We start from the raw sequence: 55,565 nt of genomic DNA on the forward strand, positions 1-55,565 counted from the left end.
TTTCGGCAAAGGAGCGCTGCACGCCGACCGCGGTGCCGTGCTGGTCGAGCGCGTCGCGCTGGAGCACGCGCAGGCCGCGCCCGCGGAAGCTGGCCGGCGCCGTGTTCAGATATTGATCGATGGCGCCCTTGGCGAGCGGGATGGCCTTCGGATCTCCCCTTGCGATCAACAGACGCAAGAGGCTCTGGCATTCGGCCAAGCCGGGCATGGGATCAGCCTTCAGCCGCGCGAGGATTTCGGCCTCGGCCGCTTGACCGGCTGGGTGTGGGTGCCGAACAGCGCCAGCAGAAACGCGACTTCTTCCTTCGAACCGATCTGGATCATGATGATCTCCCTTTCGCTCCGTTGGTCGGGACGAGCGGGCGCGCCGTTCAGGACAATCGGGTTTCAGGAGTGTTTCAGGCGTGTTTCGTCGGGGCGATGAAGCCGGCGCCGTCTTGGGACCCAGCATTCCGATACTGCCATCATGCCCCTGTTTTGCCCGACGCCGCAAAATTTATTCAAATGCAGCAAGACGGATTCGGCGGAACGAAATTCCTTCGCGCCATGCTGGGACATGTCCCTTGCGAGTCCATTGCGAGGACGCCTGGAGGAGTTGGAGAGACCACGATGTACTACGTCGCCGCCGCATTGCTGGTGCTGTCGGGACTGTTCTACTCGGCGAGCCATCACGAGCTCGGCCAGTTCGGCGTGAATGTCTGCTCCTATGGCAGCACGTTCTGCGACAGTCCGGTGATCGTCTTCACCGGCGGCGCGCTGGCCGCCGCCTGGGGCATGTTCGTCAGCATCAAGTAACAGCCGCTGCTTGGAAACGCCGAGGCTTACGTCTCGTTGTTCTTGTAACGCTTGCGCACGATGCTGTCGGCGACGTGCCGCTCGGTGCGGCTGCGGTAGTGGTTGCGCAGCACGCCGTAGATCAGCGCCGCCAGCAGGATGAAGGCGCCGATGAAGAAGACTGCTTCCAGGCCCATGATGCCCTCCGTTTAAATCCCTCTGTTGAACGCGCTATGCCGACAATTCCTTGCGGACGGCCGCGGCCGAATTGCCGACCTTGTCGACGGCCTTCTGCAGCTCCTCCTTCGTTACGCCGAGCGCGTGCGTCCAGTACTTGACCTCGAAGGCCTCGTGCATGTTGATCTTGCTGCGGTCCGGCTGCTCGCGCTTCGTCAGATTGTCCATTGCGTCTCCTCCTCATCGAAGGCAAAACGCCGCGATGGACCGGCCGTTCCTAACCGGCCCGGCGAGGCTCACACGTTCAGCCACAGCATGGACGCGAGCACCGCGGAAAACAGAAACAGACAGACGATCGCGATTCGGAAAACCAGGTCGGCGACCAAGCCGTACCCCCATTGTGTGATCGGTGCAGATTCTTTGTCTGGCATGACGTACGATCCCCCGCCTTGGGCGACGCAGGGGCTGCCCCGTGGCGCTGCTTGCGACGGCCGCAAACAGCCATCAAGCTGCCACCGTAACGCGCCAACTTCGCCTTAGTTCCAGGTTGGAAACCCGACGGACATCCGAGCTCCCCCAGCCGTTCGGGGGATGAACGTCTCGCTGATATCCATGCGCACGTTGCGAATGGCGCGACAGGCCTCCATGGTCGCCCGGTTGCCTTCCTGCATGAAGCTCAGCAGCAGCGAGCGCCGCCGCGCACCGGAGCGGTTGCAAGTCGCGCCATGCGGCAGGTCGGCGTCGAACACCAGGATGTCTCCGGCCTCACCGGCCGTGATCAGGGACAACGTCTCGGCCGGCTCGCGATCGGCAAAGCCTTGATCGAGATGACGCGGCACGACGCGCGTTGCGCCATTGGTCGGCCCGTAAGGATCGAGGAAGACCAGCGCGGAGACGGCTTTCGTGCCCGCGCCGTCGCGGTGCAGAGGCTGATGGCCGCCGTCCTTCAGCGGTTCGCGGCCCTCCACCTGGGCGAAAAAGAACGGGCCGCCCAGCATCCGCGCCGTCGCCGCCAGCAGCAACGGCAGGCGGCAGGTCCGCTGCACCGTCGGATCGAGATCGACGAGCGCATGGCGCCACCCGGCGCCTCGCGGTGCGGCCCATTGGTCGCCGGTCCCCACGCCCGCATCGAACGCGGTGCGCAACGCATCGCGCCATGCCGCGGGGACGGCGCCCCGCAGCAGCAGGTAGCCGTCGCGGTCGAGGGCGGCAGCTAGCTCCGTGTTCAGAGGATCGACCTTGGTGGGCTTCGGGCCGAGGTTCATGCCGCTCCCTACAATCTAAACGTGCGGTCCGCAAGGGCGTCGCGCCGACGCGACGCTCGTTTCAAAAATGGAGGACGGCCCATTGCCTTCAACGGACAGCACGACGCCGGCCGCTGGAGGAACTTTGCGGCTATGATCGCGCTTAAGACCCAATTCGCAATTCCGGAAGGTGAGCCCTGTCGAACCGATCCAAACACCGTCCGGCCAGGCACGACGGCGCCGAGGCGCCGGCACAGTCGGGGCCGATGCTGCTCAAGCGGCTCGGCCCCGGCCTCATCACTGGAGCTGCCGACGACGATCCGTCGGGCATCGCGACCTATTCGCAGGCCGGCGCGCAATTCGGCTACGGGCTGCTCTGGACCGTGTTTCTGACCCTGCCGTTCATGATCGCGATTCAGCTCGTCAGCGGGCAGATCGGCCGGGTCACCGGCAAAGGTCTCGCCGCCAACGTCGTGCAACTCGCGCCGCGCTGGATCGTGCTGGGGCTCGTCTCGCTGCTCGTCATCGCCAACACCATCAACATCGCCGCCGACATCGCCGCGATGGCGGAGGCGCTCTCGCTGGTCATCGGCGGGCTCAATCACGAGCACGCGCTGATCTTCGCGGCCGGCTCGACGCTGCTCCAGGTGTTCGTGCCCTATCGCCGCTATTCGCCGGTGCTGAAATTCCTGACGCTGGCGCTGTTCGCCTATGTCGCCACCGCCTTCACGGTGAAGATCCCCTGGAGCACCGCGCTGCTCGCCGCGGTCTGGCCGAAGGCGAACATCAGCGCCGAGTATTTCCTGATGGTCGTCGCCGTACTCGGCACCACCATCAGCCCCTATCTGTTCTTCTGGCAGGCCTCGCAGGAAGTCGAGGAGATGAACCAGGGCAAGCGCGACAGGCCGTTGCGCGACCTTCCGAGCGGCGGCGACCCTGAAATCGCGCGCATCCGCTTCGACACCATCGTCGGCATGCTGCTCTCCAACTGCATCGCCTTCTTCATCATCCTGACCACGGCGTCCGTGCTGAACGCCAATGGCGTCACGAAGATCAACTCGGCAACCGAAGCCGCCGAAGCGCTGCGCCCGCTCGCCGGCGACTTCACCTTCGCGCTGTTCGCGATCGGCATCATCGGCACCGGCCTGCTGGCGATCCCGGTGCTGGCGGGCTCGGCGGCTTACGGCGTCGCGGAGATCTTCGGCTGGCGCGCCACGCTGGAGGCGAAGCCGGAGAAAGCGGTCGGCTTCTATACGATCATTGCGGCCGCCACCATCATCGGCTTCGGCCTCGGCTTCACCGGTATCGACTCGATCCACATGCTGGTATGGAGCGCAGTGCTCAACGGCATCGTTGCCGTGCCGATCATGGCGATGATGATGCTGATCGTCTCGAGCCGCGCGATCATGGGCCGCTTCAAGGCCCGGCCATGGCTGGTCGCACTGGGCTGGCTCGGCACCGCGCTCATGGCGCTGGCCGTCCTCGCCCTGCTCGGCTCCTCATTGATCGGCTGACTGGACCGGCGACGCGATGACGAAGGCCGCGACCACGGCCGGCACGCTGACGACCGCGTCTTACGGCGTCACGGGATTGACGGTCGGGGACGTCTTCGGCCCCGGCCGCTCCGGCTCGACCGGCGATTTGGGTTCGGTCGGAAGCACCTTGGCGCCGGCGGCGTGCGCGGCCTCGCCCGTGGTTGCATACATCGCAACGTGAGCCGGCTGCGTCTTGGCACGATTCCAGGGCCCATGATCAACGATGAGCATCGCAGCAATCGTCACGCCGGCCACGATCAGCGCGATCACGCCGGGATGGCGAAACGCCGAGGACATGGAGTTTGTGAAGCGAGTGGTTGCCATCGAATGACCCATACGTTTTTCCTCTCGCAGGTTAATTCAATTGCGCCCCGCGAGTTCCACCGTCTGCCTAAGCAAGTTCCGAGCCACTGGGTCGAACCTGATCGCCTCAGGGCAATCACTTTTTCACATCCGGCCGCGCGTCGCCGACGAATCTGTCGCGGTTCGGCATTTTGACGGCGGCAAGCGATGTTGCATCGAGCGTCGCATCCGCTCCCACCAGCCCGTTCAGGTTCAAAACAAACGCGGACACCGCATACACGTCCTCGTCGCTCAGCGACTGCGGCGCGTTCTGCGGCATGGCGCGGCGGATATAATCGAACAACGTGGGCGCATAAGGCCAATAGCTGCCGACGGTGCGGATCGGCTTTGGCGTCCCGATCGTGCCCTGACCTCCGGCGAGCCGATCGCCCAGTCCGCCCTCGCCTTTGTCGCCATGGCATGAGGCGCATTGCTGCGCAAACACCTCGCGCCCGTGGCTGACCGAGCCGCTTCCCTTCGGCAGATTGCTGCCGTCGCGTCCGATATCGATATTCCAGCCCGCGATCTCCGCAGCCGTCGCCGGGCGACCGATGCCATACGGGCTTTGTGCCAGCGCTTCGCTTGCGAAGGCACAGAGCACGATTGCGGCAGCGATGCCACAAGTCTCACGCCAGTGCATTGGTCACCTCGCCGTTCTCAGCGACGCGCCAGGGCCAGATCGCATTGTTGTGGTAGAAATAATTCTCGCCGCGCACCGCAAGCAACTCAGCCAGCGTCGGCTGCACATAGCCGGTCTCGTCGATCGCACGGCTCTGAATCACCGCAGGTCTGCCGTCCCATCGCCAGGGCAAGCGGAAGCGCGTCAAGGCACGCGTGAGCACCGGCTCCTGCAAGCGCGCGTCCTGCCAGCTCCTGCCGTCATCGATGGATATTTCGACGCGCGCGATCTTGCCATGCCCGCTCCAGGCGATGCCGGTGATCTCGTGAAAGCCGGGCGCGTTCAGGCGCTGGCCGCCCGAGGGGCGCGTGATGATCGACTTCGCCTCCATGTAGAAAGAAAACTCGCGCGCGGTGCCGTCGGGCAACAGATCCGTGTATTTCGAGGTCTCCTCGCGCGAATAGACCGGCTCCGCGGTCACATGCAGGCGACGCAACCACTTCACGCTCATATTGCCCTCGAAGCCCGGCAGGAACAGCCGCAGCGGATAGCCCTGCTGCGGCCGCAGCCGCTCCCCGTTCTGGCTGTAGACCAGCATGGCGTCGTCGAGGCATTTCTCGATCGGAATACTGCGGGTCAGCGCAGCCGCGTCGGCACCCTCGGCGACGACCCATTTGGCCTCCGGCTTCAGCCCGGCTTCCTGGAGCACCAGCTTGAGGCTGACGCCGGTCCATTCTGCACAACTCACAAGGCCGACCAGGTCCGATGCCGTCTTGCCGTAAGGTTTGCTGTAGCCGGGATTGCCGGAGCATTCGAGGAAGTGAATGCGCGACTCCGACGGAAAGCGCCGCAGATCGTCAACGGTGAAGATCAGCGGCCGCTCGACCAGGCCATGCAGCATCAGCCGATGCTGCGCCGGATCAATGGTCGGAACCCCACCATGATGCCGCTCGTAGAACAGTCCGTTCGGCGTGATGATGCCATCGAGCTCCTGCAATGGTGTCCGGCTGGAGGCAGAGATGTATTGCTTGAGAGACTTCGAGATGTTCTTGACGACCCCCTTCTCGAACGGTGACGGCGAGCCATAAGGCTGGCCTGCCGTCGGATCGCCCGGCGCCTTCATCCATTCGGGAATGTTGGGTGGAAGATTGTCGGTTTCAGCGGCGGCCGATGCGGTCGCGCCAAAAACGGTGCCGCCCGCCACGACGGCACTGCCGCGTAGAAAATGGCGGCGCGTCGTTTCTGCGGATTTGTCGTCGGAGCCGATCGTGCTGCTCATTGCGGATCCTCGTCTGAAGCGCTCTCCGCATCAAACCTTCCGCGACGTGCATTTGCAATTCGCGCCTGTTTCAAAAACAGGCGATTTCGATCTGGACTGATCTAAATCGGCCAGCCGCGACAGCAGTTCCCTTCTTCGCAGCGCACAAACGGCTCGTGCGTCACTCGCCCGGCGCGATCGCGTTGCTCGGCGTCGGCCGGTCGGCGATCTGCTGGCCGAACAGGCTGCCGATCAACTCGACGGCCGTGCGCGCGGTTCGACCGCGCTCGTCCAGGAACGGATTGAGCTCGACGATGTCGACCGACCCCACCACGCCGGAATCGTGCAGCAGCTCCATGATGAGATGCGCCTCGCGATAGGTCGCCCCGCCCGGCACCGTGGTGCCAACGCCCGGCGCCACGCACGGATCGAGGAAATCGACATCGAAGCTGACATGCAGCACCCCATTGCTCGCCTTGACCCGCTCGATGACGCGCCGGATCAGCACGGCGACGCCGAACTCGTCGATCTGGCGCATGTCGACGACCCTGATCCGGCGCGTGCGCATCAGCTCCTTTTCGAGCTTGTCGATCGAACGCGCCCCGAACAGGTCGAGCCTGTCGGGATCGATCGAGGCGCGCGGATCATCGCCGAGCAGGCCGTCGAGGCCGGGTTCGCCGCACAGGAACGCCGCCGACATGCCGTGCATGTTGGCGGTGATTGTCGTCTCCGGCGTATTGTAGTCGGCATGGGCATCGAGCCAGAGCACGAACAGCTCGCGTCCGCGCTCCTGCCAGTGGCGCGCCATCGCGTTCACCGACCCCATCGACAGCGTATGGTCGCCGCCGAGGAAGATCGGCAGCGCACCGGTCTTGGCGATCTCATGCCCTTTGCGGCTCAGCAGGCGCGTCCAGCGCTGGATCTCGCGGTAGTGATTGGCCTTCTCCGGCGGCCGGTCCGAGAGATCCCTGACCTCGGAGACCGAGAGATCGCCGTAGTCGACGACCTCGAAGTCGAGGCTCTCCAGAAGTGTTGCAAGACCGGCGGTGCGCAGCGCCGCGGGGCCCATCAAGGTGCCGCGCTGCGAAGCTCCCATGTCGATGGGCGCGCCGAGCAAGGCGATGCGCCGGGGTCGATCCGTCACGGTCCGATCGGTCACGGCAATCTCCTGAGATCAGCAAGGCTGCACCAGCCTAACAGAGATTCGCACCCGTCGTTTCACGGGGATTTATCGGCGAAAACGCTTCTTGGAACGAATTCCCGCAACCCGCATTTCCTTTGTAAGGCCGGCACCCGCCGTTCAAAACGGCGCCTCTCGCGGATAGCCAAAGGTCTCCGGACCCGCTGTTCAAAACGAGCGCACGCGCGGATAGCCAAAGGTGCCGGTCTCAATTTCTTCGCCAACTCTGGAGGTCGCGAGCTTGAGCACGGAAATACCGCAGCCCAATCCCCAGCCCGGCGTGGCCGAGCGTGCCATCGACGCAGCGTCCGACGTCTCCCACACCATCGGCGAGGTCGCAGGCGGTTTGCGCGCCGCCGTCGATCGCCTCACCTACGTGATCGATGAAGCGCGAAAGCCGGGACGGCCACTCTCGACAGTCGCCGCGATCACGCGCGAAGCGCCGCTCGCCAGCCTGTTCATCGCGTTCCTGTTTGGTGTCGCGATCGCGCGCCGACGCTAGCGGTCAGGAATGAGGCGGTTCAGGCAGCGCTGACCGCCTCCAGCCGCGCCGCCAGGAACTGCTTCTCAAACGCCACGGCAGGCATCGGCCGGCCAAAGAAATATCCCTGCCCTTCCTCGCATCCCATGCTGACAAGGAAGTCGGCCGTCGCACGGTTCTCGATGCCCTCAGCCACGACCGTCAGTCCAAGCTGCTTGCTGAGGCCAATCGTCGAGCCGACGATCGCGGCGTCGTCGGAATCGGCGAGCAGGTCGAGCACGAACGACCGGTCGATCTTGAGCCCGTCCAGCGGAAACTTCTTCAGATAGCTCAGGCTCGCATATCCCGTGCCGAAATCGTCGAATAGGACGCGGACGCCGAGCTGCTGGATTCGCTTGAACATGTCGAGCACGCGGCTCTCGTCATGCAGCAGGATATCCTCGGTGACCTCGAGTTCGAGCAGCGACGGCGTGAGCCCCGTGGTTTTCAGCAGCGCCGCAACCGAATGCGCGAGATCTCCGGAGTCGAGCTGCGACGGCGACAGGTTGATCGCGACGCGCACGCCGTTGCCGGACAATTCCCAAGCGCGCGCCTGACGGCAGGCGGTCTCCATCACCCAGCTCGCGATCCGCTCCGACAGGGCCGAGGTGTTGACCACCGGCATGAACTCGCCGGGCGAGACGTAGCCGCGCGCAGGGTGCCGCCAGCGAATGAGTGCTTCGGCGCCGACCAGGCTGCCGTCGACCAGGCGAACCTGGGGCTGGTAGAACAGTTCGAACTCGCCGCGATCCGCGGCAAGCGCCAGTTCACTCTCCAGCGTCAGCCGGTTCTCCAGCTCCTGCCTGATCGCGCTTTCGAAGATCACATGGCTGCCGCGCCGGGTCATCTTTGCCCTGCTCAGCGCCAGGTGACCGTTGCCGAGGAGATCGTCGGCATTCTGTCCACCTTCGGGATAGACGGCGACGCCGATGCTGACCCTGACGCGGTGTTGGCGCGCGCCCGTTGCAAGCGGCGCTTCGAATGCGCGCGCGATCCGCTCGGCGAATTCCACGATCGGCTCGCCGGTCTCTGTACAGTCAAGCGCGATGGCAAATTCGTCGCCGCTGAGCCGGGCGACGATCGCCTTGCCATCAACTTCGGTCTTCAGACGCTCGGCAACGGCGCGCAGCACCAGGTCGCCGGCCGAATGGCCGAGCATGTCGTTGATCTGTTGGAAGCCGTCGAGCCCGAGCACGAGCAGTGCGACGTCGGAGGACCGCCGCTCCGCAGCAGTGATCAGGCAGGCAAGACTCGCATGCAACATGTTGCGATTGGCAAGACCAGTCAGCGCGTCATGTTCGGCGAGATATCTGACGCGTTCGGCCTCGCGCTTGCGGACCGAGATGTCGCGCAGGATCGCCCCGTACTGAAAGCCATCCGTTCCCTGCCAGCCGGAGAAACTCGCCTCGACGGGGAAGGTTTCACCGTTCTTGCGCCGCCCTTCGAACTCGACGACGACGGCGCCGCCGGGGACCAGAAGCGCTTGGCGCGCGGCGTCGTGCATTGACGGCCTCGCGCCTCCGTCCGTCGGCACTGCGCACAGCGTTTCGAACGGGCGTCCGATCATCTCGGCCGGCATGTAGCCGAAGATCGCGCTCGCGCCGGGATTCCATACCGTAATCCGGTGATCCTCGTCGGTGCAGACCAGACCGTCGCCGAGCGACATCGCGATGCGATGAAAGCGGCTCTCGGCGATGCGACCCAGGAGACCGCGGAAATCGATCTCGTCGAGCGCAATCGCCGTCAGATAGGCAATGATCGCGATATGAAACAGCGACGTGTCGACGATGAGCGGCCAGCTTGCCTGCACAAGGACAGCAGCCAGCTCGGCGCCCACACCCGCTGCAATCAGGATCGCGACGCGAATACCCGATGCAAAGCGGCGCCACGCGTACATCATCAGCAGGCAGATCAGGCCGAGGCCCATGATCATGCCGGCATCGGACGTCCAGCGCAGCATCCGGTTCTGGAGGATCGATTCCGCCGCCAGCGCCTGGAGGACGGGCCCCGAGACGATCTTGCCATTGGGAACACTGAACCGGTCGCCCAGCTCGAGCGCCGTGGCACCGACGATGATCTTCTTGTCTCGCAGCTTGTCCAGCGTCGCAGTGTCGCCGCGCAGCACGTCAGAATAGGAAACACTTGGGATGGACGCCGCGCGAATGCCGAAATCGAGCAGGAAGGGCGGCCGCCGATTGGCATCCTGTCCGGCCAGCACGACAGCCATCGACGGCATCTGGGCATCGCCGAGCTTTTCGCCGACCGGATAGCGGCGGACGCGCCCGTCGGATTCGACGGCAACATTGACGACGGCCGGCCACGACTGGTTGCTGAACGGCTTCAGGGGACGATTGATGTGAGCCGTCCCCCCGTTCGGCGTCGGCTGCTTGAAAGACGGAAGGATCGTCGAACCGCCGACCTCCCGAAGCGCCTTGACAAAGGTCTCGTCGGAGGCCGGATCCGACGGCGTGCTGAAATCGACGTCGAAGGCAACGTCCTGCGCGCCCGCGGCCTCGAGTCTGTGCAACAGCTCAGCGTGCAGCCGGCGCGGCCAGGGCCACACCCCGATCTGGTCGATCGAGGGCGCGTCGATGGCCACCACGACGACTTTGCCGGTGGCCGCACGCGATTGCCAGGCGAACCGCAGATCGGTGAGCGCGTTGCGAAGCGCGCCATGCCATCCCGTGGACAGCACGACCGCCAGCGCGATCACGACCAGAATATGCGGCCGATAACGTTTCACGTGATCCTCCCGCGCAGCCGCGTCCGCGGGTGCGCCCCTCATCCCCTAGGAAGTCGCTTCAGTGTCGGTTGTGGCCGTAGGCATTGCCGTGGCCGTTGCTGCCGTTACCGCCACCGTTCCCATTATTGCCCCTGCCGTTACCAGTGGCACCGCTGTTGCCGTTGTTGCCTTGGTTTCCGTTATTGCCGTTACCGTTATTGCCATTATTCCCGTTGCCATTATTGCCGCCGGACACGTCGCTGGTTGAACCAGCGGTGGTCGCGACAGTCGTGGTCGCACTTGACGACGTTGACGTGGCACTGGCCGCGGATGCACTGCTGCTCACGGTGACCGCCGTTACATTGGAGCTGTTGGCGGCCGTGGTCGTCGTATTCGCCTTCGTATCGCTCCAGACCGTCCCGGTGCTGGCATTCGCATTCCGCACGCGGCCGCCTTCAACGGCGCCGTGGGCGAGTCCGTTCGTGACTTTGTGGACGTTCAGCTTGACCTCGCCCAGCGAGCTCGATATCCGCACGATTCCGGCCTTCGGCGTGTGAACCGCGGCTGCCTGATGCGATTGCTTCGGGGCGCCGACCGCCTTGGTCCCCTTGTCGATCGGACCAAGTGCGTGAATTGCATGGCCGTTCGCAGCGTTACGCGGTGCGGACAGGCCCGATTTCGGTACGGGGACGCGCTCGATATTGGACGCACGCGGCTTGCCAAGCTCGATCGGATTGAACGTGCCGGCACCGCTCAGGCTGAGGCCGGGTTTACCGTGCTCGAAGACGGTGGCCGCTTGTCCCGGCAATATCTGGGCGATCTGTCCGGTCTTGAAGTCGGAGACCTCGACCTGACCGCGAAGCACGCCGACCTTGGTGCTGCCCTGCCCCACGGTCACGCTGAACTGCGTCCCCTTGACCACGGCAGCGAGATAGGGCGTCTCGACCTCGAAATGCTTGACGTTGCGCTTCTCGACCTCGAGCAGGATGGCACCCGCCTGCTGGATAATGGTGGTCGACAGCCCTTCCTTCTTCTCGGCCGGCAAGCCGACCACCGAGTTCGGAGAGATCAGAATCGTTTCCTCACCGCGGACGAGCAGCACACGTCCGTTGCGCCCGGTGCGAATGGTATCGCCCGGTTTCAGCGTCCCTTCCTGACTCAGCGACACCGGCTGCGCACCGTTGGCGGCGAGCCAGACGTCGCCCGAGGACTTGCTGACCGACCAGACGCCGTCATCCGTGGCGGATGCGCCGGAGGCCGTTCCCAGGATCAGCGCGGCCACGAAGGCGCACCGCATTCCAACTCTGCCCAGCATGACAATCCTCAGTCCGCGTTACAATCAGTCCTGAGGCGTATCCGAAATCACTCAACATAGACTTAGCGGGAAGCAGCGAGCGGAGCGGCCGCATTAACGTTTCATTGACCATAAAAACCTATGAAAAATCATGCGGCTAACGAACTCTTACCGGCTCATGGGCGCTTCTCCGTCAAACTACGGGGAGCGGCTCGTTGCGCGCGTTGAGAAGCGGCATCTCCTTACCGCGCTGGTGTTGGCAGCCCCGATTTTCACCGGCGTGCCGCAGGCGCTCGCGCAGCAGGCGAACCAGCCTGGCTTCGACCCTCGGCAGCCGGAGAAATACTTTGAAAACCAAACCGAGCGGGAATCGCTGACCCGTCCTCCGGTCAGGCTGCCGACGGTCGGCGAGCCCAGCACCGGCGGTGATACCAAGCCGCAATTCGTGCTCCGCGGCGTCGATGTCAGCGGCGCCCACGCCGTGGCCCACGATCGCATCGCCGCAGTCTATCAGGCTTATCTCGGCAAGAAGGTTTCGCAAGCCGACCTCGCGGCGATCGCAGGCGCGATCAGCGATCTCTACCGCGGAGCCGGCTTCCACTTAAGCCGCGCAATCGTGCCGCCGCAGGACATTGCCGACGGCCGCGTCCGGATCCAGTTGATCGAAGGCGCCATCGTGCAGGCCGAGCTGAAAGGCGACGGCGCCGAACAGTTCGGCGTGAGGCCGGTGCTCGGGCCGGTTCTGGCCGAGCAGCCATCGCGCCTGGCAACGCTCGAACGCCAGCTCTTCCTCATCAATGGCAGGCCCGGCGTCCGGATCACCGATACTGCGCTGGAAGAGATCGGCGGTACGACCGGTCGCTTCCGCCTTGTCGTCCATTTGAAGACCTGGCACGTGTTCTCGTCATTCGGCCTGGACAATCTCGGCTCGTCGTCAGTCGGCCCGTGGCAGACCTATGCGACCGGCGCGTTCAACTCCTACCTTGCGCCCGGCGACACGCTGGCGGTCAACCTGTCGACCATTGCCAACGACCCGCGCGAGCTCGGCTTTGCGCGGCTGTCCTATGATGCGCCCGTCGGTGTCGACGGCGTGCGTCTCGGTGCCTCCGTCCTGTACAGCGCGGTGCGGCCTGGTGATGCCCGCCGCCTCGACAGCGACATCACCACGACCGAGGCATTCGAGCTGCGTGCCAGCATCGTCCCGCTACAATCGCAATCCTCCTCGCTCACCCTGACGGCGGCGACGACCTTCAGCAACGTGTCCGAGCACGATCTCTATGGCCCCTGGTACAACGACCATATCAGGACCGCGAGCCTGACTGCCGACTACCGGCTCCAGGATCGCTTCGGCGGCACCAATTTCGCGACGCTGACCTACCGTCAGGGCCTCGACGTCTTCGGCGCCTCGCATTTCAACGACGATCTGCTGTCGCGCGACGGTGCCGCCTCGAACTTTTCGGTCCTGAACCTCTGGTTCACGCGCTACCAGACGCTCAACGACGCCTGGTCGCTCAAGCTCTCCGCGGCGAGCCAGACGGCATCCCGGCCGCTCTTCACCTCGCAGCAATTCTATCTCGGCGGCGCCGCCTTCGGCCGGGGCTATGGCGCAGCCGAGATCAGCGGCGACAACGGTCTGGCCGGCTCGCTCGAGCTGCGTTTCGACCAGAAGCTCAATTTCCGCTACTGGACCGGCTATCAGCTCTACGCCTTTGGCGACGCCGGCGCAGTCTGGAACGACGGCTATCGCCTGAGCGAAGGCCTGGCGCTGACCTCGGCCGGAGCCGGCGTGCGGTTCTTCCTGCCGGACGATCTCCAGGCCGATCTCGGCGTGGCCGTCCCATTGAGCTACCGGGCACCCGACAACGAGCGCCGCAGCCCGCGCTTCCTGCTCACCCTGTCGAGCGCGTTCCGGCTCTGTCCCGAACGCGGCAGAGGCGGCTGCCTCTAGCTGCATGAACTTGGGCCACCGCACGCCTTGATGCGGCCCTTTTGCGACGCTTCTCACAGACTTGCCTAAATTTAATCTCGTAACCTGCTCACGATCGCTCGATCCGGGAGTTCCCGATAGCCATGTTCAGCCAAAAGTGATTTGAGACCGATCCATGAAAAGGGTGTTTGCAGTCCTGGCACTTCTCGGCGTCCTCGGCGTCGGCCAGTATTTCGTCGTCAGCCGGTTCGCGATCCGCCATGAGGTCTTGACCCTGTTCGATGCCTCGCGCCAGCGGCCGATCTCGGTCGAGCTCGCGGTGCGGCGCGACTACGAAACCAAGGCCAATCTCGGCCTCTGGAAGTTGCCGCTCGCCATCATCAGCAACGGCAACACCGTCAAGGCCACCGAGTATTCCTTTCTCGCCAACTCGCTCGCCGCGCGCGGCTATCTCGTCGCCAGCATCCAGCAGGACCTGCCGAGCGATCCGCCGTTGATGACTCATGTCGGCCAGCAATATGTCGGGCGGCGCGAGGTCTATATCCGCTGCGAGGCCAACATCCTTTTCACGCTGGCCGAACTGAAGAGGCGGCAGGAAAACGTCGACTACGATCACATCACCCTCGTCGGCCATTCCAATGGCGGCGACGTCTCCATGTATGTCGCCCATCAGCACCCGGAGATAGTGTCGAAGGTGATCACGCTCGACAATCTACGCGTGCCCTTCGTGCTCAGCGACAACATGAAGATCCTGTCGTTCCGCTCCAAGGATCCGCACTTCCAGACCGACCCGGGCGTGCTGCCGACGCCGGAAGAGGCCAAGGCGCGCGGCATCGACATCGTCCATACCGGTGCACAGCACACGGAGATGAGCGATCGCGGTCCCGACGCGGTCAAGGCAAAGATCCAGGCGACACTCGACCGCTTCCTGCGTGACAGTGCCAGCAGCGCGCTCGCGCCGGCCGATACGCGGAGCCCGATGATCATGAACCCCGGCGACTATTAGCCGGACGCGCTTTGCGGCAGATCAAGGCAGCGCCGGGCCAGCCACGCTAAAAAGGGCCTCCCCACCCGGAGAGGCACGTGTCGCACTCCATCGAAAGCCTTGATACGAAAAGTCTCGATACGGCGAGCTTTGGCCTGCCCGCGGCGAGGACACCGGCATTCGCGCGGCATCTCTACCGTTCGGCCCGCCGACTGCTACGGTCGATCGTCGCCCGCATCGATCTCTCGCAATTTCCAGGATCATGCTGCGGCTGAGCGTGGCGGCCGCAAGCAAGTGCATGAGGTGTGCCGGATGCACCAGCGTTTGAGACGATTTTTCCTGCTGCTTGTCGTGGCCTCGAGCTTCAACGCCTCGACTGCTATCGCCGCAGATCCGGGTCACGGCGCCGACCTCGCCAAGCGCTGGTGTGCGAGCTGCCACGTCGTGGCGAACGGCCAGGCCCAGGCGAGCGCGGACGTTCCCTCCTTTGCATCGGTTGCGCGCAGGCCCGACTTCAGCCCGGAGAGGCTCGCCTTCTTCCTGCTCGACCCGCATCCGAAAATGCCGAATTTTCCCCTGAGCCGGATCGAAGCCGGCGACATCGCGGCCTATATCGGCTCGCTACGCTAAGGCGCGCTGGCCGGCCGCAACATGCCATAAGACATGCCATAAAATGCAAATCCCTGCCGGAGGACCGACAGGGATCAGCAGAAAGGATGATGGACGGCGAATGAAGCCATTCGGTGGCCCATCATGGACCTGCGCCTGCATCGAAGTGCGGATCACCGCACGACGCAAGATCAATTTGTGGGCACGCGGCGCACGCCGGGAATCAAGACTTCCCCTTGCCGGGCTGCATGAAGCTACCAGTCATCTGGCGCATGTGGTCTCCGGCGCTGGTGAACTGGCTGCGCAGGAAATCGGACTGGATCCGCATCGCCTCCTGAAGGTCGGTGGCATGAACGAGCTTGCGGGCATGCTCGAACGCCGACTTCATGTTCTGCTCGGTGAAAGCGAGCGCCTGCTTCGATACCTCCGTCCCCGCGCCCGGAACGGTCGTCATCGATTTGGTGGCGGCTTCGAAAAACATGCCGAATGCCTTTTCCGCCTGGTCAATTGTCTTCTCGGCCAGGTCGCGCAGTTCGGCTGGAACTTCGAGCTTCGGTTCGATCATGGTCGCACTCCTCCCTTTTTCCTGACTGAATACCACACTTGCCGGATCGGCTTCTAGCGGCCATCCCAAGGGCTAACGCCCCCGGCGGCCGGGCTCCAGCGGAAAAACGAGGGAGAAGGCGTAAGGCCGGCGCAGCCGGGCTCAGGACAGGGGATGCTCGGGAACGGTTTCTTCGGTGGCGAGGTCTTCGACGAGCTTGATGACCTCGAAACGCTGTCGAGGCGCGAGCTTCAGGAACGCATGAAGCAGGCGCAGACTTTCCACGGTGCTGCTTGAGGGCGCGCCGAGCTTCAGGTGCAGTTCAGCCGCGAAATTGAGGTTCTTCATCTCGCACCTATGACAAGCATCGGCCTTCGCGATCAGACGTTGATGTCCCGCTCAAGAACCGGACGGCATCCGGCGGGTTAGCACGCTGAACCACGTATCCAGACGGACAGGCCCGACCGAACAGGTTGTAACTATGCCAAGGAACAACTCGCCCGGCAAGCCCAACCGTCGCCGCAGCGATGCTTCGTCTGCATCGCACCACGGCAATTCCGGATAACAGGAATATGGACCGCCGTCACCCACCTGCGTCAAGAAGCAGCATCACTCACGCACACTGCCTCGATCGCTGTCAATCGGCGCGGCATTTCAGCGTGTTTCCGATGTGAACGGAGATTGGCGAGGTCGAGTTTCTCCAGATTGTACACGCAATTGTTGAGTCCGAATTCGGCGGTTGTACCGCCTGCGAAATGAACGTCGATGTCGCAGCCGGTCTCCAGGGTCCTGGCCTCCTCGCATCGCGGTTCATTGCTCCCGAGCTGTTTCCGTCCATGAACCGCTATTCAAGCTCGAACGACCAAGCGATTGCGAAACAGCCACGCAGACCACGCGCGCCATGGCTGACGGACTCGATTCGGGCGCGCCTCAGCACCAAAGGACGACGACATGCTTTCTCGCTGCGATCTCATCAGGGGCGCCGCGGTCGCGCTTCTCACCCTCTCGACACAAGGCGCATGGGCGCAGGAGACCAGGATGAACTTGTTCAAGATCGTCACCATCAAGGACGAAATCGTCGTCGGATTGTCGACGGAGGAGCTTCAGGCGCTCGGCGGCAACGATGCGAGCGCGGTTGCTCACGCGCTGGCGCAGAAAGGCGATCTCACGGTTTGGCAATACAACGTGCATCGCGGCCCGAACGGCGAATTGCAGCAGGCGCCGACCGCCAAGATCGGGCTCCTGGCCAACGCCTCGCTCCGTGTCGAGCCCTATACGACGCCTTACCAGATCGTGCCGCATCCCTGAGGAGAGGACAGGCGCCCCTGCGGCCGAGTCCGCGGGGGCGCCGCCATCATCGGCGCCGTTCTGCGCGCTGTGCCCCGCCTTCCGTTGCAAAACCGTAGATCAGCGCCAGCCGGTCCAGGCATTCGCGAAAGCGCCGTGCGAAATAATCGTTCCAGCGCTGGGTCCGAACGGCACGGCGCTGACCGATCTCATCCATGGTCAGCCCCAGCACCAGCACGTCGTGCACCAGCGCGGCGCCGTCAGTCCCCAATTCGCGCTCGACCCGGTTCAGGCGCAACACCGCCTGGCGCTGGACCTCGGTGACGGGCTCGCGCGAGCGCGCGCCATCGACATATTCACGCGTCGGGTCCACCGCCTGGGGCCCGCGCTCCGCCCTCTCCCAATCGTTCTGGAAGGCACGGCCGCCGCGATATTGCGCCTCGTCGATCTGGTGATGCGCGTGCAACCGGCCGAGCGGATCGCCGCGGACCGACCGGACGACCACGATCTTCTCGCCGGCATCAAGCGCCAGCGGATTGTCGACCTCGACCTCCGCCAACTCCGCATTGAACGGCAGCTCGCGCGACCGGCGGTCGTGGATTCCAGTCAATTTGTAGGACTTGCTGCGTTTGGCACGTGCCACTCGGATACTCCTTGCAAGCTTGACGATTGAGCGGATGGCGGCCCCGTCAGGCAGCAGAGACCAGCCTCAACACGACGGGACCGGCGGCAGGGGTGGACGCAGCTCCAGACCGCCGCGTCAGGCTGGCATGCGGCGCGCAGTAGCTCGAGCCCGCCTGGCGCGGATGGCCGCAGAAAGCGATCTCCTCCCCGTCCCTGTCGCCGCCGTAGGGATAGCGGCAGTCCTCGCCCGCGAGCTCGACCAGCGGGATCAGGCGCGGCTGGACGCCGACACAGCGCAGCTTGACCCGCGCTGCGGGTTTCATCGCGGACTTCGGCGGCACATTCAGATACGGCAACGCCAGCCGGCGTGGCGACGGTGGGCATGCCTCGCCCGGCAAAGACGGCACGATCGACGGGCTCGTCATCCACGCCGGCAGGATGAGCCCGAGCCGCTTGGCGCGGCCGATCACCGCGTTGCGCGTGTAAGCCGTTCCAAACCTTGCGTTTATGTCCCTTCCCATCTCCGCATAAGACATGCCCTTGAGAAAATAGTCGCGAAGCGCGTCGGAGTGCTCCGACGGCCAATGGCCCGGTTCCATTCTGCTGTCCTGTGAATATGCTGCCGATCACACGACCGGACGGCGAAACGCACATTCCGGTATTCCGAAGCTAGAGTCAAGCGATAATTCTGATATTCATAATTGCATCAATTCCGAATTTCGGATTATAAGAGGCGAGTCGATGCGCAATCGAGGGAATCACCAATGTTGGACGTTGCAATGATCGAACGAGGCCTGGAGAAGACGGGCAAGAGCAAGGGCGGCCTAGCGGCGGCCATGGGCGTGCGGCCCGGCGCGGTGTCCGAAATCCTCGGCGGCGAGCGCCTGGTGAAGGCCTCGGAAATCATTCCGATCATGGAATATCTCGAGCTCAATCTCGCGCCCATCATGGGTCGCGTTGGCGCCGGCGCCGTGATCGAGCCGGATTACGAGCAGGTTCCCCCGGAAGGCCTCGGCGACATCGCACTGCCCTTCCCGATCATGGAAGAGACCGTCGCATTCGAGATCGTGGGCGATTCGATGTTGCCCAAATACGAAAGCGGCGATGTCATCGTGGTCTACAAGGACCAGCGTCATCCGCTGTCGAGCTTCTACGGCGAAGAGGCCGTGGTCCGGCTCAAGACCGGCGAGCGCTATTTGAAGACCATCGAGCGGGGCAAGTCGCCCTCCGTCGTCAACCTCACCAGCTTCAACGCCAAGCCGATCGTCGGCGTGAAGCTCGAATGGGTCGGTGAGATCTGCCTGTCCATGCCCAAGGGCCAACTCGAGCGGCTGCGCGCCAAGTCGGCGCGGCCTCGCAAGAAGGGAAAATAAGGTCGATTTCCGATTTTTGGAAATCGCCCTTGACTTGATTCCGTTTTTCGGAAATACTCTGCCGCGCTCCCGGCCACGGGACGCGGCAGGATCGTTTCATGCAGTATTTCGTCGTGATGATCGACTACGGGCGGCGCGGCCGCGAGGCGGTCGTCGATCCCGAAATCACCCGGCGCGAGGTCATTTCCCGCGTCGCCTCGGGTGAATACCAGAACATCTCGTTCATCCACGAGATCGCGGAAAGCTCGGTCGAAGACGTCACCGAAGCCATCCTGACCGAGGCCGCCCTCCCCCAGGTTCCGCCCGAGGAGGTCGACCTCCAGGCCATCCGCCTCGATCACGCCCGCGATCTGCGCAGACACGAGCCGAAGTGACGCAGGCCCAAACGGCCTGCGTCACTTGCTGGAGCATCAAACCGTAAGAACGGTCGATCCCGTGGTCTTGCGAGCGGCAAGATCAGCGTGTGCCTTGGCGGCGTCCTTCAGCGGGTAGGTCTGCCGCACTTCGATCTTGATCGCGCCGGACTTGACGACCTCGAACAGCTCGTTCGCCATTGCCACCAGGTTCTCGCGCTTGGCGGCGTAGGTGAACAGCGTCGGCCGGGTGACGTAGAGCGAGCCCTTCTGCGCGAGCAGGCCGAGATTGAGCGGCTCGACCGCACCGGAGGACGCACCAAACAGCGCGGCGACGCCAAGCGGCGCGAGGCAGTCCAGCGACTTCAGGAACGTGTCCTTGCCGACGGAGTCATAGACCACCGGCACCTTCTTGCCGCCCGTGATTTCGTCCACGCGCTTCACGAAATCCTCGCGCGTGTAGATGATGACGTGGTCGCAGCCATGCGCCTGGGCGAGCTTCGCCTTCTCGTCACTGCTGACGGTGCCGATCACAGTCGCCCCGAGATGCTTTGCCCATTGGCTCAGGATCAGGCCGACGCCGCCGGCCGCGGCATGGAGCAGGATGGTGTCGCCGGCCTTCACACGATAGGTCTGCCGGATCAGATATTGCGTGGTGAGCCCCTTCAGCATCATCGCCGCCGCAGTCGTGTCGTCGACGCCATCAGGCAACTTCAACAGCCGATCGGCCGGGATCAGCCGCGCCTCGGAATAGGCGCCGAGCGGCGAGGCACCATAGGCGACACGATCGCCCGGCTTCAGGTCGGCGACACCGGGCCCGACCTCCTCGACGATGCCGGCGCCCTCGCTGCCAAGTCCGCTCGGCAATTGCACCGGATACACACCGGAGCGATTGTAGATGTCGACGAAGTTGAGACCAACGGCCGTGTGGCGGATGCGTGCCTCGCCCGGACCGGGCTTGCCGACGCTGACCTCCTCCCAAACCAGGACTTCCGGACCGCCGGTGCTGTGAAAACGAATAGCATGCGTCATGGGCGTTACTCCCTTATCGTTGCAGTGAAGGTCAGAGAACCTGATCGGCCGGAGAAATAGGCATTTGGCCCGCCCGTTACAGTAGAGAAGACGTAACAAGAATGTCACAGCGAACGACAAACGCCCGCCGTTCCGCCTCCGTTCGAAAGAGTTGATGACCGGCTTGCGGCAACCGGCGGTAGCCTTTGCGCGGGGTTTGGTGGTCGCCTGCGAAGGAGAGCCGAGATGCCAGCTTATGTACAGCATCATCAGGACGTCGAAATCGCGCCTGTGAATTGCCCCACCTGCATGGGGTTCCTGCCGATGTATGTGCGCGAGGTCGAGCCGCATTGGAGTCTTGCCAAGATCGACTTCGTCTATGAATGCGCCGATTGCGGCGCCGAGGTCCGGCAGACCATCCGCAAGCCGGAGCTGCTGCGGCACTGATCGCGCGATCGGCGAACCGCTCAACTATTTGCGTTCAGCGGAAAAAACGCCTCTCACGCGGGTCAGATGCCTCCCAAACGAGGCTTGTTCTTTGCCGGGAACGCAGGCAGAACAAGCCTCAAGCAAGACCTTTGGGAGCGCCCTTTCGTGGCTGATCAGAAGGCCTCGACGTCGATCGAGGCAGTGGAGAGCGGCCTCGCCGCGCAGGGCTACATCGCGAGCCGGCAGATCGCGACCGCAGTTTATTTGTCGCAGCAGATCGAGAAGCCGATCCTGGTCGAGGGCCCGGCGGGCGTCGGCAAGACCGAGCTTGCCAAGGCGATTGCCGCCTGGCGCGGCATGAAGATGATCCGCCTGCAATGCTACGAAGGCCTCGACGAGGCCAAGGCGCTCTATGAGTGGAAATACGCCAAGCAGCTTCTCTACACCCAGATCCTCAAGGACAAGCTCGGCGAAGTGCTCGGCGGCGCGCAGACGCTTCATGCCGCGCTCAACCAGCTCCATGATTTCGGTGACGTGTTCTTCTCCAAGGAGTTCGTCGAGCCGCGGCCACTGCTCCAGGCGCTGGAGCAGCCGGGCGGCTGCGTGCTGCTGATCGACGAGATCGACAAGTCGGACGCAGAGTTCGAATCGCTGCTGCTGGAGATCCTGTCGGATTTCCAGGTCACGATCCCCGAGCTCGGCACGGTTTCGGCGATCACGCCGCCGACCGTGATCCTGACCTCCAACAGCGAGCGCGACCTCGGCGACGCCCTGAAGCGGCGCTGCCTGCATCTGCATATCGGCTTCCCCGAGCAGCGGCTCGAGGAGCGCATCGTCGAGAGCCGCGTCCCCGGCATCTCGCAGACGCTGCGACGGCAGATGGTCGGCTTCATCCACGAAATCCGCTCGCTGGACTTGAAGAAGCTGCCCTCGGTGAGCGAGACCATCGACTGGGCGCGCGTGCTGGTGCTGCTGCAGGCCAGCGAGCTCGATACCGAGATCGTCAAGGACACGCTCAATGTGCTCCTGAAATACGAGGCCGACATCGAGGCAGCATCGCCGCAAGTGACGACCTTTATTGCCAAGGCGGCACGGTCCAACGTCTTCGGTTGACGCCGATGCGCGAGAACCTCCATCGTTTCTTTCGGGCGGCGCGCGGGGCCGGCGTCCACGTTTCGCCCGCCGAAAGCATCGATGCGATGCGCGCGGTCAAACAGGTCGGCTTTTCCGACCGCGCCGTCCTGCGCGACGCGCTGCTCCTGACGCTCGCCAAATCGCAGGACGAGAAGCTCGCGCTCGGCGACTGCTTTGATCTGTTCTTCAGCCAGCCGGAACAGCGCGATGATCAACCCGAGGCCGCCAGCGACGATGACGCCGCGCAGGACGCGGATCGGTCGCCCTCCTCCGGCGCGGCCAGCGAAGCGGGCCAAGGCCGGCCGCCGGAAGGCCTGGGCCCGCTTGCGCAGATGCTGTTGTCTCAGGATCGCAACGCGATCGCAGCCGCGATCGCCAGCGCTTCCGGTGCGGCCTCCTTGTCCGACATCCGCTACTCGACCCAGCGCGGCATCTTCTCCAGCCGCATTCTCGACGCCATGGGCCTCCAGCGCCTGCGCGACGATCTCGACGAACTCACTGCGGCCAATCCGCCGCTGGCCGAGCGTCTCCGTGCCGCGCTGGACGCCTTGCGCGAGGCCGTGCGCGACACGGTCGCACAAGGGCTTGCGCTCTATGCCCGCGAGGAGGCTGAAAACCTCCGCAACGAGATTCTGCGCAACGCGCCGCTGGCCCGCATCGAGCGGCGCCAGGTCGCGGAGATGCGCACCCTGATTCGCCAGATCGCGCGCCGCCTGCGCGAGCGCTATTCGAAACCGCGCAAGCGCCAGCGCCGCGGCCATCTCGATGTCCGCCGCACGCTGCGACGCAACGCGGCCTGGGGCGGCGTACCGTTCCTCACCGCCTGGAAGCGCAAGCATCGCGACCGCCCGAAGATCGTGGCGCTCTGCGACGTCTCCGGTTCGGTCGCACAAGTCTCCGACTTCTTCCTGCTCCTGATCCACTCCCTGCACGAGGTGGTCGACGATGTCCGCTCCTTCGCCTTCTCGTCGCACCTGATCGAGGTCAGCGAGATCCTGGAAAAGAAATCGCCGGAAGAGGCGATGGCCGAGATCATGTCCAAGGTCGGCTTCGGCTCGTCCGACTACGGCTCTTCGCTCGTCGATTTCGAAAAAGAGTTCATGAGCACGCTGACACCGCAGACCACGGTGATCGTGCTCGGCGACGCCCGCAGCAACAATCTCGACCCGCGCGCCGACATCCTGCGCCGCATCTCCGAACGCTCGAAGCGGCTGGTCTGGCTCAATCCCGAAGGACGGCTCGCCTGGGGCTTTGGCGATTCCGAGATGCCGCGCTACGCGACCTTTTGCAGCGTTGTGCGCCAATGCGCGACCGCGCAGCAACTCGAGCGCGCGGTGTCCGATATCGTTGCAACCTATCAGTAGGCCTCGAGCTCACGCAGACGTCAGCCTCGCGCAAGCTCCGCCTGAGCGATGTTGCACTCCCGGAAATGATAGGCGATTTCGTCGAGCGCCCGCTGCTCCCATTCCTGGGCTTGCGCGAGCCAGAAAACGCGGCGCTCCGAATCGAGCGCGGCACGCTCCCTGCACAGGGATTCCTGACCGCGAATTTCGACCAGTCTGTTCATGCACTCCACTCCTGCCCTGTGAAGCCATTCCCGAGGGATCAACGTAACAGAGTCCTGAGTCCGTCGCCTTATGATTCCTGTGCATACTGCGACGCAAAATGAGACAGCAACGCTTCCCCTGCACTGCGATAGCCGAGGCGCACGTTCAAGAGCAGATCATCAATTAGTGATCGAAGATCGGAACGATGTTCGCGTCCGAAGGATCTTAACTCTTGTGACGCAATGAAGTGCGGCAATTTGTGAAGAGATGTTCTAAACACCCCACCGAATTCCCGACTCATTGTCGTCGCACGGTTTTCATGCAGCGCCGCTAACAGGGGCGCGCGGAACGCGCATTACCGCTTGAGGCAACATGAACGACGATTTCGACTTCGACCTTTCGCCGGACCAGTGGGAAGCACTGAAGGCGCTTCGCAATCCCGTGTCGAACGGACGCCTCTCGAAGGCCTATCTCGTCGAAAGCCTCGTCAAGCTCGGCCTTGTCGTGGTCGAGGACGGCGTACCAGCGATGACGCCGGCCGGGCGCAAAGCGCTTGTGCGCGGATCGTGCAGGTTGCTGGACCTCGCAGCTTGACGCGCACGTCAAAAGATCTGTGCGATCACGATCGCGTAAGCGACGAACACGACGCCGAGTCCCCACACCATCGCCGGAATCTGTGACCGCCGCCCGACTGCCACTTCCAGGGCGATGTAGCTCAGCGTGCCCAGGGCCATTCCATTGATGAGGTTATTGGTCAGCACCGTGACCAGCAGCGTCAGCACGATTGGAACCGCATTGCCGAGATCGGTCATGTCGGTGCGGGCAAGCCCCTGCATCATTAGCACACCAACGAGCACCAGCGCGGGCGCGGTCGCTTGCGGCGGGATGATGACGAAGATCGGCCAGAAGAACAGCGCGAGGAAGAAGAATCCCGCAACTGTCAGCGAGGTCAGGCCGGTGCGACCGCCGGCCTGCACGCCGGTGATGGATTCGATGTAGGCCGTGACGACGGACGTCCCGAGCAGCGGTCCCACGATCGAAGCCGTCGCATCGGTCGCAAATGCAGCGGTGGCATTCGGGATCGAGCCGTCCGGCTTGCGCAAATTGGCGGCACCCGTCACGCCGATCAGCGTGCCGAGCGTCGAAAAGAATTCGGCGCACAGGAAATAGAACAGCAACGGCAGCGCCACGACGAAATGGCTGAAGAGATAGCCGATGTCGAGTGCCATGAACGTGCCGGTCGGCCAGCGCGGCCACGACATGATGGCTGATGGCACCGACGTCACCATCTTGCCGTTGGCGCCGGGAACGAAGAATCCGATCACGGTCAGGGCCGCGATCGACAGGATCAGCGCCGCGGGTACCCGACGCGCCACCAGCACCGGCGTGAGCAGGAGGCCAAACAGCGTCAGCAGCACCGGCGGGCTGCGCAGCGATCCCATGGCGATGTAGGTCGAGGGGTTCTGGACCACGAAGCCGGCGCCGCGCAGCGCGATGAAGACGATGAGCGTGCCGACCGCCGCCTGGATGCCGATCTTCAGCGCTTCCGGGACGTCCTTCGCGACTTTCTCGCGCAGCTTCGACAGGCTGAGGATCAGGAACAGCACGCCGGTGAAGGCAACCATGGCGAGCGCCCCCTGCCAGGGCATGCCCATTTGCTTGACGATGACATAGGTGAAGATGACGTTCGATCCCATCGCCGGCGCAACGGCGAGCGGCAGATTGGCCCACAGCCCCATCATCACCGAGCCGAGGATCGCGGCGAGCGCCGTGGCACTGACGAGATCGGCACGATCCATTCCGGCGTTGGACATGATCGCCGGGTTCACGGCGATGATATAGGCCATCGCCGCGAACGTCGTCGCTCCGGCCATCACCTCGCGGCCAACGCTCGTGCCACGCTCGGTGAGGCCAAAGATACGATCAAGCAAGCCCGAGGTTGCGCGCGACGCCGGCTCGGTGGAAGCGGCTTGCGGCTTCGTGATCTCGTCCATCCCAGTCCTCCCCCTACCAGACCACCGGGTGCGCTTCGCCGGTCTGCACGTTGATGAAACCGAGCGGCGCTTGCTCGCACGGCGCAACCAGCACCCAGCTCCAGGGCGCGCAGGTCAGCGTCGCAAACATGAGCCTCTCCGGGAATCCCGGATACCAGCGTGGCCGGAACGTCGGCTCGTACATCCAGTCGATCTTGCGGCCTTCCGCATAAAGCGCCTGCATTTCGGCATCGAGCGCTTGCGCCGAACGACAGCTCATCAGCCCGCCGACCTCGAAGCGCACGGTGGCAACGAGCTCGCCCTCGCGTACCAGGGCCCATCCGCCCTGAAGTTCGATCAGGGCGTTTACCGCCTTTGCCATCGCCGCATCGGACGAACCGACCACCCAGATATTGTGCTTATCGTGCGCCACCGAACAGGCAACTGCCGTGTCCGGCGTGCGCGGCCCGCAGCCGCGCCAGAACATCTTTGCGACCCGCCCGTCGCCGGAAAAGCGATCGACGATGGCAAATTTGGTGATGGCCTCGCTCTCGTCACGCTGCACGGCACCGTCACGCACCGGCAGTTCGAGCGTGTAGAATTCGGGATGCCAATGGAAGGGACGGATCACGGCCGCCTTCATCGTGGTACGGCCGGGCTCGGCCCGCAGCTCGAAATCCTGAGGCTTGATCGTGCGCTCGATGTTGACCGTCTTCGTGGCCCAATCCGGCCACCGGATCTCGGGCACCTGGCCGACGTACCGTTTGCCCTCGGAAACCTGCGCGCCATCGGCCCACACTTCACCGATCGTCAGCTTGGCAACATCCGAGAGCAGCACGACGTCGCCGAAACGCCCTGGAGCCAGACTGCCGACGAACGGCGTGAGGCGCATATGCCGCGCCGGATTGATGGTCAGGCACTGGATTGCGATTTCCGGCGCAAGACCGGCCTCGATCGCGACCCGCGCATTGTGATCGCTGGCGCCGAGTTCGAGCGTGTGGCTGGCACTGCGGTCATCCGTCGTGAACGCGATCTGCGACCAGTCCTGCAAACCCTTTGCGAGCAGCCATTTGACGATCTCGTCCATGGCATAGACACGCAGCTCGATGAACAAGCCGCGGGTGAGCTTGTCCCAGGTCTCCTCCGGAGTCTGCACTTCGTGATCGGACGCGAGCCCGGCCGCGGCAAAGGCGTTGATGGAGGGCAGATCGCGCAAGCCGGAGGCGTGGCCTTCGACGACGCCGCGCGCTGCAAACGTCGCCTCGATCATGCCCCAGAGCCGCTTGTAGGAGGGATTCTCGGGATTCCACACCGCCGGCCAGTCCATGACTTCGTCGAGCCCGGTGACCATCAGGCTCTCACCCATGAAGCGCGCCTGCTCATCGTGCCCGTACCAGCCGCCGCCCCATTCGTAAGCCGTCGGTGGCACGGCCGAACCGGGTTGCGGAAAGATCTTGAGCGGCGAACCGCGGCGGCGTGCCTCGAACCAGAATTCGAGATTGCGTGCACCGTTGACGTTGGAGAATTCGTGGCTCGCCTCGCAGGTCCAGGTATTGCCATGCGGCAGCACCAGCGCCGCCTCCCATTCTGGCGTCAGATGCGAGCTTTCGATATGCTTGTGCACCTCGCCGAAGCCGGGCACGGCCGCGAGATCCGGCCGATGCACGCGCTCGCGGACCTCGCCGGGATAGGTTCCGGCCGGTCCCACCCACGCGATACGCCGGCCCTTGAAGACGATCTCCTGATCCTCGCTCCAGGTGCGGCTGTGCACGTCGAGCAGCCTGCCGACACGCAAGGAGCGATCGGCCGGGCGGCGGCCGAGCGCCGTCAGCACCAGGTCCTGGCGGATGCGAACCTCATCGGGCGCGTTGATCAGGAGATCGTCGGGTATCGCATTCATGGCCTGCCTCACTCTACGCCGGCTCTTTCGGAGCCGTGGTTCGCTTCCGCGGCGATTTTCCGACCTTGCCGCTGCGCGCCGCGACGGCATCGCGCTGCCGGACGTCCTTCAGGAGGGTCGTGAGCGCCCACTCAATCGTGTCGGCAATCTCGGCGCTGGACATGCCAAAGTCCTCGCGCATCGCGTTCCAGGCCAGCACGTTGTTGAGATAAGACGCGAGCGCCTCCGCCTGGCGAACCTCCTTCGCGGGCAGATGCTGCACCAGCGGTGCCATCGCCTTGCGATGCTGCTCGATCAGGTGGCGCCGGAAGCCCGCGCGCACCCTTCGGCCCGCTCGCGTCACTGCAATGGCCCGAGCCAAATGCGGATGACGATCAAATCGCTTGCATAGCTTGCGGAAGATCTCGGGCAGTTCGTCGGGCGAAGTGAAAGGAATGTAGCTGAAGACGTTGTCCTCGATCCATTCGCCGGCCGCAGCAGACAGCTCCGCGCGGGTCTTGAAGTGCCGATAGATGGTTCGCTCGGCCACCTTCGCGCGCTTGGCCACCGCGGCCATGGAGATGTCGTCGGCCGCCTCGTCCTCCAGCGTCTCGACGAAGGCCGCTACGATGCGCTGCCGCGTCATCTCGGCATATTCGTCACGAAGGCTGGCGATATGTCGCTTTGCTGTACTCATGTCATAAGCCTGACATTGGACGGACGGGAGGGTCAAGCCGAGACTTGAGGCACGCCGCGCCGCATCAATGGGCGTCGGCACGCTCCGGCGACGGTTGGCGATCCTCACGAGCACGACTTTCGCCCGTCGCCTGAAAAATGGACTTTTGCGCGTCGCCAAAATCGGATTTGCTCTGCCGAGAACCGCGTGCAACGGCGCCGCGCGGACGGCAAGGGAGCTGATCATGAACGGACTTGGCGGGCTGAACAAATCTCCCAACGGTGTGGTCATCGGGCTGGTGCAGTTGCAACTGCCGAATGTCGTGACCCGCGCCGATCTGGCCAAGCAGACCGAGCGTATCGTCTGGATGGTCGGCAAGGCACGCCGTAATCTCTCCACCATGGATCTGGTGGTGTTCCCCGAATACTCGCTGCACGGCCTCTCGATGGACACCAATCCCGAGATCATGTGCCGGCTCGACGGGCCCGAGGTCGCCGCCTTCAAGAAAGCCTGCATCGACAACAGGATCTGGGGCTGCTTCTCCATCATGGAGTTCAACCCGCACGGCAATCCCTATAATTCGGGCCTGATCATCGACGACCACGGCGAGATCAAGCTCTACTATCGCAAACTTCATCCGTGGATTCCGGTCGAGCCGTGGGAGCCCGGCGACGTCGGCATTCCCGTGATCGAGGGCCCGAACGGCGCGAAGATCGCGCTGATCATCTGCCACGACGGCATGTTCCCGGAGATGGCGCGCGAATGCGCCTACAAGGGCGCGGAGATCATGATCCGTACCGCCGGCTATACCGCGCCGATTCGCGAAGCATGGCGCTTCACCAACCAGGCCAATTCGTTTCAGAATCTGATGGTGACCGCAAACGTCTGCATGTGCGGCAGCGATGGGTCATTCGATTCCATGGGCGAAGGCATGATCGTCAATTTCGATGGCAACGTGCTGGCGCACGGCACCACCGGCCGTGCCGACGAGATCATCACGGCTGAGGTGCGGCCCGACCTCGTGCGCGAGGCGCGCATCAATTGGGGTGTCGAGAACAACATCTACCAGCTCTGGCACCGCGGCTATGTCGCGGTAAAAGGCGGCGCGATGGACTGCCCCTATACCTTCATGCAGGACATGGTTGCAGGCAGCTATCGCCTGCCCTGGGAGGATCAGGTCAAGGTCACCGACGGCACCTCCTGCGGTTTCCCGGCGCCGACCCGAATGTTTGGCAAGATGGCGAAGGCCGCGGAATAGGCCCGCCTCCCGCCCGAGCCGCGGCAATCTGGCACGGTAGTTGCTCCTTCTTGGCGTCGAGGACGCGTCAAAACCGGGAGAGTTCACCATGTCGACCATCACTGCGGCACCCGTCGCGGAGCCCAAGCCGCTCTACACCTCGCTGTTCGTCCAGGTGCTCGCCGCGCTGGTGCTTGGCGTCATCCTGGGGATGGTCACCCCGGATTTTGCCGTCAGCCTCAAGATCCTCAGCGATGCCTTCCTGAAGCTGATCTCGATGATCGTGGCCCCGATCGTGTTCTGCGTCGTCGTGCACGGCATTGCCGGTGCCGGCGACCTCAAGAAGGTCGGCCGGGTCGGCGTCAAGGCTCTGGTCTATTTCGAGGTGATGACGACCGTCGCACTCGTCGTTGGCCTGCTGCTCGCATACCTCTTCGGCCCCGGCCACGGCATGAACATCGATCCCTCGACGCTCGATGCCAAGGCGCTCAACACCTACGCCGACAACGCCCATAAACTGTCCGGCGGCGGTATCGGCGCGTTCCTGATGAATGTTATCCCGACCACCTCCTTCGACGCGCTGTCGCGCAACGATGTGCTCCAGGTGCTGTTCTTCGCGGTTCTGTTCGGAGTCGGCCTCGCGCTGGTCGGCGGCGAAAAGGGCAAGCTCGTGACGTCCTTCATCGATGCCGCCTCGACCGTGCTATTCCGCGTCATGGGGCTCATCGTTCGCGTGGCCCCGCTTGGCGTGCTCGGCGCTGTCGCCTACACCGTCGGCAAATACGGCGTCGGCTCGCTGAAGCAGCTCGTCTCGCTGGTGATGCTGTTCTACGTCTCGGTCGGCATCTTCGTACTGGGCGTGCTCGGCGGCGTGATGGCGCTCGCCGGAATCAACATCCTCAAATTCCTCGCCTATTTGCGCGAGGAACTGATGATCGTGCTCGCGACCGCCTCGTCCGACGCGGTGCTGCCGCAGATCATGAAGAAGCTGGAGCGGATGGGCGTGAAGGACTCGGTGGTCGGCCTCGTCATCCCGACCGGCTATTCATTCAACCTCGATGCGTTCTCGATCTACCTGACGCTTGCCGTGGTTTTCATCGCCCAGGCGACCAACACACCGCTGTCGTTCGGCGATCTGCTGCTGGTGCTTGGCGTCTCCCTCATCACGTCGAAAGGCGCACATGGCGTGCCGGGCTCGGCGATCGTGATCCTGGCGGCGACGCTCAACGCGGTGCCGAGCATTCCCGCGATCGGCCTCGTGCTGGTGCTGTCGGTCGACTGGTTCATCGGCATGGCCCGCGCGCTCGGCAACCTCGTCGGCAATTGCGTGGCAACGGTGGTGGTCGCTGCGTGGGAAGGCGATCTCGACCGCGCCACGGCGGTCAAGGTGCTGGAGGGCGGCGAGTTGGTCGACGTGACGGCGGGGTAGCGCGGGTCAATCATTCCACTGGAGGAGCGGCGTTCCATACGCCCTCCTCCAGACCGACAAGAAGCGCGGAAACCAGGAGTGCGCCACGGCGCCCTTGTAAGCCCAGGTGCGATATTTCAGCCCCTGCTCCGAGATCAGTTCCTGATACCCGCCGTGAACCTCGGTCGCGGTACGAATGTCCTTCAATATCCCTTGCGCGCAGGCCCGGTAAGTGTCGCCCCCCGAGCATTCATCATAGTCCAGCATGCGATCCGCAAACTCGACGTTGAACGTCGGCCAGGAGGAGCGGCCCTGATAGGCAGGCGCCGCAATCTTGTGAATCATCTTGTTTCGCGGATTATCGGCGGAGACGAGGAAGTGGAACGTGCTGGGTATGCGAAAGCGCGGCTCCGCAATGATCAGATCCGCGGTGGCCGCGAACAATGCACGCTCGCCGGCATCGCCCATATCCCAGAAGCCGCGATGCACGCTGACGAAATCCAACGCCACCAACGACACCGGCGTGCCCACCGGGCCGTCCAGCGAATGCTTGATATAGCCGTCCTTGCCGAACAGGCGCAGGAGGTCCCTCTTGTACTGCGCGAGGTCGCGCCCGAGCAGCTGCTTCAGTTCGATCTCGTCAACGACCCCAAGCTGCACACCCCATACAAACGTCGTGTAAACGCAGGCATTGGTCACGAAACGCCGGCGCTCCGCGCGCGTGTCCGTTGCCGCGGAGCGAGGGGCGCGGGCATCGCACAGCAAATATCCGATGCCGTCGACCTCGAACGGCTCCAGCTCGCTTGCGAGCTGGAGGATCGCGCGCTTGAGATCGGCGCCGTATTCCGCCAGCAGCAGGCGGCCGGCATGCGCGCATTGTGACATCGCCAGATAGGACGACGCCCTCTCCTCGGCGGAGAGCATCTGCTGGAGGCCGGCGAGAATGCCGAGCAAGGTATCCGAGGGCCGCGAGAAATAGTTCACGCCGAGATACCGGCGGCGTCCGGCCGGAACGATGGTCGTCGTGACGACATCGGCGCGAACCGCCTCCAGCAGCAGGCGCACACTTTTTTCCAGCAGGTGCACCCGCAGCACCGCGTCCTGCGAATCCATGATGGTCTCGGGGTCGAGGACATCAGGGTAGAACCAGGCGAAGTCGCGCGGGTAATAGGCGGAAGCGTGCGGCGCGCCGGTGACGAGGAACGCCTCGGTCACCGAAAAGGCGCTGTCCATCGAGTGCCGGTAGAGGTCCTCGATGGCCGAGAACGAATGCTGCGACGTCCTCAGGAATCGATCGCCGAGAAAATTGACCGCCTGAAGCGCATTGGCGACGAAGGTCGCAGCCATGCCCTGGTAGAATCGGTTCTCGCGAGGTGATGGGAAGGAGATGTCGCTGTTCATATGGGTCAATCGGTTGATGTCACGTGCTGGCAGTCACCGTTTTACACGTGTCTGATTCGTGTCTCTACCCGGTGACTTGCGGACTCCAGCCGGTCAGCGGTCCGCCCGTGGCCGAAAATTCTCGATCACCCTGAGCAGCACCCGCGCGCCGGCGTCAGCATCGGCGGGCTCGACATGCTCGTCCGGATGATGACTGATGCCGCCGCGGCAGCGGACGAAGATCATGCCGACGTCGGCAATGTCGATCATCGCCATGCCGTCGTGGCCTGCCCCGCTCGGCAGCTCGAATACGGAAATCCCTTCCGCGGCAATTGCCTGTGCGATCTGGTCCTTCAACCAGGGTGCGCAAGGCGCAGTGCGGTTCTCGTGGGTGACGTCGAGCTGGAGCGCCAATTGCCGGCGCTTGGCAATGGCCTCGATCTCGCGGACGACATCAGCTACCGCGCGTTTGCGGTGCATGTCGGTTGGGGCGCGCATGTCGATGGTGAACGACACTTCGCCCGGAATGACATTGGTCGCGCCGGGCCTCGCCTGGATGTAGCCGACGGTGCCGACCAGGCCGCTCGCGTCGGTGCGGCAGAACTGCTCGATCGCGCCGATGCATTCGGCAGCACCGGCGAGCGCGTCGCGGCGCAGCGCCATTGGCACGGTGCCGGCATGCCCCGCCATGCCGGTCAGCCGTGCGGCAAGGCGCGTGGCACCCGCAATCGCGGTGACGACGCCAACGGGCAGGATCTGGGCTTCCAGCACCGGGCCCTGCTCAATGTGCAGTTCGAGATAGGCCAGCAGCTCGCGCCGCGTCCGCGCCGCAGCGCCGATGTGATCGGGATCGAGGCCGAACGTGACGAGCGCATCGCGCATCGACATGCCGTCGCGGTCGCGGGCGTTCAAGACGCTCTCGTCGAAAGTTCCGGCCACCGCACGGCTACCGAGCAGCGTCGAGGCGAAACGCACCCCCTCTTCATCGGCAAAGCCGATCACCTCGATCGCAAACGGCAGGCGCTTGCCGCGGCGGTTGAGGTCCGCGACGCAGGCGATCGCCGTGATCACGCCCAGCGGCCCGTCCCATTTGCCGGCATCGCGCACCGTGTCGTAGTGCGAGCCGAGCATCAGGCAGGGCGCCCCCGGCCGCTCGCCCTCGTAGCGTCCGCAGACATTGCCGATCGCATCGAGATGCGCGCTCATGCCGGCCTCGCGCATCCAGGCGAGGATGAGGTCGGCAGCCTTGCGCAGCTCTTTGGTGAGATAGATGCGGGTGAGCCTGTCGCCTTCTTCCGAGATCGCGGCGAGCTCGTTGATCCCTCGCACGATCTCTTCGCCGAGCGATGTGGTTTGAACGGCGTTACCAGCGGCCATCTCGGCAGGCTTCCCATCTCATATGACCACGACAGCGGCGGTCCGGGCGACAATCGATACAAGTTCGGTGCCAGCGAAATTCGCTCCGCCGGCGTCGTCCCGATCAGCGCGTGGTTAGCATGAATGCGGTACGCGACGGACCGCCCGACGCCCGCCATACACACGCGTGAATCGGTTAGGGCTGCTTAACCACATTGCATACAACAATGGTATATTGCTCAAGAATTAATCTGCCGATTTTCCGGCCAAGGCCTAAAGCGACTATTATATGCTATAAATTTCAATAACTTAATCCAACAAGCTCGCTTCCTGACCTCTGGCACAAAGCTTGCGACATCCTATCCGGCTCCGCCAAACCGGCGCAGCCGCGAGATGAAGGCGGCGCGTCCGCCAAGGGGAGCAGGCAATGGATTTTGGCAGGATTTCACGACGTCATTTGTTGCAAGGCGGCGCAGCCCTTACCCTCGGCGCGGCGGCGGGCATCCGCCCGGCCTTCGCAGCCGACACGACCATCGGCTTCATCTATGTCGGCTCGCGCGATGACTACGGCTACAACCAGGCGCATGCGCAGGGCGCGGCGGCCCTGAAGAAGATTCCCGGACTGAAAGTCGTCGAGGAAGAGAAGGTGCCGGAGACCGACGCGGTCGAGAAGACGATCGAGTCCATGATCAATCTCGACGGTGCCACGCTGCTCTTCCCGACCTCGTTCGGCTACTACAACCCGCACATGATCAAGATGGCCAACAAGTTCCCGAAGCTGCGCTTCGAGCACTGCGGTGGCCTTTGGAGCGACAAGGACCCGAAGAACGCCGGCAGCTATTTCGGTTACATCGACGAAGCCCAGTACATCTCCGGCATCGTCGCCGGATACACGTCGAAGAGCGGCAAGCTCGGCTTCGTCGCGGCCAAGCCGATCCCGCAAGTGCTGCGCAACATCAACGCCTTCGCGCTCGGCGCCAGGCTCGCCAACCCGAAGGCCACGACGCAAGTGATCTTCACCGGCGACTGGTCGATGCCGGTCAAGGAAGCCGAGGCCACCAACAGCCTGATCGACCAGGGCGTCGATGTCCTCACCTGTCATGTCGACGGTCCGAAGACCATGGTCGAGAACGCCGCGCGCCGCGGCGCTTTCGTCTGCGGCTATCACACCAACCAGTCGCCGCTGGCGCCGAAGGCGTATCTCACCGGTGCCGAGTGGAATTGGGAAGCGCTCTACCCGAAATTCGTGAAGATGATCGCCGCCGGTGAGAGCATCCCGAACTTCTATCGCGGCGGCCTCAAGGAAGAGATCGTCAAGACCTCGCCCTATGGCGAGGCCGTCTCCGCCGAAGCACGCAAGCATGCCGACGACGTCAAGGCCAAATTCCTCTCGGCTGACGGCTACGCCATCTTCAAGGGCGGGCTGGTCGACAACAAGGGCAAGACGGTCATTGCGGCCGGAACCGATCGCGGCCAGAAGGATCCTGAGCTCGAGAAGATGGACTACCTCGTCGAAGGCGTGATCGGGGCGACTTCGTGACGACGGAAGCGGCGGATCATACTGAAGCGGCCGGGACGATTGCCCCGGCCGCCGATGCAGGATTCCTCCAGCGCCATGGCGCGACAATCGAATACATCCTGATCCCCGGCGCGGCGCTGGCCGGCGCGCTCGTGGTCTTCGGCATCTTCGTCGCGATGTTCGGCAAGAACCCGCTCGATCTCTACTTTTATATGTATTATGGCGCCTTCGGCACCTGGTTCTCCTGGCAGAACACGTTGACGCGTGCTGCACCCCTGATCCTCACCGCGCTCTGCACGGCGCTGCCGGCGCAACTCGGCATGGTCATCATCGGCGGCGAAGGCGCACTCCTGATCGGCGCGCTGTCGGCGACCAGCGCGGCGCTTGTGCTCCAGGGTATGCCGCCGCTCGTCGTGCAGATTGCCATGGTCATCGCCGGCGTGACCGGCGGCGGCCTGTGGATCACGCTGGCGGGCGCGCTGCGCCAGTATCGTGGCGTCAACGAGACCATCTCGAGCCTGCTGCTCGTCTACATCGCGCTCGCGATCCTCAACCATCTCGTCGAAGGACTGATGCGCGATCCCGCCAGCCTCAACAAGCCGTCGACGCGCGAGATCGGTGCCGCCAACATGATCGGCACCATTCCCGGCACCGACGTACATTGGGGCCTCGTGTTCGGCCTCGTCGCCGCGATCGCCGCTTACATCCTGATCTATCATACCGTGTTCGGCTTTGCCGCACGCGTCGCCGGCGGTAACATCCGTGCCGCGAAGATCGTCGGTCTCGGCGTCAGCAAGCTGATCCTGACCATCTGCTTCCTCGCCGGCGGCGCCGCGGGCCTTGCCGGCATGGTCGAGGTTGCTGCCGTGCAGGGGCGCACCAACGCCAATCTCGCCGCGGGCTATGGCTTCACCGGCATTCTCGTCGCCTTCCTCGCGCGGCAAAATCCGCTCGCCATCATCCCCGTCGCGATCCTGCTTGGCGGCATCAGCGCCAGCGGTGGTCTGCTGCAACGCCGCCTTGGATTGCCCGATGCATCCGTGCTGGTGCTGCAAGGCATCATCTTCGTCTTCGTGCTGGCCAGCGATGCGCTTTACGGCCGCATCGGATTCCTGAAAGGCAAGTCCTGATGGCAGACGGATCGATCGGACTCTGGACCGTCCCGCTCGCCGTGCTCGGCGGCGCCATTCGCGTCTCCACGCCCTTCCTGTTCGTAAGTCTCGGCGAATGCATCACGGAGCGTTCCGGCCGCATCAATCTCGGCCTCGAAGGCACGCTGGTGATGGGCGCCATGAGCGCCTACGGCATCTCCTATCTCACCGGCTCGCCCTGGCTTGGCGTCCTCGCCGCCGGCATCACCGGGTCACTGCTGGGCGCGCTGCATGCCGGCATCTGCTCGCTGCCGCGCGTCAATGATATCGCGGTCGGCATCGCGCTGATGCTGCTCGGCACCGGGCTTGCCTTCTATCTCGGCAAGCCGCTGATCGAGCCCACCGCACCGCGGCTGCCCGCGATCGATTTCGGCTGGTGGAGCGACATCCCGCAGGTCCGCGCCACGCTGCGCGTCAACGTGCTCTTCCTGATCGGCGTCGCGCTCGCGCCGATCCTGTATTGGGCCTTCCGCACCACGCGCTGGGGCCTCCTCATCCGCACCGCCGGCGAAAGCTCTGACGCTGCCCGCGCCATGGGCCATTCCGTGCTCCTGATCCGCCTGCGCGCGACCATGGTCGGCGGCTTCCTCGCCGGCATCGGCGGCTCGTTCCTGTCGCTGTTCTATCCCGGAAGCTGGAACGAGGGCCTGTCCTCGGGCCAGGGCATCACCGCCGTCGCGCTCGTGATCTTCGCGCGCTGGGATCCCCTGCTCTGCCTGTGGGCCTCGCTCGCCTTCGGCGGCGCCGCGGCGCTGGGCCCCGCGCTGCAATCGGTCGGCGTCACCTCCGGCTATCACCTCTTCAACGCCGCACCCTACATCCTGACGCTGGCGATCATGATCATCACCTGCTCGCCAAAACGCACGCTGACCGGAGCCCCGGCCGAATTGTCGATCACCCGCTAGAGAGCAAGATCATGCCCGAGCGCACCATCAAATCCGAGCCCTATGCCTGGCCCTATAACGGCGATCTCCGCCCCGAGAATACCGCGCTCATCATCATCGACATGCAAACCGATTTCTGCGGAATCGGCGGCTATGTCGACAAGATGGGTTATGATCTCTCCCTGACGCGGGCGCCGATCGATCCGATCAGGAAGCTGCTCAGCGTCATGCGCGACCAGGGCTTTCACATCATCCATACCCGCGAAGGCCATCGCCCCGACCTCTCCGATTTGCCCGCCAACAAGCGCTGGCGTTCGCGTCAGATCGGCGCCGGCATCGGCGATCCCGGTCCGTGCGGGCGCATTCTGGTGCGCGGCGAGCCGGGCTGGGACATCATTCCGGAGTTGGCGCCCCTCCCCGGCGAGCCCATCATCGACAAGCCCGGCAAGGGTTCGTTCTGCGCCACCGACCTGGAGCTGATCCTGCGCGTGCGCGGCATCGAGAACATCGTGCTGACGGGCATCACCACCGACGTCTGCGTCCACACGACCATGCGCGAGGCCAACGACCGCGGCTTTGAATGCGTGCTGCTGCACGATTGCTGCGGCGCGACCGACAAGAGCAACCACGAGCACGCGCTGAAGATGATCAAGATGCAGGGTGGCGTGTTCGGCGCCGTCTCGACCTCCAACGCCTTCATCGGAGCGATTTCGTGATCATCGGCGAAACGCCGCTGCCGTCGGGCGCCTTCGGCGTCGACGCCATCGCCATGACCATGCGCTTCGGCGACTTTCTGGCACTCGACAATGTCGAGCTGAAGGTGCGCCCGGGTTCGTTCCACGCGCTTCTGGGCGAGAACGGTGCGGGCAAGTCCACCCTCGTCAAATGCATCATGGGCTATTACCACGCGACCGAAGGCGACATCCTCGTCGGCGGCCGCGAGCAGGCCATCGCCAACCCGAAGGATGCCCACGCGCTCGGCCTCGGCATGGTCTATCAGCATTTTACCCTGGTGCCGGCGATGACGGTCGCCGAAAACCTCGTGCTGGCCCGCGACGACGTGCCGGCCGTGGTGAACTGGCCAAGGGAGATGAAGGAGCTCGAGGCGTTCCTGGCGCGGATGCCCTTCAAGGTGCCGCTCGGCGCAAAGGTCTCCGATATCTCCGCCGGCGAGCGGCAGAAATGCGAGATCCTCAAGCAGCTCTACCTCAAGCGCCGCTTCCTGATCCTGGACGAGCCGACCTCAGTGCTGACGCCGGCGGAAGCTGACGAGGTGCTCGGCATGCTCCGCGACATGGTCGTCAAGGGCGAGCTGACCATCCTGATGATCACCCACAAATTCCGCGAGGTCATGGCCTTCGCCGACGACGTCACGATCCTGCGCCGCGGCAAGCTCGCCGGAGCCGGCAAGGTTTCCGAACTCACGCCGGACGCCATGGCACGTACCATGATCGGCGCCGAGGAGTTGATGGTACAGCCGCCGCGCACCGGCGAGGCCGGTCAGGCCAGGCTGGAGCTGCAAAAGATCCGTGCGCACGACGATGCCGGCGCCATCGCCGTGCATGACGTCTCGCTCACCGTCCGCGCCGGCGAGATCGTCGGCATCGCCGGCGTCTCCGGCAATGGCCAGCGTCAGCTCGTCGAGGTTCTCGCCGGCCAGCGCGAAGCCGAAAGCGGCGAGATCCGCGTCGCCGGCGATCCCTACCACGCAAGCCGCGAGGAGATGCGGCGCCACAGGATGTCGCTGCTGCCCGAGGAGCCGCTGAAGAATGCCTGCGTCGGCGGCATGAGCGTCGCCGACAACATCGCCTTCCGCGAATTCGATCGTGCGCCTTTCGCCCGCGGCGGCTGGTGGCTCAACCGCAGCGCCTTCCGCGACGATGCAAAAAAGAAGATCGCGCAATATAAGATCAAGACCCGTACGCCGGAGACGCCAATCGCGGCGCTGTCGGGCGGCAACGTTCAGCGCGCCGTGCTCGCCCGCGAGCTCGCCGGTGACGTCGAGGTGCTGATCGCGGCCAATCCGTGCTTCGGTCTCGATTTCGCGGCGGTGGCGCAGATCCACGCCGAGATCATGGCCGCACGCAATCGCGGCGCAGCGGTGCTGCTGGTCAGCGAGGACCTCGACGAACTGCTCGAACTCTCCGACCGGCTGGTGGTGATGTTTCACAGCGAATTCGTGTATGAAGCACGGACCAGCGAGGCCGACCTCACCGTGGTCGGCCGTCACATGGCGGGACACTGAGCCGGGAGCAGCGATGAGCGACACACCCGAACGCGACGAACACTTTCTACGTTTGTCCTTCGCGGTCGCCCGCCGCTCGCTCACCCATGGCAACCATCCCTTCGGCTGCATCGTCGTCGATGCCGATGGCAAGGTGCTGATCGAGACCGAGAACGGCTACATGCCGGATCACGACGGCACCGCACACGCCGAGCGCCTCGCGGCCACGCAGGCCTGTCGCACGCTCGGCCGCGAGGTCCTGGCGAAAGCCACGCTCTATTCCTCGGCCGAACCCTGCGCGATGTGCTCAGGCGCGATCTACTGGGCCGGCATCGGCCGCGTCGTCTACGGCCTCAGCGAGCACCGCCTGCGCGGCGTCACCGGCAACCACCCGGAGAATCCGACGCTCGATTTGCCCTGCCGCGAGGTCTTCGCCAGCGGCCAGCGACCGACCGAGGTCGTGGGCCCGCTGCTGGAAGACGAGGCCGAAGCGCTGCACGACGGCGTGTGGACGAAGTAGACGCTTCCCAGCAACCGGTCCCGTAGGATGGGCAAAGGCGCGCTTGCGCCGTACCCACCATCTCTCTCCACAATTACGACTGGTGGGCACGCTTCGCTTTGCCCACCCTACGGCACCGCCCCTACGCAAACACGCATGACGCCGCACATTCCTGCGCGGCGTCATCCGTCCCTGGAGACCTCAGCCGATCAGAACTTCACAGTGATACCACCATAGACGGTGGATTCCGTGCAGCTCTTGGTGCTCTGGCCGGTTGCGGCGACTGTGCAGACGCCGGCCATGGCGTTGTGGTCGAGGCCGAACTTGTTCTGCCAGTAGCGATAGGCAACCCAGAGGTCGACGAAGTGCGAATATTTGTCACCCCAGACGGCCTTCGAGGCATCGAAGGTCAGGCGGATCGGTTCGCTGTTCAGCTCGGTCTTGGACTTGGTGCTGAAGATGCCGGTGCCCGAGAGCGCAGGCAGGCCATTGGAGTCGCCCTTCGGACCGTACCAGCCGGCGCGTCCGCTGATCGACCAGAACTGCACGTTCGGCGGCAGGAAGCCGAGATCCATGTAATAGTTGATTTCGACGGCCCAGGTCGGCCGATAGCTGACATTGCCGTCCGAGTTACAGGTCACACCCGGCACGCCCGCTCCGAACAGGCCGCACTGCGTGAAGGCGTTGTGGTTCAGGAATTCGTAGTACATCAACGGCGCGACGTTGAAGTAGCCCTTGTAGGGAAGGTCGAAGGCGAACTGCAGACCGGCGACCACGTCGCGCTTGGCGGGCGCGAGGAAGTTGTTCTCGGTGTTGCCGTCCATGCCGACTTCGAACGAGATGTTGTGCAGCGGCCCCATGGTGAAGGCCTTGGTGTTGAACAGCTCGTTCCAGCCGAAGGTCGAGCGGAACAGGCCGTAGATCTCGGTCGCGCCGGCGCAGTCGGCAGCGCCGCCGGTGATGGTCACGCCGGGCGCGACGCAAGGGCTGGCGGGGTCGTTATGACCCGACTTGAACATCGAGATGGTGAAGAAGTTGGTGCCGTACTGCCAGAGATCGAAGTGGGTGAAGGAGTAGACCTGCTTGGCGGTGGTGCCGTTGATGCTGCCGTCGGGGCGGACGCTCCACATGCCGGGGTCGGTGCCCTTGGGCATCCAGGAGAACGACACGCGGTTGTCGATCACCAGGAAGAACGGCAGGTCCGCCGCCTTCTTGGCGGCCTTGACCGGCAGATCCGCCGCCTGAGCCAGGCCAGAGGTGGCGAGCGTAGCAAGTGACAGCGCCGCGGCTGCAATTGCCTTGAAACGAAACGACATCCTGAATACCCCCAAGTTTGGACACGTAAAAATGAACGCCCTTGGGTGCGACACTTGCGCCGATCTCCCGGAGTGAGAAGCCTCAACTTTTTTCAAGGCATGCCGTTTGTTTCGGCAGAAAGCGACGTTTCACGACGGGATTCTAATGGTTTTTGCTCGCGGCTCTCACCTGGCGGACGATCGCGCGATGGCGATCCTTGCCACACATTCCCGTTTGATTCTGTTTGCCTTTTGCATCGGGCTGACAGCGCAGACGTGGTCGTTGGCAATGACTGTCGCGTCCGTCCGGAAATTGCATGCGCGTGCTGGCGCGATTTTGCTCAGCTTTCCGCCAAGCCTGCACAGCAGGTTCCGATTAGGTTTGGATCGTCACAATTTTGCAACAGGCGGTGTCGGCAGGACCGCAGCAGCGCCCCCGAGAATAGGTGGGGAACGATCAATCAGCCCGACGAAGGCCCCGACTCGCGATACCCTCCTTCTGCCGAAGCGTTGAGCAAGGGATGACGCATTTTCGCACCTTACGCGGCGGTTCAAACTAGCCCAGTATTGAGGCACTTCATCCCATGCCAGCGCATCAGCGAATGTTAGATCCGACGCCTAACGGCCTGCATTCCGGCGAGTCCCCGTTGCTCCAGACGCTCGGGCTCACCAAGCGCTATGGCGATTTCCTCGCCAACGATTCCATCGACATCGATATCTGGCCCAGCGAAATCCACGCGCTGCTCGGCGAGAACGGCGCCGGCAAGTCGACGCTGGTGAAGGCGATCTACGGGCTGATTCAGCCGAGCGCCGGCGAGATACGCTGGCAGGGCGAACGAATCGTGCTGTCCGGTCCGTCCGAAGCGCGCAGCCGCGGCATCGGCATGGTGTTTCAGCACTTCTCGCTGTTCGACAACCTCACCGTCGCCGAGAACGTCGCACTCGGCCTCGACGGCAGGGAGTCCTTCAAGGACATGTCGGCGCGGCTGGAGCAGGTGTCGAAGACTTATGGCCTGCCGCTCGATCCGAAACGCGAGGTCTGGCAACTCTCCGTCGGCGAGCGCCAGCGCATCGAGATCGTTCGCGCCTTGATGCAGGATCCGAAATTCCTGATCCTCGACGAGCCCACCGCCGTCCTGACGCCGCAGGAGGCTGACCAGCTCTTCATCGTGCTGGAGCGGCTCAAGGCCGAAGGCCGCGCCATCCTCTACATCAGCCACAAGCTCGAGGAGGTGAAGCGTCTCTGCGACACCGCGACGATCCTGCGCGGCGGCAGGAAGGTCGAGACCTGCAATCCCAGGCTCGAGACCGCTGCCTCGCTCGCGCGCATGATGGTCGGCGGGGAGATCAAGCAGGTGAAGGCGCCGGTGGGACGCAAGACCACGGTTCCGCGGCTCGTCGTCAACGACCTTTCGCTGGCCGCGGGCGAAGCGCATGGCGTTCGGCTCGAGCATATCTCGTTCGAGCTGAAGGGCGGCGAGATCCTCGGTATCGCCGGCGTCGCCGGCAACGGCCAGGACGAGCTGTTCGCCGCACTTTCCGGCGAGCGCTTGTCGAAGGATCCGGGCACGGTGGTGATCGAAGGCATCGCCGCCGGTCACCTCTCGATCACGCAGCGGCGCAAGCTCGGCGCGGCTTTTGTGCCCGAGGAACGGCTCGGCCACGGCACCGCGCCCCGCATGAAGCTGTCGGAGAACGCGCTCCTCACCGGCCACGCCGCCAGCGGCATGGTCCATCACGGCTTCATCGACACCGCGGCCACGCTGAAGACGGTCGACCGCGCGACCGAAACGTTCGACGTGCGCAAGGCCAAGCGCGATCCCGAGGCCGCCAGTCTGTCCGGCGGCAATCTGCAGAAGTTCATCGTCGGCCGCGAGATCCTGCGCAACCCGGCGGTGCTGGTGGTGAGCCAGCCGACATGGGGTGTCGACGCGGGCGCTGCCGCCGTGATCCGGCAGGCGCTGCTTGATCTCGCCACCGCCGGCGCCGCCGTGCTCGTCACCAGCCAGGACCTCGACGAGCTCACCGAGATCGCAGACCGCATCGCCGTGATGTTCCACGGCCGGCTGTCGGCGCCGCTCGCAACCAGCGAAGCAAGCCGTGAAAAGCTCGGCCTGCTCATGGGCGGCAGCAGCCTCGAGCCGAAGGAGGCCGCGCATGCAGTTGGTGCTTGAGAAGCGTGCCGAGCGCTCCAACACGATCGCGCTGATCTCGCCGCTGATCGCGATCGGCCTCACGATCGTGACCATGGTCATCCTGTTCGCGATCCTCGGCAAAAATCCGCTCCTCGCCCTGCACGCCTATTTCATCGCACCTCTGACCGACGGCTATTCGCTCCAGGAGATCGCGGTGAAGGCGACGCCGCTGGTGATGATCGCGATCGGACTGTCGCTCTGCTATCTCGCCAACGCCTGGAACATCGGCGCCGAGGGGCAATTCCTGGTCGGCGCGGTCGCCGGAAGCTGGATCGCGGTGAAGACGCAAGGCAGCGACGCGGGCGCCTGGGTGCTGCCGGCGATGCTCGTGCTCGCCGCCGCCGCAGGCGCGCTCTACGCGCTGATCCCGGCGATCTGCAAGGTGAAGTTCGGCGCCAGCGAAATCCTGACCAGCCTGATGCTGGTCTATGTCGCCGACCTCTTCCTCGACTACCTCGTGCGCGGTCCCTGGCGCGACCCGAACGGCTTCAACTTCCCGACCACGGCCGAGTTCGATCCGGTCGCGACGGTACCGCTGCTGATCGAGGGCGGCCGGCTGCATCTCGGCTCGATCATCGCGCTGCTGGTCGTCGCAGCGGCGGCGATCCTGCTCGGGCGCACCATCAAGGGTTTCGAGATCCGCGTGGTCGGCGCGGCGCCCCGTGCCGCACGGTTCGGCGGCTTCAACGCCAACCAGCTCGTCATCCTGACCTTCGCGGTCTCGGGCGCGCTGGCCGGTCTCGCGGGCATCATCGAGGTTGCAGGTCCTGTCGGACATCTCCAGCCCGGCGTCTCGCCCGGCTACGGATTCACCGCGATTATCGTCGCCTTCCTTGGCCGGCTGAACCCGCTTGGAATATTAATTGCAGGCCTTTTTCTCGCATTGACCTTTATCGGCGGCGAGCAGGCGCAGATCGCGATGAAGATCCCGTTGGACGTCACCAAAGTTTTCCAGGGCATCCTGCTGTTCTACGTGCTCGCCTGCGATTCTCTCATCCTCTACCGCTTCAAGCTGGTGTTCCCAAGCCGACAGGTGACCCGTGGAGCTGGTTGAAGCCATCATCCTCGCGGTGCTCGCCGCGTCGACGCCGCTGCTGATCGCAGCGACCGGCGAGCTCGTGACCGAGCGTTCCGGCGTGCTCAACCTCGGTGTCGAGGGGATGATGATCGTCGGCGCGGCGTGCGGCTTTGGCGGCGCGTGGCTGACCGGCTCGATCTTCATCGGCGCGCTGTTCGGCATCGTCGCGGGCACGCTGATGTCGCTGATCTTCGCGCTGATGGCACTCGGGCTCGCCGTCAACCAGGTCGCGACGGGTCTGGCGCTAACCATCCTTGGCGTCGGTCTCTCCGGCCTGATCGGCGCGGGCTTCGTCGGCGAACGCATCACGCCGGCGGTGCATCTCCACATACCCGGCCTCACCGACATTCCGCTCGTCGGCCGCGTGCTGTTCGGTGAGGACGGCTTCGTCTATTTTTCCGTCGCACTCGTCATCGGCGTCTGGTGGTTCCTGTATCGCACGCGGGCGGGGTTGATCCTGCGCGCCTGCGGTGACAACCATGTCTCTGCGCATGCGCTCGGCTATCCCGTGCTGCGTATCCGCACCTTCGCCGTGATGTTCGGCGGCGCCTGCGCAGGCCTCGCGGGCGCTTATCTGCCGCTCGCCTATACGCCGTTCTTCATTCCTGGCATGACCGCCGGCCGTGGCTGGATCGCGCTGGCGCTGGTCGTGTTCTCGTCCTGGCGGCCGGGCCGGCTCGTCGTTGGTGCTTACCTCTTCGGTGCGGTGACGATCCTGCAACTGCACGCGCAAGGTTGGGGGGTCGGCATTCCCTCGCAATTCATGTCGGCGCTGCCGTACCTCGCGACCGTCATCGTGCTGGTCCTGCTCTCCCGCGCGCGCACCGGCGGTTCGACCGCGCCGGCCGCGCTCGGCACTGTGTTCGTGCCTGACCGCTGAGTATCATTTCCGCGAGGTGCGCGATGGGGCGCGCACCTCGCGGATCGTGGCTTTCCCCTGATGTTTGGAGATTGATGATGAGGAAATCACTTCTTGCGCTGGCCGCCGGGCTGTTGCTTGCCGCAAGCGTCGGTGCAGCCTCCGCCGCCGACAAGCTGAAAGTCGGCTTCATTTATCTGGGTCCGATCGGAGATCTGGGCTGGACCTACCAGCACGAGCAGGGGCGGCTGGCGCTGGTGAAGGAGCTGGGCGACAAGATCGAGACCACCTATCTCGAGAACGTGCCCGAAGGCCCCGACGCCGAGCGCTCGATCGAGCAGCTCGTCCGCGCCGGCAACAAGCTGATCTTCACGACGTCGTTCGGCTACATGGACCCGACGCTGAAGGTCGCCAAGAAATATCCGAACGTGCATTTCGAGCACGCCACCGGCTACAAGCGCAATCCGAACATGTCGACCTATTCGGCCAAATGGTATCAGGGCCGCTACATCCAGGGCCTGATCGCGGCCAAGATGTCGAAGTCCGGCGTGCTCGGCTATATCGGCTCGTTCCCGATTCCGGAGGTCGTCTCCGGCATCAACGCGACGATCCTGGCGGCGCAGACCATCAACCCGAACATCAAGGTCAAGATCATCTGGGCCAACACCTGGTTCGATCCGGGCAAGGAAGCCGACGCCGCCAAGGCCCTGATCGACCAGGGCGCCGACGTGATCATGCAGCACACGGATTCGCCCGCCGCGATGCAGATTGCCAGCGAACGCGGCAAACTCGCCTTCGGCCAGGATTCCGAGATGATCAAGTTCGGGCCGAAGACCCAGCTCACCTCGATCCTCGACACCTGGGGCCCCTATTACATCGAGCGCGTCAAGGCCGAGCTCGCCGGAACCTGGAAGTCCGAGGACAGCTGGGGCGGCCTCGACAGCCACATGTTCGCGATGGCGCCCAATACCAACATGCCTGACGACGTGAAGAAGATGGCCGAGGATGCCCAGGCCGCGATCACCTCGGGCAAGCTGCATCCGTTCAAATGCCCGATCGTTGGGCAGGACGGCAAGCCGGTCGAGTGCAAGGGCGGCGATCACCTCGACGACGGCCAGATCCTCGGCATGAATTTCTACGTCAAGGGCATCGACGACAAGCTGCCGGGCAAGTAGCACGCTTCTTGCATTGCCTAAATCACCTGCTCCTCCCGGAGGAGGTTCGGAGGGGGTGGCCAGAAGCACCCGGCACTTGTGGTCGCCCCCTCTTTCTATTTTCGCCTGGCTTACCCCGCCTGCATGGCCCGCGCCGCGGAACTGTGGCGGCGGATGAGGTCGGCGACATCGAGGCCCGGGATCGCGCCGCCGATCACGGCCCATTGTCCTGCGACCATCACCCGATCGGCCCGATGCGCCCCGCACAGCACCAGTGCGGCCAAGGGATCGCCGTGGCCGGAGAAGCGCAGCTCGTCCAGCTTGAACAGTGCGAGATCGGCGGCCTTGCCGACGGCGATCTCCCCAAGCTCTGGCCGGCCGACGCACGCCGCCGAGCCCTTGGTGGCCCAGCGCAGCGCGTCCTTGTGGCTGACCTTGGTCACGCCGTAACGCGCCCGTTGCAGCAGGAACGCGGCTCGCACCTCCTGCATCAAATTCGATCCGTCGTTCGACGCGGAGCCGTCGACCCCGATCCCGATGCCAACGCCGGCCTCCTCCATCTCGCACACGGGACAACAGCCGGATGCCAGCAGCTGGTTGCTGCACGCGCAATGGCTGATGGTGGTCCTGGCCTTGCCGAGCCGCTTCATCTCATCGGCATTGAAAAAGATGCCGTGGGCGAGCCAGGTCCGCGCGTTGAGCCAGCCACATTGCTCGAGATAGTCGAGCGGACGGCAGCCATACATCTCTTGGCAGAATTTGTTCTCGTCCTCGGTCTCGGCGAGATGCGTGTGCAGGCGCACGTCGAGCTTGTCGGCAAGATCGGCGGTGGCGCGCATCAGGGAGGTCGTCACCGAGAACGGCGAGCAAGGCGCCAGCGCGATCTGCACCATCGCATCCGCACCGCGCTGATGATGCTTGGCGACCACGCGCGCGCTGTCGGCGAGGATAGTGTCCTCGTCCTGCACGACGCTGTCAGGCGGCAGACCGCCATCGCGCTGCGACAGGTTCATCGAGCCGCGCGTGAGCAGCACGCGCACGCCGAGACGTTTTGCGACACCGATCTCGATGTCGACCGCGTCTTCAAGTCCGGCCGGGAACACGTAGTGATGATCCGTCGTGGTGGTGCAGCCAGAGAGCAGCAGCTCGGACATCGCCACGGTAACGCCGAGCTCGAGCCGCTCCGGTGTCAGCTTCGCCCAGACCGGATAGAGCGCCTGAAGCCAGGGAAATAGCTCGCGGTCCATCGCCGCCGGCAGTGCGCGCGTCAGCGTCTGGTAGAAGTGGTGGTGGGTGTTGATCAGGCCCGGCAGTACGACGTGCTCGCCCGCGTCGAACATTGCGACATCCGCCGTCTCAGGCTTGCCGCCGGCCGGCACGAGTTCGACGATCCGACCGTTCTTTACCACGATCCCGCGCTCGGCACCGTCGGCGAGGATGGCCAGGGGATCCCTGATCCAGATCGGCTTTGCGTCACTCATGATCCCGCTTCTCCTCTCGTCCGCTGACGACAGGCCTGCAAGCCGGACGCCAGCCGGAACACCGTCCCGCTACGACTTTGTTTGTTGCGACTTGGCTCCGGTCTTGCAAGACTCGTCTATACGATTCACCGGGCGGAAGCTTTGGCGCAGCCATGGATTTGAATACCATCACGACGGTGGCCCATCCGCAAACACGCGCGGAGCTGCCCGCCTGGACGGCAGGCGATGCCTGGCTCGCCGGCGGCACATGGCTGTTCTCCGAGCCGCAGGTCCATTTGAGGCGACTGATCGATCTCACCGATCTGAAATGGCCGGCGCTGACGATCACGGATAGCCATCTCTCTGTCGCCGCCACCTGCACCGTTGCACAGCTCGATGGTTTCGTCTGCCCGCCCGATTGGCTCGCAGCCCCCCTGATTGGCCAGTGCTGCCGCGCTTTCCTTGCGTCGTTCAAGATCTGGAAGACCGCGACGGTCGGTGGCAATCTCTGCATGTCGCTGCCGGCGGGACCGATGATCTCGCTCACGGCGGCGCTCGACGGCGTCTGCACCATCTGGAAGGCCAGCGGCGGCGAACAGAAGATTCCGATCGTCGATTTCGTCATCGGCAACCAGCGCAACCGCCTGACGCCGGGCGACCTGATCCGGCAGATCGATATCCCGGTTGCCGCGCTGAAGCGCCGCACGGCCTTTCGCCAGATCTCGCTGGCGCCGGTCGGCCGCTCGGCGGCGCTTCTGATTGGCAGCCTCGATGCCGGCGGCACGCTGACGTTGACGGTCACGGCATCTACGGTGCGGCCGATCCAGCTGCCCTTCTCCAAGGCCCCGGATGCGAGTGCACTTCGTGACGCGATCGCGCAGCAGATCACGGACGATCTGTACCACACCGACATCCACGGCAAGCCGCTCTGGCGCAAGCACATGACGCTGCGGCTTGCCGAAGAGATTCGCAGCGAACTTCTCGGGGCAACGTCGTCATGAGCTTCGAGGTCAACGGCACACCGTTTTCGCAACAGCCGCGCGCCGGCCAGTGCCTGCGCACCTTCCTGCGCGAGCTTGGCCATTTCGGCGTGAAGAAGGGTTGCGATGCCGGCGATTGCGGCGCCTGCACCGTGCTGCTCGACGGCGAGCCGGTGCATAGCTGCCTGATCCCGGCGTTCCGCGCCGAGGGGCGCACTGTGACCACGATCGAAGGCCTCGGCGGTGAGCACGGCGCGCATCCGATGCAGCAGGCCTTCCTCGATGCGCAAGGCTTTCAATGCGGCTTCTGCACGGCCGGCATGATCCTGACCTGCGCCTCGCTGAACCAGGCGCAGCGCACCGACCTCGGCGTGGCGTTGAAGGGCAATATCTGCCGCTGCACCGGCTATCGTTCCATCGAGGACGCGCTGCTCGGCAAGACCAATGTCGAGGAGCGCGTCGAGGCTGGCACCGCCTTCGGCCGCAGCCTGCCGGCGCCGGCGGGCCCTGACATCGTGCGCGGCAAGGTGCGCTACACGTTCGACACGCAGATTGACGGCCTGCTGCACATCAAGCTGCTGCGCTCGCCGCACGCCCACGCGAAGATCGTCGCGATCGATACGTCGGAAGCGCTGAACGTTTCCGGCGTGCATGCGGTGCTGACGCATGAGGATGCGCCGGCTGTCCTGATCTCGACCGCGCGGCACGAGAAGGACTGGATGGATCCCGAGGACACCCGCATCCTCGACGACGTCGTCCGCTTCATCGGGCAGAAGGTCGCCGCCGTCGTCGCCGAGAGCGAGGCTGCCGCTGAGGACGCTTGCCGGCGGCTCAAGGTCACTTACGAGATCCTGCCTGCGCTGATCGATCCGGAGCAGGCCATGGCGCCGGGTGCGCCAATCATCCATCCTGACCGCACCACCGCGAACCGCATCGCCGATCCCCAGCGCAACCTTGCCGCGGAGACGCATGGCGAATTCGGCGATGTCGCGGCTGCGCTCGTCACATCCGCTGTCACCTATGAGGGCACCTTCCACAGTCACCGCGTGCAGCATGCCGCACTGGAGACCCATGGCGGCCTCGCCTGGCTCGATGATGCGGGTGTGCTCAACGTCCGCACCTCGACGCAGGTGCCGTTCCTGACCCGGCGCGCGCTGTCCGACATCTTCCAGCTTCCCATGGACAAGGTCCGCGTGTTCTGCGAGCGCGTCGGCGGCGGGTTTGGCGGCAAGCAGGAGATGTTCGTCGAGGACATCCTGGCGCTTGCCGCACTGAAGACCGGGCGTCCGGTGAAGCTCGAGCTCACCCGCGAGGAGCAGTTCATCGCGACCTCGACGCGGCATCCGATGCGGGTCCATATCAAGGCCGGCGCCGACGCCGAGGGCAAGCTCACCGCGCTCCAGCTCGACGTGCTCTCCAACACCGGCGCGTACGGCAATCACGCCGGCCCCGTGATGTTCCACTCGCTGTCCGAATCCATCGCCGTCTACAATTGCCCGAACAAGCGGGTCGACGGCTACGCCGTCTACACCAACACGGTGCCGTCGGGCGCGTTTCGCGGCTACGGCCTGCCGCAGACGCAGATCGCGATCGAAGCCGCGATCGACGAGCTGGCACGGCAGCTCGGCATCAGCCCTGCCGAGATGCGCCGGCGCAATGTCGTCAAGCCCGGCGATCCCATGCTGTCGCCACCGCCGTCCGAATTTCACGACGTGCTCTACGGTTCCTACGGTCTCGACCAGTGCCTCGACCTCGTCGAGCACGCGATGCAGGCCGACGGCCCGCAGCCGGAGCTGTCGCCGGAATGGCTGATCGGCGACGGCGTCGCGCTGACCATGATCGACACGGTGCCGCCGGCCGGCCACCTCGCGGACGCGACGATCGCGCTCAACGACGACGGCGGCTTCGATCTCACCGTCGGCACCGCCGAGTTCGGCAACGGCACCAGCACCGTGCACCGGCAGATCGCAGCGACGACGCTTGCGACCACCGTCGACCGCATTCACTTGCGCCAGTCCGACACCGCCCATGGCGGCCATGACACCGGCGCCTATGGCAGCGCCGGCACCTTCGTTGCCGGCAAGGCAACGCATGCGGCAGCCATGCAGCTCGCGACCGAATTGAAGGCGGCGGCCGCCGGCGCGTGGCTGTGCGATGCCGCGAGTTGCACGCTCGACGACGAGGCCGTCGTCAGCGGTGTGCGGCGCATGCCTTTTACGGAGCTCGCCAAGCTCGCGCGCGATCGCGGCGCGCCGTTCGCAGGCGCCGGCAATTCGACTGGCACCCCGCGCTCGGTCGGCTTCAACGTGCAGGGCTTTCGTGTCGCCGTGAACAAGGGCACCGGCGAGCTCAGGATTCTCCGGAGCGTGCATGCGGCCGACGCGGGCGTCGTCGCCAATCCCATGCAGTGCCGCGGCCAGGTCGAGGGCGGTGTTGCGCAGGCGCTCGGGGCCGCACTCTACGAAGAGATGGTGATCGACGCTGAGGGACGTGTCACCAACCCGAAATTCCGCGACTACCACCTACCCTCCTTCGCCGACGTTCCGCGGACGGAGGTCTTTTACGCCGATACATCCGATACGATCGGGCCGCTGGGCGCGAAGTCGATGAGCGAGAGCCCGTACAATCCGGTCGCCGCCGCACTCGGCAACGCCATCGCGGATGCCACCGGCATCCGCTTCACCGCACCGCCCTTCAAGCCGGACCGGCTGTTTCCGGCGCTGCACGACAAGTTTGGTTAGGCATGTTTCGGGGGACTCATCCATGGCCAGCGAAACCCATCCCGTCGACGAGGTCCTGCCGGTCCCGCGCCTGTTGGCGCTCGGGCTCCAACATGTGCTCGTGATGTATGCCGGCGCGGTCGCGGTACCCCTGATCATCGGACGCGCGCTCAAGCTGCCGCCGGAGGATGTCGCCTTCCTGATCAGCGCCGATTTGTTCGCCTGCGGGCTCGCGACGCTGGTGCAATGCCTCGGCTTCCCCGGCGTCGGCATTCGCCTGCCCGTGATGATGGGTGTGACGTTCGCTTCGGTCGGCCCGATGCTGTCGATGGCGGCCGCCCCCGATATCGGCCTGCTCGGCATCTACGGTTCCGTCATCGTCGCGGGCCTGTTCGGCATCATCGTCGCGCCGTTCGTCAGCCGGCTGCTGCCGCTGTTCCCTCCCGTGGTCACCGGCAGCATCATCCTGATCATCGGCATCTCCCTGATGCGCGTCGGCATCAACTGGGCCGGCGGCGGCCTGCCGACGCTGACCAGGATGGTCGACGGCGTCGCCGGCAGCTTTCCCAATCCGGCCTATGGGCAATTGCAGGGCCTCGGCATCTCGCTGTTCGTGCTGCTGTTCATCCTCGGCCTGATCAAATGGGGCACCGGCTTCCTCGCCAACGTCTCCGTGCTGCTCGGCATCATCGCCGGCGCCATGCTCGCGAGCATCCTGGGCGTGATGCATTTCGACAAGGTGGCCGCGGCGTCCTGGGGCGCGCTCATCGTCCCGTTCCGCTTCGGCATGCCGCAATTCCATCTGGTGCCGATCATCACCATGTGCGTCGTCATGATCGTGGTGATGATCGAATCGCTCGGCATGTTCCTCGCGCTCTCCGACATCACCGGCAAGGCCGTCGACCGCGAAGCGCTGAGCCGGGGTCTGCGCGCGGACGGCGTCGGCACGCTGCTCGGCGGCATCTTCAACACCTTTCCCTACACCTCGTTCTCGCAGAATGTCGGCCTCGTCTCGGTCACCGCCGTGCGCTCGCGCTGGGTGACGGTGACGGGCGGCTGCATCATGCTCGTGCTCGGCCTGTTGCCGAAGCTCGCCGCGCTGGTCGAGGCGGTGCCGCTGGTCGTGCTCGGTGGCGCGGGCCTCGTGATGTTCGGCATGGTGGCGGCGACAGGCGCGCGCATCCTTACCTCGGTCGATTTCCGCAACAACCGCTACAATCTCTTCATCGTAGCCATCTCGCTCGGCTTCGGCCTGATCCCGCTCGCCGCACCCGGCTTCTTCCGGAATTTGCCCCATGATCTCCAGCCGCTGCTGGAGTCCGGCATCCTGCTCAGCGCGATCGCCTCGGTGCTGCTCAACGCGTTCTTCAACGGTTTGAGCGGCGGCGCGACAGTGGAGGCGGACGCGGCGACGGTCGCCTCATCCGCGCAACACGTCTAGCTGCCGCGATAGGTCGAGTAGCTCCAGGGCGTAACCAATAGCGGCACGTGATAGTGCCCCTCTGGCTCGCTGACCGCAAAGCGCAGCGGGATCTGGTCGAGGAACGGTGGGTCGGACAGCGGCACGTTGCGCTCGGCGTAGTATTTGCCGACGCTGAATCTGAGTTCGTAGCGGCCGATCGGCAGCGGGCGCCCGCCGATCAGCGGCTGGTCGGTGCGGCCATCCGCATTGGTCACTGCCCGCGCGATCACGCGGCTCTCGCCGAGCGCCGCAAGCTCCACGAGCTCCACCGGAATGCCGGGCGCGGGCTTGCCGACGTGGTTATCGAGCACATGGGTCGAGAGCCGGCCGTGCACCTTGAGCTTGTCATCGACGATGACGAGCTGATCGAGCCGCAGTGCGGAGATGCGGCCGATCTCCTCGATCGCGCGGCGCGTCTCGGTTTTTGCAATGTTGAGCAACCGCGTCTCGAAGTCACGCAGCACGGAATCCTTGGTGTGACGGCGCACGCAGACGATGTAGGGGAAGCCGAACTTGTCGCGATAGGCGTTGTTGACGCGCTCGAACGCGGCGTATTCGGCCTCCGACAGCCGGTCGAGACCGGCGCTGTTCTGCTCATCGGTCGATTCAGCGGTGAGACCCGCCGCGCGCTGGGTCTTGTTGGCGAGATCGGGATGCGCCCGGATCAGCGCCATTTGCACGTCGGGTTCGGCAGCCTGAATCACCGCCATCAGCGCGGCGTGCAGCCCATTGATGCCGGCGAACGGCCGCTTGCCGGCGAGCTGCTCGGCGATCCACGGCGAATATTCGACGACGTTGGCAAGCGCCGCGACGAAGTCGGCTTGGCTTGCAGCATTGAGATCGGCGAGCGAAATCTGCGGCATCGTCCTCATCCGATCTCGAACGCATCGGCGGCCAGATGCGAAAGCTTGTCGTGCCAATGCTGCGCGATCTGCAGCCGCGTCGGCACCCAGACGCGATCGTGCTTGCCGATGTAGTCGAGGAAGCGGATCAGCCCCGCGGCGCGGCCGGGCCGTCCGGCGAGGCGGCAGTGCAGCCCCACCGACATCATCTTCGGCGCGGTCTCGCCCTCGGCATAGAGCACGTCGAAGGCGTCCTTCAGATAGGTGAAGAACTGCTCGCCTTCGGCGAACCCTTGCGGATTGATGAACCGCATGTCGTTGGCGTCCAACGTATAGGGAATGATGAGCTGCTTGCCCTTCGCACCCTTGACCCAATAGGGCAGATCGTCGGCATAGGAGTCGCACAGATAAAGGAAGCCGCCCTCCTCCATCAGGAGGCGGTTGGTGTTGATCGAGGACCGCCCGGTGTACCAGCCGAGTGGCCGCGAGCCGGTGGCATCAAGGTGAACGCGAATGGACTCGGCGATCTCGGCGCGCTCCTGCGCCTCGGTCATGTCCTTGTGCTCGATCCATTTCAGGCTGTGGCTCGCGATGTCCCAGCCCGCCTCCTTCATCGCGGCGACGATTTCCGGATTGCGCTTCAGCGCCGTGGCCACGCCGAACACGGTGGCCGGCCAGTTGCGCTCGCTGAACATCCGCCACAGCCGCCAGAAGCCGGCGCGCGAGCCATATTCGAACATGGATTCGATGTTGGCGTGGCGCTGGCCCGGCCAGGGCTGCGCGCCGAGCACGTCGGACAAAAACGCTTCCGAGGCGCGGTCGCCGTGCAGGATGTTGTTCTCGCCGCCTTCCTCGAAATTGACGACGAACTGCACCGCGACCCGCGCATTGCCGGGCCACTGTGGATGCGGCGGGTTGCGGCCGTAACCCCGGAGATCGCGCGGGTAGCGGGGTTCAGTCACTCAGACTTCCTCGAAGCGGATCGGCAGAGCGCCCTTCCAGAGCACGCTCTTGCCGAGGGTCGCCAGATTCTCCAGGCCCGAGGTCACGGTGATGAAGTGATTGCCGGCGAGCTGGCCCATCTTGCTGGCGAAGCTCACGCCGCCATAGGCCATCAGGATCTCGGTTTCGCTGATGCCGCCGGGATAGAGGATGATCTGCCCGGGTGCGGGATAGCTGGTATGGTTCTCGTAGCCGACGCCGAAGTCGAGGTCGCCGAGCGGCATCCACACTGCCTCGCCGCTCCAGCGCACGTGGATGATGTGACTTTCGAACGGCATCGCCTTGCGGAAGGCGGCCACGGTCTTGGGCGCCGCTTGCTCCTCGAAGCGTGCATCGAAGCTGTAGTCGCCGGCGCGGATAACGAGTTTGCTCATCTCATCTCTCTGGATCGAGGGGCGGTGGCCCCACGGGGAATTTTCAAGCAAAGAGCATTCCGGAGGCCTTCGCGCAAGTGGCGCGGCCCGTCATCTGCGGTCGTAGGACCAGCCGAAAATGCCGCTCCGCCGCGTCTCCGGCTCCGCTTCCGCGGCCGGCGCGGGTGCTTCCTTGAGTTCCGCCTGCGGCGGCGGAGCCGGCGTCGGCAATGTCTCGCATTTCATGGAGTAGACCAGCTTGCCGTCCGCGGTGCGCCCGATCGGCGCGCAGGGGTCCGGATGCGCCGCCGCGGTTTTTGGGGTCGGCTTGACCTGCGCCACGGCCGGCGAGGCGATCAGCAGAAGGACCAGCAGATATTTCGACATCATTGTCGCCCGATAACCCAATTCGCCCCATTGAACCGGATCGGAGGGAGCAAGTCCACCGGCGCTGCGGGCGCGATTGCCGAATATTTAGCCGGGGCCAAAAA

The 55,565-nt window shown here is 64.4% G+C and carries 56 protein-coding genes (1 of these 56 running past the window's edge); 28 read left to right on the forward strand and 28 right to left on the reverse strand.

Annotated features, from left to right (window positions below):
- Positions 1-208 carry the 5' portion of a hypothetical protein gene (locus tag I3J27_RS26575; RefSeq protein ID WP_270161850.1) on the reverse strand. It extends 41 nt beyond the left edge of the window, so the window shows 208 of its 249 coding nt (coding positions 1-208); it begins with the start codon at positions 206-208; its stop codon lies beyond the left edge, outside the window.
- 401 nt (positions 209-609) lie between these two features.
- On the opposite strand from I3J27_RS26575, the gene I3J27_RS26580 reads away from it, so the two are divergent.
- The gene (locus tag I3J27_RS26580) at positions 610-795 is read left to right on the forward strand and encodes a hypothetical protein (protein ID WP_270161851.1); all 186 of its coding nucleotides are present in this window, start codon (positions 610-612) and stop codon (positions 793-795) included.
- A gap of 26 nt (positions 796-821) precedes the next feature.
- Here I3J27_RS26580 and I3J27_RS26585 read toward each other — a convergent pair whose 3' ends face one another.
- The 4 genes from I3J27_RS26585 to I3J27_RS26600 form a co-directional block, all read right to left on the reverse strand.
- The gene (locus I3J27_RS26585) at positions 822-971 is read right to left on the reverse strand and encodes a hypothetical protein (RefSeq protein ID WP_270161852.1); all 150 of its coding nucleotides are present in this window, start codon (positions 969-971) and stop codon (positions 822-824) included.
- A 34-nt stretch (positions 972-1,005) separates the two neighbouring features.
- Positions 1,006-1,179 carry a DUF3606 domain-containing protein gene (locus I3J27_RS26590; protein WP_270161853.1) on the reverse strand — a complete coding sequence of 58 codons (174 nt, stop codon included), beginning with the start codon at positions 1,177-1,179 and terminating at the stop codon, positions 1,006-1,008.
- A gap of 68 nt (positions 1,180-1,247) precedes the next feature.
- Positions 1,248-1,382 carry a hypothetical protein gene (locus I3J27_RS26595; RefSeq protein ID WP_270161854.1) on the reverse strand — a complete coding sequence of 45 codons (135 nt, stop codon included), beginning with the start codon at positions 1,380-1,382 and terminating at the stop codon, positions 1,248-1,250.
- A gap of 105 nt (positions 1,383-1,487) precedes the next feature.
- Positions 1,488-2,216 carry a phytanoyl-CoA dioxygenase family protein gene (locus I3J27_RS26600; protein WP_270161855.1) on the reverse strand — a complete coding sequence of 243 codons (729 nt, stop codon included), beginning with the start codon at positions 2,214-2,216 and terminating at the stop codon, positions 1,488-1,490.
- A gap of 245 nt (positions 2,217-2,461) precedes the next feature.
- Between I3J27_RS26600 and I3J27_RS26605 the strand changes: the two genes are divergently transcribed.
- Positions 2,462-3,709 (forward strand): NRAMP family divalent metal transporter, encoded by a 1,248-nt coding sequence (locus I3J27_RS26605; RefSeq protein ID WP_270161856.1) that lies wholly within the window; start codon positions 2,462-2,464, stop codon positions 3,707-3,709.
- Between the two features lie 60 nt (positions 3,710-3,769).
- On the opposite strand, the gene I3J27_RS26610 is transcribed toward I3J27_RS26605, so the two are convergent.
- The 4 genes from I3J27_RS26610 to rocF all read right to left on the reverse strand — a co-directional run bounded on the left by I3J27_RS26610 (position 3,770) and on the right by rocF (position 7,108).
- Positions 3,770-4,054, reverse strand: coding sequence for a hypothetical protein (locus I3J27_RS26610; protein ID WP_270161857.1), 285 nt, complete (start codon positions 4,052-4,054; stop codon positions 3,770-3,772).
- 115 nt (positions 4,055-4,169) lie between these two features.
- The gene (locus I3J27_RS26615) at positions 4,170-4,712 is read right to left on the reverse strand and encodes a c-type cytochrome (protein WP_270161858.1); all 543 of its coding nucleotides are present in this window, start codon (positions 4,710-4,712) and stop codon (positions 4,170-4,172) included.
- Positions 4,699-5,970, reverse strand: a complete 1,272-nt coding sequence (soxC, locus tag I3J27_RS26620) for a sulfite dehydrogenase (protein ID WP_270161859.1) — start codon at positions 5,968-5,970, stop codon at positions 4,699-4,701. The genes I3J27_RS26615 and soxC overlap by 14 nt, the downstream gene beginning before the upstream one ends.
- A gap of 160 nt (positions 5,971-6,130) precedes the next feature.
- A complete protein-coding gene (rocF, locus tag I3J27_RS26625) occupies positions 6,131-7,108 on the reverse strand; it encodes an arginase (protein ID WP_270161860.1) in 978 nt (325 codons plus the stop codon).
- A gap of 262 nt (positions 7,109-7,370) precedes the next feature.
- Between rocF and I3J27_RS26630 the strand changes: the two genes are divergently transcribed.
- A complete protein-coding gene (locus tag I3J27_RS26630) occupies positions 7,371-7,631 on the forward strand; it encodes a hypothetical protein (RefSeq protein ID WP_270161861.1) in 261 nt (86 codons plus the stop codon).
- 19 nt (positions 7,632-7,650) lie between these two features.
- On the opposite strand, the gene I3J27_RS26635 is transcribed toward I3J27_RS26630, so the two are convergent.
- Positions 7,651-10,392, reverse strand: a complete 2,742-nt coding sequence (locus tag I3J27_RS26635) for an EAL domain-containing protein (RefSeq protein WP_270161862.1) — start codon at positions 10,390-10,392, stop codon at positions 7,651-7,653.
- 58 nt (positions 10,393-10,450) lie between these two features.
- A complete protein-coding gene (locus I3J27_RS26640; RefSeq protein WP_270161863.1) occupies positions 10,451-11,686 on the reverse strand; it encodes a FecR family protein in 1,236 nt (411 codons plus the stop codon).
- 130 nt (positions 11,687-11,816) lie between these two features.
- On the opposite strand from I3J27_RS26640, the gene I3J27_RS26645 reads away from it, so the two are divergent.
- The 3 genes from I3J27_RS26645 to I3J27_RS26655 all read left to right on the forward strand — a co-directional run bounded on the left by I3J27_RS26645 (position 11,817) and on the right by I3J27_RS26655 (position 15,207).
- The gene (locus I3J27_RS26645; protein ID WP_270161864.1) at positions 11,817-13,613 is read left to right on the forward strand and encodes a ShlB/FhaC/HecB family hemolysin secretion/activation protein; all 1,797 of its coding nucleotides are present in this window, start codon (positions 11,817-11,819) and stop codon (positions 13,611-13,613) included.
- A 154-nt stretch (positions 13,614-13,767) separates the two neighbouring features.
- Positions 13,768-14,598, forward strand: a complete 831-nt coding sequence (locus I3J27_RS26650; RefSeq protein ID WP_270161865.1) for an alpha/beta fold hydrolase — start codon at positions 13,768-13,770, stop codon at positions 14,596-14,598.
- A gap of 291 nt (positions 14,599-14,889) precedes the next feature.
- On the forward strand, positions 14,890-15,207 hold the full coding sequence (locus tag I3J27_RS26655; protein WP_270161866.1) for a c-type cytochrome: 318 nt from the start codon (positions 14,890-14,892) through the stop codon (positions 15,205-15,207).
- A gap of 202 nt (positions 15,208-15,409) precedes the next feature.
- Here the strand turns inward: I3J27_RS26655 and I3J27_RS26660 are convergent, their stop codons facing one another.
- Both I3J27_RS26660 and I3J27_RS26665 read right to left on the reverse strand, forming a co-directional pair.
- Positions 15,410-15,751: a phasin gene (locus tag I3J27_RS26660; protein ID WP_270161867.1), complete on the reverse strand. Its 342-nt coding sequence runs from the start codon at positions 15,749-15,751 to the stop codon at positions 15,410-15,412.
- Positions 15,752-15,892: 141 nt separating this feature from the next.
- Positions 15,893-16,078 carry a hypothetical protein gene (locus tag I3J27_RS26665; RefSeq protein WP_270161868.1) on the reverse strand — a complete coding sequence of 62 codons (186 nt, stop codon included), beginning with the start codon at positions 16,076-16,078 and terminating at the stop codon, positions 15,893-15,895.
- A 603-nt stretch (positions 16,079-16,681) separates the two neighbouring features.
- On the opposite strand from I3J27_RS26665, the gene I3J27_RS26670 reads away from it, so the two are divergent.
- A complete protein-coding gene (locus tag I3J27_RS26670) occupies positions 16,682-17,038 on the forward strand; it encodes a hypothetical protein (protein ID WP_270161869.1) in 357 nt (118 codons plus the stop codon).
- 46 nt (positions 17,039-17,084) lie between these two features.
- Here the strand turns inward: I3J27_RS26670 and I3J27_RS26675 are convergent, their stop codons facing one another.
- Positions 17,085-17,660 carry a hypothetical protein gene (locus tag I3J27_RS26675; RefSeq protein ID WP_270161870.1) on the reverse strand — a complete coding sequence of 192 codons (576 nt, stop codon included), beginning with the start codon at positions 17,658-17,660 and terminating at the stop codon, positions 17,085-17,087.
- A gap of 46 nt (positions 17,661-17,706) precedes the next feature.
- Positions 17,707-18,240: a GcrA family cell cycle regulator gene (locus tag I3J27_RS26680; RefSeq protein ID WP_270161871.1), complete on the reverse strand. Its 534-nt coding sequence runs from the start codon at positions 18,238-18,240 to the stop codon at positions 17,707-17,709.
- A gap of 165 nt (positions 18,241-18,405) precedes the next feature.
- Here I3J27_RS26680 and I3J27_RS26685 point away from each other — a divergent pair, with 165 nt between their 5' ends.
- Positions 18,406-19,014, forward strand: a complete 609-nt coding sequence (locus tag I3J27_RS26685) for a S24 family peptidase (RefSeq protein WP_041748162.1) — start codon at positions 18,406-18,408, stop codon at positions 19,012-19,014.
- 98 nt (positions 19,015-19,112) lie between these two features.
- A complete protein-coding gene (locus tag I3J27_RS26690; protein WP_270161872.1) occupies positions 19,113-19,388 on the forward strand; it encodes a hypothetical protein in 276 nt (91 codons plus the stop codon).
- Between the two features lie 36 nt (positions 19,389-19,424).
- On the opposite strand, the gene I3J27_RS26695 is transcribed toward I3J27_RS26690, so the two are convergent.
- A complete protein-coding gene (locus I3J27_RS26695; RefSeq protein ID WP_270161873.1) occupies positions 19,425-20,399 on the reverse strand; it encodes a quinone oxidoreductase family protein in 975 nt (324 codons plus the stop codon).
- A gap of 225 nt (positions 20,400-20,624) precedes the next feature.
- On the opposite strand from I3J27_RS26695, the gene I3J27_RS26700 reads away from it, so the two are divergent.
- From I3J27_RS26700 to I3J27_RS26710, 3 genes are all read left to right on the forward strand, one after another.
- Positions 20,625-20,825: a hypothetical protein gene (locus tag I3J27_RS26700; protein ID WP_027545881.1), complete on the forward strand. Its 201-nt coding sequence runs from the start codon at positions 20,625-20,627 to the stop codon at positions 20,823-20,825.
- Positions 20,826-20,972: 147 nt separating this feature from the next.
- Positions 20,973-21,920 carry an AAA family ATPase gene (locus I3J27_RS26705; protein WP_270161874.1) on the forward strand — a complete coding sequence of 316 codons (948 nt, stop codon included), beginning with the start codon at positions 20,973-20,975 and terminating at the stop codon, positions 21,918-21,920.
- Positions 21,921-21,925: 5 nt separating this feature from the next.
- Positions 21,926-23,305 (forward strand): vWA domain-containing protein, encoded by a 1,380-nt coding sequence (locus I3J27_RS26710; RefSeq protein ID WP_270161875.1) that lies wholly within the window; start codon positions 21,926-21,928, stop codon positions 23,303-23,305.
- A 20-nt stretch (positions 23,306-23,325) separates the two neighbouring features.
- On the opposite strand, the gene I3J27_RS26715 is transcribed toward I3J27_RS26710, so the two are convergent.
- Positions 23,326-23,508: a hypothetical protein gene (locus tag I3J27_RS26715; RefSeq protein ID WP_270161876.1), complete on the reverse strand. Its 183-nt coding sequence runs from the start codon at positions 23,506-23,508 to the stop codon at positions 23,326-23,328.
- A 352-nt stretch (positions 23,509-23,860) separates the two neighbouring features.
- Between I3J27_RS26715 and I3J27_RS26720 the strand changes: the two genes are divergently transcribed.
- A complete protein-coding gene (locus tag I3J27_RS26720) occupies positions 23,861-24,082 on the forward strand; it encodes a hypothetical protein (RefSeq protein ID WP_270161877.1) in 222 nt (73 codons plus the stop codon).
- 8 nt (positions 24,083-24,090) lie between these two features.
- Here the strand turns inward: I3J27_RS26720 and I3J27_RS26725 are convergent, their stop codons facing one another.
- From I3J27_RS26725 to I3J27_RS26735, 3 genes are read right to left on the reverse strand one after another with little or no spacing between them, the layout of a single operon-like run.
- On the reverse strand, positions 24,091-25,482 hold the full coding sequence (locus I3J27_RS26725; protein WP_270161878.1) for an NCS2 family permease: 1,392 nt from the start codon (positions 25,480-25,482) through the stop codon (positions 24,091-24,093).
- 13 nt (positions 25,483-25,495) lie between these two features.
- Complete coding sequence (locus I3J27_RS26730; RefSeq protein ID WP_270161879.1) at positions 25,496-27,361, reverse strand: adenine deaminase; 1,866 nt, start codon at positions 27,359-27,361, stop codon at positions 25,496-25,498.
- 13 nt (positions 27,362-27,374) lie between these two features.
- A complete protein-coding gene (locus I3J27_RS26735) occupies positions 27,375-28,262 on the reverse strand; it encodes a TetR/AcrR family transcriptional regulator (RefSeq protein WP_270161880.1) in 888 nt (295 codons plus the stop codon).
- On the opposite strand from I3J27_RS26735, the gene I3J27_RS26740 reads away from it, so the two are divergent.
- Complete coding sequence (locus I3J27_RS26740; protein ID WP_270161881.1) at positions 28,261-29,274, forward strand: formamidase; 1,014 nt, start codon at positions 28,261-28,263, stop codon at positions 29,272-29,274. The two genes, I3J27_RS26735 and I3J27_RS26740, sit on opposite strands and share 2 nt — an antisense overlap.
- A gap of 88 nt (positions 29,275-29,362) precedes the next feature.
- Complete coding sequence (locus I3J27_RS26745) at positions 29,363-30,682, forward strand: dicarboxylate/amino acid:cation symporter (protein WP_270161882.1); 1,320 nt, start codon at positions 29,363-29,365, stop codon at positions 30,680-30,682.
- A gap of 6 nt (positions 30,683-30,688) precedes the next feature.
- Here the strand turns inward: I3J27_RS26745 and I3J27_RS26750 are convergent, their stop codons facing one another.
- On the reverse strand, positions 30,689-32,062 hold the full coding sequence (locus tag I3J27_RS26750) for a hypothetical protein (RefSeq protein WP_270161883.1): 1,374 nt from the start codon (positions 32,060-32,062) through the stop codon (positions 30,689-30,691).
- 93 nt (positions 32,063-32,155) lie between these two features.
- Positions 32,156-33,418: an allantoate amidohydrolase gene (locus tag I3J27_RS26755; RefSeq protein WP_270161884.1), complete on the reverse strand. Its 1,263-nt coding sequence runs from the start codon at positions 33,416-33,418 to the stop codon at positions 32,156-32,158.
- A 406-nt stretch (positions 33,419-33,824) separates the two neighbouring features.
- Between I3J27_RS26755 and I3J27_RS26760 the strand changes: the two genes are divergently transcribed.
- From I3J27_RS26760 to I3J27_RS26785, 6 genes are read left to right on the forward strand one after another with little or no spacing between them, the layout of a single operon-like run.
- Positions 33,825-34,937, forward strand: coding sequence for a BMP family ABC transporter substrate-binding protein (locus I3J27_RS26760; RefSeq protein WP_270161885.1), 1,113 nt, complete (start codon positions 33,825-33,827; stop codon positions 34,935-34,937).
- Positions 34,934-36,046, forward strand: a complete 1,113-nt coding sequence (locus I3J27_RS26765; RefSeq protein ID WP_270161886.1) for an ABC transporter permease — start codon at positions 34,934-34,936, stop codon at positions 36,044-36,046. Before I3J27_RS26760 ends, I3J27_RS26765 begins: the two co-directional genes overlap by 4 nt.
- Positions 36,046-36,972 carry an ABC transporter permease gene (locus I3J27_RS26770; protein WP_270161887.1) on the forward strand — a complete coding sequence of 309 codons (927 nt, stop codon included), beginning with the start codon at positions 36,046-36,048 and terminating at the stop codon, positions 36,970-36,972. Before I3J27_RS26765 ends, I3J27_RS26770 begins: the two co-directional genes overlap by 1 nt.
- 11 nt (positions 36,973-36,983) lie before the next feature.
- Positions 36,984-37,667: a biuret amidohydrolase gene (gene biuH / locus I3J27_RS26775; RefSeq protein ID WP_270161888.1), complete on the forward strand. Its 684-nt coding sequence runs from the start codon at positions 36,984-36,986 to the stop codon at positions 37,665-37,667.
- Positions 37,664-39,196, forward strand: coding sequence for an ABC transporter ATP-binding protein (locus tag I3J27_RS26780; RefSeq protein WP_270161889.1), 1,533 nt, complete (start codon positions 37,664-37,666; stop codon positions 39,194-39,196). Before biuH ends, I3J27_RS26780 begins: the two co-directional genes overlap by 4 nt.
- A gap of 13 nt (positions 39,197-39,209) precedes the next feature.
- Complete coding sequence (locus I3J27_RS26785; protein WP_270161890.1) at positions 39,210-39,695, forward strand: nucleoside deaminase; 486 nt, start codon at positions 39,210-39,212, stop codon at positions 39,693-39,695.
- 188 nt (positions 39,696-39,883) lie between these two features.
- Here the strand turns inward: I3J27_RS26785 and I3J27_RS26790 are convergent, their stop codons facing one another.
- Positions 39,884-40,990, reverse strand: a complete 1,107-nt coding sequence (locus tag I3J27_RS26790; RefSeq protein WP_270161891.1) for a hypothetical protein — start codon at positions 40,988-40,990, stop codon at positions 39,884-39,886.
- 581 nt (positions 40,991-41,571) lie between these two features.
- On the opposite strand from I3J27_RS26790, the gene I3J27_RS26795 reads away from it, so the two are divergent.
- From I3J27_RS26795 to I3J27_RS26810, 4 genes are all read left to right on the forward strand, one after another.
- Positions 41,572-43,143, forward strand: a complete 1,572-nt coding sequence (locus I3J27_RS26795) for an ABC transporter ATP-binding protein (protein WP_270161892.1) — start codon at positions 41,572-41,574, stop codon at positions 43,141-43,143.
- Positions 43,127-44,218, forward strand: a complete 1,092-nt coding sequence (locus I3J27_RS26800; RefSeq protein WP_270161893.1) for an ABC transporter permease — start codon at positions 43,127-43,129, stop codon at positions 44,216-44,218. The genes I3J27_RS26795 and I3J27_RS26800 overlap by 17 nt, the downstream gene beginning before the upstream one ends.
- Positions 44,205-45,122 (forward strand): ABC transporter permease, encoded by a 918-nt coding sequence (locus I3J27_RS26805; protein ID WP_270161894.1) that lies wholly within the window; start codon positions 44,205-44,207, stop codon positions 45,120-45,122. Before I3J27_RS26800 ends, I3J27_RS26805 begins: the two co-directional genes overlap by 14 nt.
- 77 nt (positions 45,123-45,199) lie before the next feature.
- Positions 45,200-46,276 carry a BMP family ABC transporter substrate-binding protein gene (locus I3J27_RS26810; RefSeq protein ID WP_270161895.1) on the forward strand — a complete coding sequence of 359 codons (1,077 nt, stop codon included), beginning with the start codon at positions 45,200-45,202 and terminating at the stop codon, positions 46,274-46,276.
- 110 nt (positions 46,277-46,386) lie between these two features.
- On the opposite strand, the gene I3J27_RS26815 is transcribed toward I3J27_RS26810, so the two are convergent.
- Positions 46,387-47,736: an 8-oxoguanine deaminase gene (locus I3J27_RS26815; RefSeq protein WP_270161896.1), complete on the reverse strand. Its 1,350-nt coding sequence runs from the start codon at positions 47,734-47,736 to the stop codon at positions 46,387-46,389.
- Positions 47,737-47,888: 152 nt separating this feature from the next.
- Between I3J27_RS26815 and I3J27_RS26820 the strand changes: the two genes are divergently transcribed.
- The 3 genes from I3J27_RS26820 to I3J27_RS26830 are packed head-to-tail and all read left to right on the forward strand — an operon-like array spanning position 47,889 to position 52,856.
- Positions 47,889-48,716: an FAD binding domain-containing protein gene (locus I3J27_RS26820; protein WP_270161897.1), complete on the forward strand. Its 828-nt coding sequence runs from the start codon at positions 47,889-47,891 to the stop codon at positions 48,714-48,716.
- Entirely contained in the window at positions 48,713-51,436 is a 2,724-nt protein-coding gene (locus I3J27_RS26825) for a molybdopterin-dependent oxidoreductase (RefSeq protein WP_270161898.1), read from the forward strand. The genes I3J27_RS26820 and I3J27_RS26825 overlap by 4 nt, the downstream gene beginning before the upstream one ends.
- A gap of 22 nt (positions 51,437-51,458) precedes the next feature.
- Positions 51,459-52,856 (forward strand): nucleobase:cation symporter-2 family protein, encoded by a 1,398-nt coding sequence (locus tag I3J27_RS26830; RefSeq protein WP_270161899.1) that lies wholly within the window; start codon positions 51,459-51,461, stop codon positions 52,854-52,856.
- Here I3J27_RS26830 and uraD read toward each other — a convergent pair.
- The 4 genes from uraD to I3J27_RS26850 all read right to left on the reverse strand — a co-directional run bounded on the left by uraD (position 52,853) and on the right by I3J27_RS26850 (position 55,461).
- On the reverse strand, positions 52,853-53,740 hold the full coding sequence (gene uraD / locus I3J27_RS26835; protein WP_270161900.1) for a 2-oxo-4-hydroxy-4-carboxy-5-ureidoimidazoline decarboxylase: 888 nt from the start codon (positions 53,738-53,740) through the stop codon (positions 52,853-52,855). The two genes, I3J27_RS26830 and uraD, sit on opposite strands and share 4 nt — an antisense overlap.
- Positions 53,741-53,745: 5 nt before the next feature.
- The gene (gene puuE, locus I3J27_RS26840; protein ID WP_270161901.1) at positions 53,746-54,681 is read right to left on the reverse strand and encodes an allantoinase PuuE; all 936 of its coding nucleotides are present in this window, start codon (positions 54,679-54,681) and stop codon (positions 53,746-53,748) included.
- Entirely contained in the window at positions 54,682-55,095 is a 414-nt protein-coding gene (locus tag I3J27_RS26845; RefSeq protein WP_270161902.1) for a DUF3830 family protein, read from the reverse strand.
- A 90-nt stretch (positions 55,096-55,185) separates the two neighbouring features.
- Positions 55,186-55,461 (reverse strand): hypothetical protein, encoded by a 276-nt coding sequence (locus I3J27_RS26850; RefSeq protein ID WP_270172892.1) that lies wholly within the window; start codon positions 55,459-55,461, stop codon positions 55,186-55,188.
- Positions 55,462-55,565 lie beyond the last annotated feature (104 nt).

This window comes from Bradyrhizobium xenonodulans, assembly GCF_027594865.1.
Classification (GTDB): Bacteria; Pseudomonadota; Alphaproteobacteria; order Rhizobiales; family Xanthobacteraceae; genus Bradyrhizobium; species Bradyrhizobium xenonodulans.

Coding starts and splice junctions, on each gene's coding strand:
- I3J27_RS26760 (WP_270161885.1), top strand. CDS start 33,825: ATGGATTTTGGCAGGATTTCACGACGTCATTTGTTGCAAGGCGGCGCA.
- I3J27_RS26850 (WP_270172892.1), bottom strand. CDS start 55,461: ATGTCGAAATATCTGCTGGTCCTTCTGCTGATCGCCTCGCCGGCCGTG.
- I3J27_RS26790 (WP_270161891.1), bottom strand. CDS start 40,990: ATGTCGTTTCGTTTCAAGGCAATTGCAGCCGCGGCGCTGTCACTTGCT.
- I3J27_RS26735 (WP_270161880.1), bottom strand. CDS start 28,262: ATGATCAGCTCCCTTGCCGTCCGCGCGGCGCCGTTGCACGCGGTTCTC.
- I3J27_RS26650 (WP_270161865.1), top strand. CDS start 13,768: ATGAAAAGGGTGTTTGCAGTCCTGGCACTTCTCGGCGTCCTCGGCGTC.
- I3J27_RS26770 (WP_270161887.1), top strand. CDS start 36,046: ATGGCAGACGGATCGATCGGACTCTGGACCGTCCCGCTCGCCGTGCTC.
- I3J27_RS26800 (WP_270161893.1), top strand. CDS start 43,127: ATGCAGTTGGTGCTTGAGAAGCGTGCCGAGCGCTCCAACACGATCGCG.
- I3J27_RS26725 (WP_270161878.1), bottom strand. CDS start 25,482: ATGGACGAGATCACGAAGCCGCAAGCCGCTTCCACCGAGCCGGCGTCG.
- I3J27_RS26720 (WP_270161877.1), top strand. CDS start 23,861: ATGAACGACGATTTCGACTTCGACCTTTCGCCGGACCAGTGGGAAGCA.
- I3J27_RS26730 (WP_270161879.1), bottom strand. CDS start 27,361: ATGAATGCGATACCCGACGATCTCCTGATCAACGCGCCCGATGAGGTT.
- I3J27_RS26660 (WP_270161867.1), bottom strand. CDS start 15,751: ATGATCGAACCGAAGCTCGAAGTTCCAGCCGAACTGCGCGACCTGGCC.
- I3J27_RS26680 (WP_270161871.1), bottom strand. CDS start 18,240: ATGGAACCGGGCCATTGGCCGTCGGAGCACTCCGACGCGCTTCGCGAC.
- I3J27_RS26645 (WP_270161864.1), top strand. CDS start 11,817: ATGCGGCTAACGAACTCTTACCGGCTCATGGGCGCTTCTCCGTCAAAC.
- I3J27_RS26830 (WP_270161899.1), top strand. CDS start 51,459: ATGGCCAGCGAAACCCATCCCGTCGACGAGGTCCTGCCGGTCCCGCGC.
- I3J27_RS26605 (WP_270161856.1), top strand. CDS start 2,462: ATGCTGCTCAAGCGGCTCGGCCCCGGCCTCATCACTGGAGCTGCCGAC.
- I3J27_RS26695 (WP_270161873.1), bottom strand. CDS start 20,399: ATGACGCATGCTATTCGTTTTCACAGCACCGGCGGTCCGGAAGTCCTG.
- biuH (WP_270161888.1), top strand. CDS start 36,984: ATGCCCGAGCGCACCATCAAATCCGAGCCCTATGCCTGGCCCTATAAC.
- I3J27_RS26670 (WP_270161869.1), top strand. CDS start 16,682: ATGCTTTCTCGCTGCGATCTCATCAGGGGCGCCGCGGTCGCGCTTCTC.
- I3J27_RS26640 (WP_270161863.1), bottom strand. CDS start 11,686: ATGCTGGGCAGAGTTGGAATGCGGTGCGCCTTCGTGGCCGCGCTGATC.
- I3J27_RS26710 (WP_270161875.1), top strand. CDS start 21,926: ATGCGCGAGAACCTCCATCGTTTCTTTCGGGCGGCGCGCGGGGCCGGC.
- I3J27_RS26610 (WP_270161857.1), bottom strand. CDS start 4,054: ATGGCAACCACTCGCTTCACAAACTCCATGTCCTCGGCGTTTCGCCAT.
- I3J27_RS26785 (WP_270161890.1), top strand. CDS start 39,210: ATGAGCGACACACCCGAACGCGACGAACACTTTCTACGTTTGTCCTTC.
- I3J27_RS26655 (WP_270161866.1), top strand. CDS start 14,890: ATGCACCAGCGTTTGAGACGATTTTTCCTGCTGCTTGTCGTGGCCTCG.
- I3J27_RS26700 (WP_027545881.1), top strand. CDS start 20,625: ATGCCAGCTTATGTACAGCATCATCAGGACGTCGAAATCGCGCCTGTG.
- I3J27_RS26745 (WP_270161882.1), top strand. CDS start 29,363: ATGTCGACCATCACTGCGGCACCCGTCGCGGAGCCCAAGCCGCTCTAC.
- I3J27_RS26585 (WP_270161852.1), bottom strand. CDS start 971: ATGGGCCTGGAAGCAGTCTTCTTCATCGGCGCCTTCATCCTGCTGGCG.
- I3J27_RS26590 (WP_270161853.1), bottom strand. CDS start 1,179: ATGGACAATCTGACGAAGCGCGAGCAGCCGGACCGCAGCAAGATCAAC.
- I3J27_RS26815 (WP_270161896.1), bottom strand. CDS start 47,736: ATGAGTGACGCAAAGCCGATCTGGATCAGGGATCCCCTGGCCATCCTC.
- I3J27_RS26825 (WP_270161898.1), top strand. CDS start 48,713: ATGAGCTTCGAGGTCAACGGCACACCGTTTTCGCAACAGCCGCGCGCC.
- I3J27_RS26755 (WP_270161884.1), bottom strand. CDS start 33,418: ATGGCCGCTGGTAACGCCGTTCAAACCACATCGCTCGGCGAAGAGATC.
- I3J27_RS26615 (WP_270161858.1), bottom strand. CDS start 4,712: ATGCACTGGCGTGAGACTTGTGGCATCGCTGCCGCAATCGTGCTCTGT.
- I3J27_RS26685 (WP_041748162.1), top strand. CDS start 18,406: ATGTTGGACGTTGCAATGATCGAACGAGGCCTGGAGAAGACGGGCAAG.
- I3J27_RS26750 (WP_270161883.1), bottom strand. CDS start 32,062: ATGAACAGCGACATCTCCTTCCCATCACCTCGCGAGAACCGATTCTAC.
- I3J27_RS26810 (WP_270161895.1), top strand. CDS start 45,200: ATGAGGAAATCACTTCTTGCGCTGGCCGCCGGGCTGTTGCTTGCCGCA.
- I3J27_RS26665 (WP_270161868.1), bottom strand. CDS start 16,078: ATGAAGAACCTCAATTTCGCGGCTGAACTGCACCTGAAGCTCGGCGCG.
- I3J27_RS26715 (WP_270161876.1), bottom strand. CDS start 23,508: ATGAACAGACTGGTCGAAATTCGCGGTCAGGAATCCCTGTGCAGGGAG.
- uraD (WP_270161900.1), bottom strand. CDS start 53,740: ATGCCGCAGATTTCGCTCGCCGATCTCAATGCTGCAAGCCAAGCCGAC.
- I3J27_RS26845 (WP_270161902.1), bottom strand. CDS start 55,095: ATGAGCAAACTCGTTATCCGCGCCGGCGACTACAGCTTCGATGCACGC.
- I3J27_RS26820 (WP_270161897.1), top strand. CDS start 47,889: ATGGATTTGAATACCATCACGACGGTGGCCCATCCGCAAACACGCGCG.
- I3J27_RS26795 (WP_270161892.1), top strand. CDS start 41,572: ATGTTAGATCCGACGCCTAACGGCCTGCATTCCGGCGAGTCCCCGTTG.
- I3J27_RS26600 (WP_270161855.1), bottom strand. CDS start 2,216: ATGAACCTCGGCCCGAAGCCCACCAAGGTCGATCCTCTGAACACGGAG.
- I3J27_RS26595 (WP_270161854.1), bottom strand. CDS start 1,382: ATGCCAGACAAAGAATCTGCACCGATCACACAATGGGGGTACGGCTTG.
- soxC (WP_270161859.1), bottom strand. CDS start 5,970: ATGAGCAGCACGATCGGCTCCGACGACAAATCCGCAGAAACGACGCGC.
- I3J27_RS26740 (WP_270161881.1), top strand. CDS start 28,261: ATGAACGGACTTGGCGGGCTGAACAAATCTCCCAACGGTGTGGTCATC.
- I3J27_RS26580 (WP_270161851.1), top strand. CDS start 610: ATGTACTACGTCGCCGCCGCATTGCTGGTGCTGTCGGGACTGTTCTAC.
- I3J27_RS26690 (WP_270161872.1), top strand. CDS start 19,113: ATGCAGTATTTCGTCGTGATGATCGACTACGGGCGGCGCGGCCGCGAG.